The sequence below is a fragment of the Desulfosporosinus metallidurans genome (assembly GCF_001936615.1).
GTDB classification, from domain to species: Bacteria; Bacillota; Desulfitobacteriia; order Desulfitobacteriales; family Desulfitobacteriaceae; genus Desulfosporosinus; species Desulfosporosinus metallidurans.
On record NZ_MLBF01000016.1, the window covers coordinates 1 to 57,671 of the forward strand.

Sequence of the window (57,671 nt, forward strand, 5' to 3'; positions counted from 1 at the left end):
CCATAGCCTTGGTCTTGTCTATAGATATGGGACAAGATTTTCGAAAAAGGGTCCTTCCGTATAAAGCGGAAGGACAAAGAACTTGACTACATGAAAAAGACAAAAATGCCTTCGACTTATTATACTATAATCTTACATATTTTTGTTGGTTTCACCAACTGGTAATTTATGCATATATTGTCTTTATTCTACACTGAATTGTACTTTAACTTCATTCTTAGCTTCGATCTGCAAAATTACATCTTCATCACGTGGCTTATAGTTAACGTTCTCAATATCATTCAAATTAATCCAAAATACTCCTGCCTCCCCCCCCCATATTGAAACCTTATCATCGGCTACGTCAATGTTCTCTACAACTCCAAAATCCATAGCACATTCTACGACACAAACTACTTCTATGCACTTCAAGTTTTTCCCAAGGAACTTTTCCTTAAGAAATTTTACAAATTCAATTTTTGCTGATAGAGTTAACACTTAAGATTTTCCTCCTTGTAAGCCCAAAGACATATTTAGATTTAATTAAGAAAAGAAATCATAGCGGATATTCTATCTCTGTGCAGGTTTTTTACTTTTCTTATCGAATCATTGATTAGATTAGAGGTGATTTAGTTTGAAGACCCAATATCTTGTAATCCCAGTCTCAGATGAAGAACGCAAACGTCTTGATTATGTTTGTACGAAATTAGGTATTACCATTGAGAAATTTTTTGACACCGCACTGAAAGAAGGGGAAATGGAAGTACTAAGCAATGACGCCTTGAAACCAGGGGGTACGTTTTGGAATAATGAAGAAGAAACATTCAAGAAGGACGCTGAATAAGCGTTCTTCTTTTCTTAAGGATTCCGAAATGAATCTGCCCAATTTGCCAAATCTCCACGGAAATTCTTAGTCAGCGTAAGAATTTTGCAATACGGTTGACCTTTAAAATGTTCCATATACGGGACAAAACCACTTTTGGCAGCAGGAATGTCAATTTGTCCCGAGTGTCCAATGCAGATGACCTTACATGAGTCATGAACCCGAGTGAATATTTTACGCAACTCGGTTACCGTAAAATTCTGGCATTCGTCTATGATAATTGTCATGTCTTTAAGATTAGTTCCTCTTAGAAAGACTGGGCTAGTAGGGTAACACCAAATGCTGTCCATCACTCGTTTGATACTCACCTTTTTGCGAATTGCTTCGTTTGCCAAGACTTCTTCGTTATAAATACACTGTGTTGGATTCTCGTTGATTTCTAACAGAGCATCTATAAGTGGTTGATGATAAATACTTTCCTTCTCGGATTGAGTTCCAGGCCGAAATCCCATGCTTGACTCCTGTACAGGGTTAAAGATATAGGTTAGTGGCTTCTTGAAAATCTTAGCACATGCAACCGCTAGGGTGGTTTTACCCGTTCCCGCATTAGCATTGACCATAACTAATTGATAATCAAATATTGCATCAACGTATTCGTGCTGTTCTGCTGTTAATCTAGGTGCAAACCCAAATAACAGGTTATTCTCAGGTAACGGCATACTATTCACCTCACCGAATCTCAATCACTGTTTAAGCAATTTTAAACCCAAACTTATTTTTACTTTATTATTTCACGACGCTAAATTTACATTCAATAATATTTTCTTGCTCAATGGCAGGCCAATCGGACATCAACTTTGACATCATAAAGGGTGCTGCCCTCTGCCCTATCGGTTAGGCGTTGAGATGTTAGGGCATTTACGGAAAGGCCTTCATTCACATCCTTGTTCCAAAACAAACCTTCAGTAACCACGACTCCTTGAGGAACTTTTGTTGTTAACTTAAGGATGAATGGTACCTCACCTCGATCGTTGAACGCTATCACTCTTTGTCCATCCTCCAAGTTCTTCTGCTCGGCATCCTTAAAATTCATTTGAAGATACACTGATTCTTTTTTGCGCAGCAAATCGGGTCGCTCATTAAACGAAGAATTCAGCGAATATAAACTAGGGGTACTCATCAGATAGAATGGGGCATCATCCCCATGAGGCTCAAAATAACGCGGTAATGGCTCGGCCTCTTTTGGATTATATAGTTCAATTTTACCGGATGGAGTAAGAAAAGTCGTTTTGTAGTTCTCGGGCAGAGTGAGTTCGACTGGATAGCCTTCTTTTAGTTTTACTAGGTCAACCCGTTCTAGCCATGGGGTCGGTGGGTCGATTAGTTGATCAATAACTTCATCCGCATTTTGTGAAAAGAAAGGTTCTTCGAAACCCATGGCTTGGGCGAGCATCTTAAAAACGTCCCAGTTAGATTTCGCCTCGCCTACTGGAGGGATTACCGCTGCTGTTCTCTGGAGGCCATAATGACCATAGGAGCGATAGATATCTGGATGTTCTAATGAGCTCGTTGCTGGCAAGACTATATCTGCATAACGGGCAGTATCCGTCATAAATCGTTCATGAACAACCGTAAATAGATCCTCCCGCCTTAGTCCCTTGATAATCATGTTTTGGTCAGGGGCTACGACTGCTGGGTTAGAGTGATAGACATATAAGCTCATGATCGGCGGATTGGATAACTCCGTCAGGGCATGACCGAGTTGATTCATATTCACAATTCGGGTTGGCTTTTTTAGGAAATCCTCGTGTGTAACTCGACCCGTTAGAAGAGCCTTGGTAGACACACTGGCTATTAACCCACCGCCCGGCTTTCCCCAAGCTCCAACAAGAGCAGGTAGACTGGTAACAGTTCGGACAGTCATCGCCCCGTTGCCATAGCGAGAAAGCCCCGAGCCCAAAGCAATAAAGGGTGCGCGGGCGTTGCCGTAATGAAGTGCCAATTCTTCGAGCAAACTAACTTCAATCCCGGTGATTTGATGGACTTTATCTGGTGGATACTCGGGCAATACATCCTCCCTAAACTGTTCAAACCCCTGGACATGCTTATCCATGAAAGATTGATCTATCCAGCCCTCACGAACTAGGATATGCATCATACCAAGGGCTAAAGCACCATCACTTCCAGGCCGTACTAATACCACCTTATCCGCAATTTGTGCGGTGGGAGTTTCATAGGTATCCACGAGCCAAACGGTGGCTCCACGCTTTTTGGCTTCTTTTACATTATGTAACAGATGAATGTTTGTCGCCAAGACATTCGTGCTCCACAAGATAACCAAATCACTTTTCCTTACCTCATCTGGATGTGGGGCCAGAGTATCTCCCATGATGGAATTCCAGCCATATCCCTTGGCCGAAGAACAGATGGTACGGGCCAATCTAGAAGCTCCCAACCGATGGAAAAACCCCTCCCCGCAATTACGTTGGACAACACCCATTGTTCCCGCGTAGGAATAAGGCAATATAGCTTCCGGTTGATAGTTTGAAATAATTCTTTGCCACCGAGCGACAATGCGTTGGATTGCATCGTCCCAAGTAATCGGTTTAAACTGTCCCTGCCCTTTTTCTCCTACACGCACTAGAGGGTGGGTCAATCTTTGCGCAGAGTGAACCGTTCGTTCATAGTGAACCATTTTCGGGCATAAAGTCCCTCGAGTATAGGGATGCTCTCTATCACCCGTAACCTTCACTACTTGACCGCCCACAATTTCAACGAATAGGCTGCACATATCAGGACAATCATAAGGGCAAACAGTCCGCTTCAATTCCGACAAACGATCATCTCCTTCTACTTATTATACCAATATTCTTGGACTAAGGAATGATTTTCAACGTCATAATCCCTGAGATTAAAAAAATTCCTATATGTAAACCAACTATACAGGATTTTCTGTTTTCAGTGTTGAATGTTACGTATTTAAACAGATTTAGACGGAAATTGAGAAATCTAAGGGGTGGACAGATGTGAACGTTTTAAAATTGCACAATCGGAAACTAAGATTTCATGTAACGACACTAATGTTATTTCTTGCTTTGGCAGTTGGAATTGTAGGAGCCATCGGAATTTATGGGATGTATCAAATGAATGGAAACTCAATTATGATTTACCAACAAGACGTTATTCCTGTAAATAAACTATCCGAAATGCACTTAGATACCCAACTCTTTCGCTCAAATGTCATCTTAGCGGTCAGTGCACGTTCTCCTGAAGAGCGGAATAATTTCTTGAAAATTGTTGATCAGAAAAAAGATGCAATGGTAGAGCATATGGCAAAATACGAAGCTATTCCAAAATCGTCTGAAGATGAAGTTTCTTGGAAAAAGTTCAAAACTGCCTGGAATGATTATGTAGTCTCATCTCAAGTCACAATTTTTGACGCCCAAGAAGGCCGGATAGATGATGCTAAGACCAATATGTATGATGTTGCAGGCGCAAAAAACCAATTAGCTGGGGATATCTTGCAAAAGCTTATTGACACAAAAATGAACGATGTAAACCTACATAGTACTTTAACCACAAACCAAATCTTTAAGAAAGCCGCACTTATTTCAGTTATTCTTATTGTTATCGATGTCTTAGTCAGTATTCTCATAGGCTGGTTTTTGGGCCGAGCCCTCAGCAATATGATGCATCACTTAGTGCTCAATGCTAATGAAATTGCCGCTGGGGATATTGCCCGAAAGAAGAAGGCCCCTTGGAAGCCTTGGAACCGAGAAGGAAAAGAACTACAACAGGCCTTTGGCGAGATGGGTGCCTCATTAAGAGACACGATCACGAGGGTGGTTGGGATGGCGAATCAATTGGCCCAAACTGCGCAAGAAATGCGCCTTGGTGCCGAACAATCGGCACAGGTCGCAGAACAAGTGGCAACCTCCGCGACCACTATCGCCACTGACGCTGAATTACAAGCCCAGGAAATGACAGAAAATCATGAACGAATGAGTTTGGTAATCGATGTCTTGAGTCAGACAGAACATGATGCCGAAAATGTCACCCTTGCCTCTAAGCGTTCCGCCGAGCTTTCACGTCAAGGGAATCAGGGTCTTGGACAAGTGGTGACACAAATGAATGAAATCGAAAGTCAGGTCCACAATTTGAGCCAAGTAATCGGGGAAGTAGATCAGAAATCAGAAGAGATCGCTAAAACTGTACAAATCATTGACAGCATTGCCCAACAAACCAATCTCTTGGCATTAAATGCAGCGATTGAGGCCGCACGTGCCGGAGAGAACGGCCGTGGGTTTGCTGTTGTAGCAGAAGAAGTCCGCAAACTAGCCGAGCAGGTTCAAACAAGTTTAGTCGATATTTCCAAGCGAGTTCAAGAAATGCAGCAGGTTTCCCGGAGTGCCCACCAAGGAATGAAGACCAGTGTAGAGAGTGTTAATCACGGAAGTGCTTACCTAAAGGAGATTTCTGCTCAATTTTCTGTTATCCTTGATTCGGTAGAAGAAAGTGCAGGATTAGCGCAAGGCATCGAAACCACAGTCCAGAAAGCCCAACAAGATGGAGAACAAATTAAAGTTGGCATGCAAAATGTTGTAAGTCAGGCTGCAGCCACTTCAGCAAGCACACAGACCACAGCTGCAGCGGCTGAGGAACAAAACGCATCTGTCGAGGAATTATTTGCTTCGGCAGAAAGCTTGAATGACCTAGCCAAAGATTTGAAGCAGTTAATGGAATACTTTAAACTTTAAAACCACAAATAGCGACCTGAAAATTGGCTACAATACTTGAAGGGAGGTGAATACTATGGATAAGAAAACTGATTTAGATAAAGTGACTGAGGCGATTGAACAGAGCGATCGACAATTCAGCGGTATGGTAAGCTTTAACGATTTGTTTACACCGTCCTTCATGACTCTTCATACACAATTTTCAAACTTTAAAGAGTTGCTCGACGCTGGAAACTATAATGTTAATAGTCTAGCGGACTTCAATGCTATCCTTAACCCTGAATTTGATGAATTTATAAATAGAACAACAAAATTTAAAAGCTGGGAAGAAATGCAATCCACTGCCGTCGCTGAATATTTTAAGAAGAAGGCATAAATGCCTACACCACAAGAAGGCCATCTCCTAATGGAGATGGCCTTCTCAATGTTGATTTTTCGAACCATCGGACTCTCTTCGTTAGTTGGCTAATTCAAAGGCTCCTTTCATGGAGTTATAAATGAAAACCTCTCCTGTTTCGATCGTATAATACATACCAATAATATCGATCTCGTTGTTGTTATACTTTTCAACAATAAATGGGTACGTTAACAAATGTTTAATCTGTTCGACGATATTGACTTGCTCTGTTAGCCATTCCCTCATTTCTAAATCGTCTTTTGGCAGCTCTTCGAGTACTCTAGTTTTCACGTTCTCAGCTAATTCTAACCACTTTTTGGTGGCAGGTATTTCATCGAGAACCTCATCCGGCAAATAGATTGACGAGCAACCGCCACAATTCGAGTGTCCACAAATAATGATATTCTTTACTTTTAAGACCTTTACTGCATATTCGATAGCTGCAGTTGTTGCTGAAGTGGTCGCTTCATACTCATGTGCTTCTTTATATTTCGGAACGATATTGGCAATATTCCTTGTAACAAACAGTTCTCCTGGCAACGATTTCGTTATCAATTCTGGCACGACACGCGAGTCAGAACACGCGATGAACAAAGTATGGGGTTCTTGACGCCTCTTCAATCTACAAAACAAATTCTTATGTTCTTCATAGTCTTGTGTTCTAAATTTGATGAGCCCTGCCACTAAACTTTTCATAAGGCAACCTCCCATTAATCTTTTTCGGACTCTATCTTGACCTTTATTAAACTTAATTGACGTCATTGTGTCTTGAAAATAACGTTATTTTTTCATTATAGATGAAGACTACAATTTTTGATATAGCTAGGCGGTATAGGCGTAATCAATTTATCGTATGGATAATAACGGCAAAAAAGTCAGCAACCGGTCTCTTGGCCTTTTGCTGACTTTTCCATCGTTACTAACTACAGTGTTTCTACCCCTGTATACTTATTTACTCGCCCTTTCGATTCGAAACGACGACCATCTCTCTTGCAGCGTTCAAAATTGTATTGAGTTTGTACGTTCTATTTTTTTGGGTAACCCCTATCAGGTCAAATTTTTCAGCTTTGGCATGGGCTAAGAATCTCTCCATAGAGGTGAGACAAGTCGTTAGCCCGTTACCGCTCCCGCCTGCTGCTGCTACAGCTATGACAGATTTTCCCTGTAATAAGTTCTTATCTTTTTTCAAGGCCTCACATCGGCGCAAGCGATCAAAAAACGCTTTAGCGGATTCACTCATTTCTCCCCAATAGACTGGTGTTATTAAAATATAAGCATCCATCCCAGCCATAGATGCATGTAACCCTTGAAAATCATCCTGGACTTGACACTCGTGTTTGTCACGACAAGGACCCCAGCCGTTCCCACAAGCCTTGCATTGACCAATTCGTTGCTTATTTAAGTCCACCATAACCACTTGTGCACCGGCCTCTTCTGCACCTGTTCGGGCAGCTCTGCCACAGGCAGCTGTTAACCCATCAATATTCGGGCTACTTGTAAAAATCATGACATTCATCTTTTTTCAATCCTTTACCCTCTTCAATTTATATTCTCTTATTGTATCAGGAATATGATGTCCCTGGAAGGGGTTACTTGGTAAGTTAGGATCAGGATTTTTTCCATTGCTCATAATATGGTATAATTATTGAAAAAGGTGTTTATCAATGAAGATATTTGAATATCCACAGAGGGTGGTTAGACATAGTTTCCCCGCATTAATCCATGTGAATTTTCGCATTTATTGGCTCGGTCAATGTGTTTCTTTAATAGGCACTTGGATGCAAAATATAGGGCAAACATGGCTAGTGTTCTCTTTAACTGGCTCTCCACTACTCTTAGGTTTATTAGGAGCTGTTCAATTTTTACCGATCACGATCTTTTCCTTATTCGCCGGTGTGGTTATCGATAAGTATCCAAAGAAAAAAATACTAATAATCACTCAATTTCTCTCTATGATTTTAGCATTTTCCTTATCTGCTCTGGTCTTCACCCACACAGTAAAATATGGCTATGTTCTTATTCTAGCCTTGATTTTAGGCTTTACAAATACAATTGATATGCCTACAAGACAGGCCTTCACGATTGAGATGGCAGGCAAAGAGGATTTAATGAACGCGATTGCCTTAAATTCTGCCACCTTTAATTTAGCGAGAATAATTGGTCCCGCCATAGGTGCTATAGTAATGGCCTCTTTGGGCGCTGGCTGGTGTTTTTTCTTAAATGGATTAAGCTTTTTGGCTGTGCTAATGAGCTTATTTAAAATTAAAGTGAATCCGTATGTAAGAAGAAAAGTCTCCAATACGCTCTTGAAAGAGATAAAGGACGGCTTAAAATATATAGCCAGTGAACCGTCATTACTACAGACTATTTTGATGGTATTAATAATAGGGGTCTTCGTATTCAACTTTAATGTCTTAATTCCGGTTTTTAGTAAAAACGTACTTCATCAAGGCGAAAAGGTTTATGGATTGTTAATGTCTGCCTTAGGATTAGGATCATTATTAGGGGCATTAATGGTTTCCGTCAATAGCAAATCAGGTCCTAAAGTCAAAGTTTTGGTGGGCAGTGGTGTGATGGTCTCCATAATGCTAATATTAGTAAGCATCACAACGGTCTATTATTATACAGCAATTTTATTAGTTATTACGGGCATATTTAACATATGGTTCAGCACAACTGCAAATTCAACACTTCAGATTACTGCCAAAGATGAGTACAGAGGAAGGGTTATGAGCGTCTATTCCTTAGTCTTTGCAGGTGCAACTCCGATTGGAAATTTGTTTGCTGGATTAACAACTGATAAATATGGGGCAAGTACATCGTTTTTCCTGAGTGGAGTATTAACCATTGTTTTGATTGCATTTTTAAAGCTCTTATTTATGGACAAAGCAAATAGTAAAAGGCTCAAGCCTTCTTAAAGATGACCAAACCTACTGGTCGATCTAGAAATAATTACTATATATGTAATAAGCACCTGCAATTCCAGCTGGAATTGCACAAGCCATAATATATGCGTATATCGTTGGTTTGATTAGGTCCTTCCACACACTATTTCCAGGCATAACATTCTCACCTCAACGTATAGTCTACCACGCGAACCACGTACAAATACCCTTTGAATTACATATACTACATTAGCTTTTCTCTCATCTTATATTATTCTAAAAAAAGGAGAGAGAGCAATGAGGTTATTTCCAAGATTTTGCCGGTTCCCAATCTTCTTTGGTTTTCCAATTCCCTTACGCAGACGATTCCGTCCTTGGTTATATTAGCAAAAAAAGCCGGTTGCTTCGTTAGGAGGCACCGGCTTTTTTTGCGACCCATTGGTTTTTAGAGGCTACTGACACTGTATTAATTAGCCTTCTTGAGTTTCTTCTATGATTCCTTTGTTATGAAATACTTCCTCGACCTCTAAAGTAAGCATTCCACCTTTGGCATTCTTACGACCATCTTTACCGTAATTTGGTGTTTTATCATCGTTAATAACACTTACAACACCGGCTGGCTCCCAAGGCTGTCGATTCAATTGAGAAGCATGTTCCTTTATATTTTCGTTGCCCATTTTTAATATTCCTCCCCGATTTTTTGTTTTTTCTGTATTGAACCTATTTTATTTCGTTTATACACTTTTAGATTTCCCTGAAGCATTATTCCTACTCATTTTATTTGCTATAACATCGGAAGTCAGATCAAACTCCCTTAAATCCGCATATGAAACTGTAATCGATTGGAAAATATTTTATATTTAGGTATCCTATCTTTATCTTTATGACATAATATAAAAAGCATTTTTTTATTTTAGATAGAGGGCAGAGGCTGATGTTATGAGTTTACAACAACTTTATAAATCTGCGGATACATCGATTCCTATGCTTCAATTTCCAGAACTACTATTTGTTGAAGATCAATTACAGTTAGTCCTCGATAAAGCAGATGGCCTCATTAAACAAACCTGTGTTAGTTTGTTACAAGCGGGTGGAAAAAGAATTCGGCCACTTCTCACTATTTATAGTGGTATGTGTTTTGCACCCTTAAATCCCTCGATGATTAAAGCTGCAGTAGCAGCGGAACTCATTCACATGGCTTCCCTAATTCACGACGATGTTATTGATGAATCAGCCACTCGGCGTGGCAAACCGACAGTGAGCGCCTTATATGGAAATCATGCAGCAATTTTGACCGGAGATTACCTCTTTGCTGAAGCCTTTAACATTCTCTCGACACATCAATTACTATCCAGTATGAAATACCTCGTCGAAGCGATCCAAGCCATGTGTGAAGGAGAAGTAAATCAAGCGGATCAGCAATTTTCAAGTTCACTGGACATGCAACATTATTTTAGTCGGATTGCCAAGAAAACAGGAATCCTTCTTTCAGCCTGCTGCCAATCGGGTAGTATCCTCGCAGGGGCCAATCTAGACGAAACGAGCCGTATGCGGGAGTACGGGCTAAACATCGGATATGCCTATCAAATCACTGATGACATACTTGATATTAGTGGAGACGCAGGCTCGCTCGGCAAACCTGTTGGAGTTGATCTAATGAATGGAAACATCACCCTACCGATACTTTATCTTTTGGATAACCCCATTTATGGGAACTGGCTTCGTGAAATCATGAAAATGCAAAAAATAACTCGTCAGGGCAGCCAAAGTCTCAGAGAGGCTCTTATTTGTTCAGGGTGCATGGAGCAAGCTTATGCCACAGCCTCCAGATGTATCGATAAAGCTAAAGCTTGCTTAGATGAAATCCATTCTAGTCCCTATAAATCGGCTCTTTTAGGGTTGGCTGATTCGATCTTGCATCGTACAACTTAGAAGAAAATTCTACTAAGAATGGGACCAATTCCTTCTTAGAGAGACTTCCTTTTGCGCAATTGGCAACACATCCAATAGAGTAGGTTGGCTCCCAACCCACTCTCCCCCAACAATTGCTTCGTAACGGATCGAATTTGGGTGTCCATACTCTTTTCATCAGAAAGATACATGGCGAGAAGCCCTTGGACAACCGCACGATGGAACTTTGGATGACCCAATTTCTCTGCCTGCTTAAAGGAATTCTTCACGAATAAATGCAGTCGATCTCGTATTTCCGTGGATTCATAATACGCCACGAAATTCAGCTGGTTCGTCTCCCTGTCTTCGCGTAGATCGATGAAATAATCCAGCAGAATATGGAGGCCACAGATCCACGGAAAGTAGGCCTGCCTGATCTTCTGTGCTTGCTTTAAGGTCAGTTGGGGATTGAAAGCAACTGCATAAAGACAAAAAACTCCAAGGGTTGACCCAGTGGCCGCAGCAAATTCCCAGGTTGTTATTCCCGGATAGAGGGTTAAATTGGGGTTGATCCAGTTTAACATCTTCGATTCTCTTTCTTCCACAGCCAAATGTTTGTAAGTTTGTAAGGAGGAATAGAGTTTAGCAAGCTTTACGGCTTCTTCCTGAACAATATTGTACGAAGGTAATTTTCTGAGACAATCTTGACAAACTTTGACAAGCCGTTCTAAGTACCCTCCATCTTCTCGATAGGGATAATGCAAATAGTAATCCGAAGGGGTTATTTGAGGGTTCAAAGCTTCTTGCATTGCTAAATGCAACTGTGAAAAGGCCATTTCATCTTGAACTTCAAGGCTATCGACCAAATTATCGAGATAATCACTCATGGTTTGATAGGCAACGATAAATTTAATGGTTACCCCCCTATTTACACCTGGATAAAGAGCATAAATACTTCCGCCTTGACAGTGAAAGGCCTTTGAGCGAATACTTTCTGTGGCTTGCTGGCTTAAGCGGGCATCAGGTAACTGTGCGGCCAGACGTTGCCATTGGTTTAGCTCTTGTTTAACAAGAGGAAAAACCTCTGATACATATTGATATATAAGCCGTGCTGGATTCATGGGTGGGACAATTAATGAATTCATACATCAATTTCTCCTTCATTATAATAATTCTATTATACCCATTTACGAACTTACTCAACAGAATGATGTCATGTCGTCATTTTACTTCCCATAAATTCACAGACATACTTCGAATCAATCTGAGGCATTCTATGTATGCACTAAATCACGGAGAGGAGAATGATCATGACTACTTCAATGCCTGAACTAACAGCAAGAAATTTAGCCATCTTGAATGACCAACTCGGAGCGGAAGCTTTACTTGTCCATAAGTTCGCCCAAGCCGCACAATCGGTTCAAGACCAAGCTGTCAGTTCCCAACTTTCTTCCATTTCTCAGCAACATCGTAAACACTACGATACCCTACTCAATTATTTGAATTCGCATCAATAAGATCATAAATACGATTGGAAAGGACGGAATTAAGGTGAATAATATGCAAACTACATTGTCTGAACAAGAAATATTAACCGATTTGTTGACAAGTGAAAAACATTGTACTTCGACAGTAAATACGTTCATTACAGAATCAACTTGTGCAAATTTAAGGCAAAACCTTAAAGATATCCTAACTGAAGAACATAGTATCCACGAAAATATTTACAATATAATGAACCAAAAAGGCTGGTATCCTACAAGCGATGCCCAAGCTCAAGAAGTTCAAAAAGCTAAGGATAAGTTCAAACCCTTACAATAGTCAGAATGGCTATTACCACTAAATATCTCAAGTAAAAAGACGAGGCCCAAAGGCCTCGTCTTTTGGATTTTACTATTCAACTTTTTCTTTTTCTATTTTTACAGCCTTAGCTTCTTCTTTTTCTGGTTCTCCTTCACTGGCACTTTTAAATTCTCTTATCCCTTTACCTAGAGATTTTCCTAATTCCGGTAACTTTCCTGGTCCAAAGATTACCAAGGCAATAACCAGAACTATACCTGCTGTCATTGGCGTTAAAAATCCAAACGTTGTGAGCATAACTGTCCACCTCCAATATAATAACTAACCTATCCCTTATTGTACACTAAACATATCAAGAAAGAAAATCAAGCACAGACTTATCCTACAACATTGAGTGACAACACGCAATATGTTTCTTATGGAAACTCAAAAAGACTGCTATAAGCGAGTCTTTTTCGTACCACTTATTCTTCTTTTTCCTTGAAAAGTTCTTCATATCCGAGATATAATTCCCAGACTACCTCCCATAATTCGCCCTGAGCTTCAGTCACTTTAAACCCAAGTTCTCTGGCCTCATAAAGACCTATAGGGTAACCGTGTGAAAAGTATCCCTCAGTTAAAGCCTGTGTTACGGTCTGAACCCTTTCTGGGTCATCTTTGAGCATATAGCGCGATAACAACATTTCAGCATATTGCCTAGTTGCCTTTATGGTTTTTTCATAGTCCCCAATTAGCCATGGATCAAGTTTGTTGAGCAGTGGGGTTACGATTAATGATGTAATCTCTGGGTCGGAACTATTTATCATGGATCGTTGCAAATAATCCAAACAATGCCAAACCGCTTGAACGGGTACCAAAATATCTTTATAGATCGGATGCTTGGTAAGCGGATCAATGGGTCCAAGTTCGGAGAGCGGCCCCATAACAACTTCATCTGCTCCAAGTACAAGCATAGAAGCTGCAGATTTGGCAGCAAAGGGAACAATTACGGCGAACTCTTCACAAAACTCTCGGATCAACCTTACAACTTTATAAGGTGTATCCAACGCTCCTCCATAACTGTGTAGAAGAAGGTCAATTTTACGGGTGTGACCAATTTCCTTTAGTTGTTTGTAGAGGGGGACTAAAATAGAGTCATCAAGCGGTGTAAAGGAAAAATAGACTAAGACCTTAGAATCTCGCAGTTGTTCTAAACGCTCAATAAAGCAACCACGTTCCTCTGCTTTCAAACGGCTTCCCTCCCAGACCCAACTTATATTCCATATTATTCCAATATGGCGTATGTGGTGCGTTCTGGGAAAAGGTAATTCAGAAAGTAGTCATACCAAACAAATTAGGAAGGCTTCTTGGGAATGGTTACTTTCACACCCGATTGATCATGGCAACTCTGACAATATACCTCTCCGCCAAGTCCCTTTTTTTCGTGACAAGTATAGCATTGTTTCCAGGGTTGCTGATTGTTCTGAACGGCGTAACCATGTCCTTGAGGCCCATGAATCCACGTATCCTTAGAAACCGACGTATGGGGGTTTGACGGATCGCGATTTTGAGAAATAACGAGCACCGCTACCAAGGCAGCCAATAAACCGAACGAGATAAGGGCTCTTAAAACACGGTTGGGTTTCATAGGGAGAAGCACCCCTTTAAATTAAGGTTTTGATTGAGCTTTTTAGAGAGTTTTCAGAACGATTCGAGCCTGTTCCAGCGTGTAGTCAATGTCTGCTTCTGTATGTGCCGTCGATAAAAAGACAGCCTCAAATTGACTGGGAGCTAAGTAAATACCCTTTTCTAACATTGCGCGGAAGTACTTGGCAAATTGCCCCACATCCGATGTGCAAGCGCTAGTATAATCCTTGACTGGAGTATCTGTAAAAAAGGCAGAAAACATTGCCCCTACAGCATTGACCCAAATAGGAAGTCCCGCTTCTTGGGCAAGTTGTTTTAGTCCTTCAGCAAGTCGAGTCGTGTTATGTTGCAACGTTTCATAGACTCTTGGTTGCTGTAACAAGTTTAATGTTGCTAATCCGGCATTCATAGCCAAAGGATTACCGGAAAGGGTTCCTGCTTGATAAATAGGGCCACTTGGTGAAATTTGTTCCATGAAGCGTCTTTTTCCTCCGTATGCCCCAACCGGAAGTCCACCGCCGATTACTTTGCCCAAGCAGGTTAAATCCGGATCGATTCCGTAATAGCCCTGTGCCCCTCCATAACTAACTCTAAATCCAGTCATCACTTCGTCAAAGATCAGTAATGCTCCGAACTCTTCCGTCAAGCTGCGAACTCCCTGTAAGAATCCTTCTTCTGGTAAGACAACACCCATATTTCCTGCGACAGGTTCCAGAATCACACCAGCGATCTCTTCCCCTTCCCGCTGAAAAATTTCTCTTAACCCTTCAAGATCATTAAATTGGGCGGAAATTGTGGTAGCAGCGATTTGAGTTGGCACCCCTGGTGACGTTGGAACCCCAAAGGTCAGAGCTCCGCTCCCCGCCTTAATTAGAAGTTGGTCTGAGTGTCCATGGTAACACCCTTCAAACTTAACAATTTTTGTCCTACCCGTGGCGCCCCGCGCAAGACGCAAAGCACTCATCGTCGCTTCCGTTCCGGAATTGACCATGCGGATCATCTCCATAGAAGGATAGGCCTTTAGGACTTCTTCCGCTAATACCGTTTCAACCTCTGTTGGAGCGCCATAACTTGTCCCTCGCTCGGCCACCCGCTTAATCGCCGCAACCACGTCTGGATGAGCATGCCCGACAATCAGCGGGCCCCAAGATCCGACAAAGTCAAGGTAACGATTGCCGTCGATATCCCAAATATGGGCACCTTCCCCCCGGTCAATGAACACAGGGTCCCGCCCTACAGATTTAAAGGCTCTTACCGGCGAATTCACGCCACCAGGAATAACCTTTTGGGCCTTTGAAAAAGCATGACGACTTTTATCATCTACGAATGACATATGAATGCCCCCTTTCTAGTGGGTCTCTTCTTCTAGAAAATATTGCATGCTGCTCTTTTTTAATTCAGCAGTACTAAAAAGCATTGAATACGTCTTGACTCCTGTTGCACGGGAAATTCTCTTCATGACGTCCCCGCAATCCTCTTCAGTTCGTCCATGAACCATGGTAAAGAGATTGTACGGCCAATCGGGTAAGGTTGGTCTTTGATAACAGTGGCTTACTTCCTTAAAGCGTGCCATGATTTCCCCCACCTCAGCCGCCTGTTCAGGATTAACCTGCCATACACCCATTGCATTGGCCACAAAACCTGCTTTTTGATGCCGAAGAACTGCACCAAAACGACGGATGACTTTTGCTTCCAATAAACGACTTGCACAGGAGATGACACTCTCAACCCGCCACTGGAGAGTTTCAGCCAAGACTGTAAATGGAATGGGGGAATCCGGCAGGTTTCCCTGAAGCACTTGGATAAGTGAAATCTCCTCATCGCTCAATTTATATGGGGTCGCATTTTCTCCCAGTGTACTACTCAAATCAGCGTCACCAGCAATATTAAGCTCTCCATCGTTCATATCTTCTTCAATATCTTCATCGGATAAATCAAAATTAACATTAATTTTAAAAAATCGAGTGGCCGGCAAGCTAAAGATATCCGTTAACCCAGACGCTTCACGGATATTATGAAGAATACGCTCTGCCACTGCCTGCGAGCGGGCAATGAGCGTAAACCAGCTATTATACTCGTGATTACGAATATAGTTGTGAGTCACACCGGGAATCTTCTCGAGCAGTTCAGTCAAGAGGGAGATTTTTTCTGCTGGAACCTTGGCCGTACATAGAGTACTGTAGTACCCCAAACGTCGAGAATCAAAGACACCCCCTAAACGGCGAATAATTCCCTCCTGTCGCAGACGTTGAATTCGTTTAAAAGCATCTTCCTCCGTCGTTCCCACCGCTTCAGCGAGGCTTTGGTAGGGGTGAACTGCGATTGGATAGTGATCTTGGATGGCATTGAGTAGGGCCCGATCAGTTGCATCCATTCTAAACCCCCTTCCTTCCATGGTATAAGCACCACGGCTCCTCAGCCATGTAATCCCCATTATTGTAAAACGATGCACGTGCACGGCAACCGCCACAGGCATGCTTATACTCGCATGATCCGCAACCGCCTTTATACTCAAGCGTACGCAGGGTCTTTAAAACCTCATGATTCCGCCATATTTCATCAAATGGTGTCTCACGAACGTCTCCTAACGGAATATTTAAATAAGCACAGGGTTGAACTTGCCCTTTAGGTCCGATTATGCAATATGCAGTTCCGGCCAGACAACCACGACTAAAGCGCATATCGACGCCCATTTGTTTGGCAATCCGCATAAACTGAGGGGCACACGTTGGCTTCAGTTCAATATCCACGGTTTGCTGTTTTTTCATAATTCGAGTCAAAATATCCTCATAAGCCTCCGCCTTTAAGGATTCTTCCTCAATCGAAACTGCACGACCTGTCGGAACGAGGAAAAAGAAATGGTGGGCAACAGCGCCTAGCTCGACTGCAAAATCCGTAATCGCTTCCACTTCATGCGCATTCCAATCCATAATGGTCGTGTGAATTTGGAACGGGAGCCCCACTTCTCGGCAGATTTTCATCCCCCGCACAGCTCCATCCCAGGCACCTGGGAATTTACGGAAGTTATCGTGTTTTTCCTTGTCAAGAGAGTCTAAGGAAATGCCCATACCCATTGCACCAGCCTCTTTAAGTTTCCGAGCCAATTCATGGGTGAGCAAAGTTCCGTTAGTTCCAAAGACGGGACGCAATCCTAGAGACGTCGCATAAGCCACTAACTCTACAATATCCGTCCTCATCAGGGGCTCTCCCCCACTAAAGATCATAATCTTAAAACCTGCTTTGGCAATTTGCTCTAATAAGGTTCTGGCTTCAACTGTGCTGAGTTCATCTTCAGCTTTACACCCGGCCTCACGATAGCAATGATCACAGTACATATTACAGGCATTTGTTGTATTCCAGGAAACGATCATACTTGTCCTCCCTCTCTAAGCCAGCGCGCAACATCCATCGCATGGTACGTGATCAGCAAATCCGCACCTGCTCGCTTCATGCTCACTAGGGCCTCTGTGACAATACGTTTTTCATCGATCCATCCGTTCGCCGCAGCCGCCTTGACCATGGCATACTCACCGCTGACGTTATAAGCAGCAACAGGGAGTCCAAACCGTTCTTTGGTCCGATAGATAATATCTCCATAGGACAAGGCCGGCTTCACAATGATAATATCGGCACCCTCCTCAACGTCCAGAGCTGTTTCCCGCATAGCTTCATTGCCATTCGGTGGGTCCATCTGATACGTTCTGCGATCTCCAAATTGAGGGGTAGATCCCGCAGCTTCGCGAAAAGGGCCATAAAATCCCGAGGCAAACTTAGCAGAATACGCCATAATGGGGATATGAGAAAATCCTTCCTTGTCTAACACTTCCCTGATTGCACCTACTCGCCCATCCATCATATCCGATGGAGCCACCATATCTGCTCCAGCGCGTGCCTGGGAAAGAGCCGTCTGAGCAAGTAGGTCGAGTGTCGGGTCATTCAGAATTTGTCCGTTATCAATTAATCCACAGTGCCCGTGATCGGTATATTCGCATAGGCAGACATCCGTAATGACGTAGAGTTCCGGGAAGTGCTTTTTGGCTAAGCGTGTGGCCTCCTGAACTATCCCGTGCTCATGGTAAGCACCTGAACCAACACTATCTTTGTTCTCCGGAATTCCGAATAGCAGGACCGATGGAATTCCTAGTTCTACAACTTTTCTTAGTTCTATAACAAATTCATCTAGTGAAAAGTCATAAACGCCCGGCATGGAGGAAATCTCCACCTTTTTTTTCTCACCTGGCATGACAAACATAGGATATATCAAGTCCTCAACTCTAACATGGTTTTCTCGCACCATGCTTCGAATGGTTTCATTGGCCCGCAAACGGCGTGGCCGTCTTTTTAGTTCCATTGTAAGCCTCCTGAGTACTCAAATTTAATCATGCAAAAAATGCAAGAAATGGGGACGGTTCTCATCTTGCATAAATCTCACTATTTATACCAATCTCTTCATCGGTCAAATAGCAAGCTGGATCTGACTCCCAAAAATCGCCCGTCACAGCTTCAGCGCGCGTACGAAAATTGCCGTTACACATGTCTAGAAATTGGCAAGCTGCGCACCGACCTTTTAGCAAGGCCTTACGGTCTTTCAGTCCGGCCAAGATAGGATGGGACACATCTGTCCAGATATCCCCTATTTTACGTTCGCGGATATTTCCGAACGTAATGTGCTGGGTAAACTGATCAGGATGCACGTCTCCCATTGGGTCAACTTCCCCAAAGGCAATCCCTGAACGGTTTCCTCCGTTTAGACCAATCAAACCTTTGATCCTTTCGGCCTTTGCAGGATCTTCTTTTAACGCTTGGAGGTACATATAGACACCATCGCAATGGTTATCGACCGTTAGGATTTCCTTTTTCAAACCACGTTCTTCGAAATCCCGAGTCCTGCGAATAATGGTATCCATTGCTTGGCGGGATTCTTCTGGAGTCACGTCTTCTGCAATCATTTGGTTGCCACGGCCCGAATAGACCAGATGGTAAAAGCAAACGCGATCAATATTTTGCGCTTCAATAAAATCGAAGATTTTGTCTAATTCTTTAATATTGTGATGATTAATCGTAAAGCGAAGTCCCACCCTTTGGTCCACTGCTACACAATTTTGGATTCCTTGCATAGCCGCCTTAAAAGCTCCCTCTTTACCTCGGAACTTGTCATTGACATCTTCAAGTCCATCAAGAGAGATACCAACGTAGGAAATTCCAATTTCTTTGATGTGCTTGGCCACTTCAGGCGTAATCAGGGTGCCATTCGTAGAAAGCGTTACCCGCAGCCCTTTTGAAATTGCATACTCTGCCAGTTCGAAAAAGTCGGGGCGAATTAAGGGTTCTCCTCCAGAGAAAAGGAGAACGGGAGATCTGAATTCTATTAGATCATCGATAAAATGCTTTGCCTCTTCAGTGGTCATTTCACCTTGGTATTTTTGAGAATCTGACTCCATATAACAATGAGCACATTTCAAGTTACACGTCTTAGTCGAATTCCATACGACAACTGGCCCAGACCCCATGGTCGTTCCGTTTCGTGCCCCCAATGAGTGCTGATTATAGCGCAAGGAATCCCCAAAGTATTCTGTATCAAATAAGAGCTTGGTAACACTAATCATGCCTTATTTCCCTCCTTTCAGTAATATCTCAACCAATCCTCCGATTGTGTATTGTGCTGCCTCTTTGAAAACCGTAAGCCCGTGTTCGCGGGCCGTAGCACTTGTAATAGGTCCGATCGAATAGATCTTGACATTATCCAGTAAAGACACTTCTCCATCCAGCAGCTTGACGAAGTTACGGACTGTCGAAGAGCTGGTAAACGTAACCGTATGGATCTCCTTATCGCGGAGTAGACGCTGCAATTCGTCCCGGTTTGCTCCACCAAGTACCGTCTTGTAAACCGGCACATCCCAAACTTCCGCACCCATGGCCTTAAGGGATTCTGGCAAGACATCTCTTGCTTCTTCTGCCCTTGCGAGTAATACCCTTTGGCCTGGCAAAACACGGCCAGACAAACCTTCCACAATTTTCTCAGCCCGATATTCCTCCGGTACATACGCAACACGCAGTCCTTTTTTCTCCAGCGCCGCTTGAGTTGCCGGACCAATGGCGACAATTTCAAGGCCGATCAGATCGCGAATATCTCGCCCTTGAATTCTAAGCTCGGCAAAAAAAGCTTCAACTCCATTAACACTGGTAAAGATGAGCCATTGGAACGATTTAAGATCATTTAACGCTTTAATTAAATATGAATTATCGGATGGAGGAGCAATTTCAATCGTCGGAAATTCCCAAGCTTCCCCTCCCAAAGCTTCTATAGCCTGAGACAACTCGCTGGCTTGATGGCGCGCTCGTGTCACAACGATTCGTTGACCAAACAAGGGTTTCTTTTCAAACCATTGGAGTTTGTCCCGTAAAGAGACGACTTCACCCACAATAATAATCGAAGGGTTCGTAAATTCCTGTTCTTTAACTCGTTGAGCGATATTGTCCAGTTGCCCCACAAGCGTACGTTGTTCCGGTCTTGTACCCCATTGAATAATTCCCACTGGAGTGGTTGGAGTTTTACCATTTTCCATCAGTTTTTTAGCGATCAGAGGCAGGTTTTCCATGCCCATGAGGAAAATGAGCGTTCCGTGCGACTGAGCCAGATGGTCCCAATGAAGAGCGGTTTCATTTTTGGTGGGATCTTCATGTCCCGTGATGACCGCAAACGAAGAGGTTAAATCTCGATGCGTCACAGGGATACCAGCATAAGCCGGTACAGCGATAGCAGAGGTGATACCCGGTACGACTTCAAACTGAATCCCTGCATCGAGTAACGCTTCTGCTTCCTCGCCACCCCGTCCAAAAACAAAAGGATCCCCCCCCTTTAGGCGGGTCACAATTTTCCCTTCTAGACCTTTATCCACAAGTAATTGGTTAATTTCTTCTTGTTTAAGGGTGTGGCGATCCGGAGATTTCCCCACATAAATGAGTTCACAATCCGGGCGAGCTAACGTCAAAAGACGCCGCGAAGCTAAGCGGTCATAGACTAAAACATCTGCTTTGGCGATACATTCTGACCCTTTAATCGTAATTAACTTCGGGTCTCCCGGACCAGCACCCACTAAATATACATATCCCTTACTCAAACCGAACACTCCTATTCAGGAAGCACGGGGACGGTTCTCCTGCTTCCAAATAATTTCTTCTAACGAACGAACTATAGTCCACATACGCCCTCTACGCCTCTAGGTTCCCCTAGTTCCTAGTCCGGAACTTCGCGCTTACAAAAGCGAACCTCTCTGATGAAGTGGACTGCCAAACTCGGCTCAAGCGGTGCTTTCATCAGCGGGGCAGAACACAGGTCCCCTCTCGCCATCCTTGGCTTCGGTGACACTAGACCATCCATGGTCGTCGGACGTGTTCCGCCGGCAACCGGACAAGGATGTCCGATTTGCCGGGCACCCCGCCCTCTTGCATAAAAACTGCTTGAGCCCTAGTTTGGCCCACGACATCACGAGGTGAGCGTTGTAATGCTAAGTTCCCTATCGAATTTCCGCTAATATTGAAGTGGCCCCCAAGGTAATTAGACGGTTAGCAACTTCGTTACCCACTGTTTCAGGATCACGGCCTGTAGCTTCCGCTCTGATCAAGCGAACCCCATCTAAGCTCGCCACCATTCCACGAAGAATAATCTGTCCTTCGAGTACTTCTGCAAAGGCTCCAATGGGCACTTGGCATCCACCTTCAAGTTTGCGCATAAGGGCACGCTCAGCACGTACCGCTTGTTCCGTAGAACTATGATTAAGCAGAGATAACAACTCATGTATCTCCGTGCGTTTCTCAAGAATTTCTATGGCAATTGACCCCTGACCTACTGCAGAAAGCATCACATTTTCAGGCAGGATCTGAGTGATTCTATCTTCCCACCCTAGCCTCTTCACCCCGGCAGCAGCAAGAACAATACCCTCCATCTCAGATTCCTCTAATTTCTTCCATCTTGTCTGAAGATTTCCTCTCAAATCCATAAAGCCTAGGTCTGGGCGATAATGCCTAAGTTGCGATTTCCGCCGTAAACTACTAGTACCAATGATTGCGCCAGAAGGCAATTCCTCTAGAGAGACCCCGTTTTTGCTTAAATAAACGTCCCTTGGCTCCTCTCTTTCGCAAAAGGCGCTAATCATCAACCCCATTGGTAACAAGGTTGGCATGTCCTTAAGACTATGGACCGCCATATCAAGTTCACAATTAAGTAGACCATTCTCAAGTTCCTTGGTAAATAATCCTTTGTCTCCAATTTTGGAAAGGGGAACATCCAAGATCTTATCCCCTTTTGTTTTCATAGGGACAAGTTCAAACTGAAGATGAGGATAAAACTCGGTTAGTTTACGCTTTACCCATTCGGCTTGCCACATCGCTAATTGACTGTCCCGTGTCCCAATACGGATGTTCTTCATTCTGCCCTCCTATGACACACTTGCCCCGGATTCTGATTTACCATCAAGTTTGGCCGTTTGTCTTCTTCGGCAACATCCAAATCAAAAAGGTTTTGCAAAATTTCCGTGTAAAGATGACCTTGGCTTGTAGTGGCATATTCCTTTAAATTTGTAATTGGCTTATGCAAGAGGTGGTTAACGATGGAGTTAGCCATAGAACGAACAATCTTTTCTTGCTTAGGAGTTAACCCTCCTAGATGCTCAAGCGCACGCTCAACTTGAGCATCTTTAATTTTTTGTCCTTTTTGCTGTAACGCTAAAATTGTAGGAACAACAAACAGGGAATTATGCCATTTGAGGAAAAGGAGCATCTCTTCTTCAATAATTTTTTCCGCGTTTACAGCAGCTAGCTCACGCTCTTGATGATGACGGTCTATTACCCCCCGCAAATCATCAATGTCAAATAACGTAATATGTGGAATCTCCCCCACGTCAGGGTGAATATCCCGAGGTACCGCTATATCAATTAGAAGCATAGGGCGCCCCTTTCGGAGCTTCATAATCTCTTGCATGCGTTCCGGAAGTAAGACGAAATGTTTCGAAGCGGTTGCGGAAATCACAATATCCACCTCTTCAAGGTACTGATCCATATCGTCAAAACGTACCGCGCGACCAGAACATTCCTTCGCCAATAGAACGGCCTTTTCATAGGATCGATTAGAGACCAAAACAGTAGAAGCTCCCGCAGCAACTAAGTTTTTGGCGGTTAGGGTACTCATTTCCCCTGCTCCCATGATTAAAATCCCTTTACCTTCGAGTTCTCCAAAGTTTTGTTTGGCAAGTTCTACCGCAGTATAACTAATGGAAACAGGATGCTGATCAATCAGTGTCTCCGTGCGTACGCGTTTTCCCACTGCTAAGGCAGTCTGGAAAAACACATTGATCGCTTTGTTGGTGACCGCTGCCTCGTTCGCTTGTTGATATGCCTGAGCAACCTGTCCAATGATCTGTGTCTCTCCTCGAACCATCGAGTCTAAACCCGAAGTAACACGAAATAAATGGCGCACTGCATCATACAAGGTGTGCACATAAAGGTACTGATTAAGTACATTTTCCTCGATGCCATGGTGGCTGGCCAAAAACTTCTTAACGGATTGAGCCCCCACTTCCACATTCGTTGTAACAGCATAGACTTCAGTCCGGTTACAAGTACTGAGAATTACAACCCCTTCAAGTTCGGGATAATCTTTGAGCTCTTTTAATACTTCCTTCATGCGGGAGAGATGAAAGCTCATTTTTTCTCGAATTTCCACTGGCGCGCTTCGATGATTTAGTCCAATAGCGACAGGAAACACGTTTCAACCACTCCTTCCGCCTCTGTTAAGCGCTGGGCTTTGATGAGTTCCCTCACTTCGCCGTCCGTTGCCCGATTCCAAAAGATATTTCGCTTTTCGGGTGACAAGCCGGACTTAGCTTTAGTTCGCCAAGTTTTAAGCAAGTTGAGATATTCCGCCATTTCATGACCGTATAAGTTTTCCAACTCAGCTCGGACTTGCCGTGCTACAATTGGGCTGCTTCCTCCTGTGGATACGGCAATTTTCAAATCTCCTTGTTCCATAATAGACGGAACAATAAAACTACATTTTTCCGGATCATCAACAACATTCACCGGTCGGTGATGGGCTATAGCATCAGAAGACACTTGAGCATTAACATCCTCTTTTTCAGTGCATGAAAAAACAAGTATTGCCTCTTGAATATCTTCTGTGGAATATTCCTTCTCAGTCCAAAAACATGTTTTTTCGTCGATCAGCGCTCGAAGTTCCGGAATAAGTTTGGGGGAGACAATGTAGACCAAAGCTTCGTGTGCCAGTAGGGTCTGAACTTTGCGCAAAGCTACAAGTCCGCCCCCGACGACTAAAACCGGTCGTGCTTCTAAGTCCATAAATAATGGATAGTAGTGTGGCATGAAAGATAGTCACCTTCTCCAACTTTGCATTCATTCGTCCTATTTTAACATTTTCCACTTCATAATTGAATGATTCCTTAATTATAAAAACAGTGATATGCTCGCACTATTTATGATAGAATTCATCATTAAGCATAAGAATGCAGTCCCGGTAAAAAATAGTTAACGCCAAAAAACGTAAACAACACGGCTGCAAAACCAAACACGGCCAACCATGCCGCCCTTTTTCCCTTCCAGCCGTACATCAACCGTGCGTGCAAGTATCCAGCATAAATAATCCAAGTAATCAGAGACCACGTCTCTTTAGGATCCCAGGACCAGTATGTCCCCCAAGCGTAATTTGCCCATATTGCGCCGGTAATAATGCAAAGTGTCAAAAGTGGAAACGCGAATCCGACCACCTTATAGGCTAGCTCGTCCAGTTTGTCTAACTCTGGAAAACGGGAAATAATTCCCTGTGAAGATGATTTTTTCCCGTCCTCTCCTTTGCTCAACTTAAGCAAATACATAATTCCAAGTCCGAATGACACAGCAAAAGCGCCGTAAGCAAACATTGCCGTTACGACATGAAATGTAAGCCATTGGCTCTTAAGTGCCGGAGGCACCGCTTGGGCAATTCGTTCCTCAGGCCCCATACTCATAATAATAAATATCAAGAGCAAGAAGGAAATCGGCGTGACAAAGGCTCCGAGTGCTTTTAATTTATAGCGAAATTCTGCAAACAAATAAACAGCCACGATTCCCCAAACAAAGGTCAAGAGAAATTCATAACCATTGGAAAGTGGTGGATGCCCTGAAATGAACATTCTAAGGAGAACGGCTGCAGTGTTTGCGATCAAGCCGATGGCAGTAATATATGTTGCAAAGCGCCCAATAAGTTCTTTTTTAGAGCCAATCCAAATCCAGTACAACAGCATACCTAAGGTATACGCCATCACCATGACATAAAACGCTGACGTTTCGAGACTCTGTAATCCCTGGTTCACAGTGTTATCCTCCCTTTTTTGGACAATTGATGATAATCCCTAATTCATCTTGATATCATGAATCAAACGTTCAAACTCGCTTTGCACTCCGCCAGCAACTTTTCCGGCCAAAGCTCCCATAGTTAACTCACCTTGATTGCCCTGTTTAGCTATGAAAACACCTAACACGACATTCGTCCGCCAGTAGAATGATAACAGGAGTCCTCCTAATAATAAGGCACATCCAAACCAAATAACCATAACTCCTGGGTCTTCTTTAACCTGTAAGCCGGTGAACCCAGCGTTGCCATCAAGGGTCAGTTTGTATTGACCCTGTATATCGATAGTTTGTCCGACTTTAAGTTGCCCAGTTTGTATTGGCTGAGAAGCTGTCCCTTTATAAACCTGATAAACAATTGACGTAGTTTGTTGCTCGCTACTTATTGCTGCAGCGATAAGGTAAAGATTTGTTCCCTCAGCTTGGAAATAGTTTCCGCCCTGTTCTTGTAAAACCAGAGGAATCTTTTTCCCCTTCAAATCCGCAGTAAGATGGACCCCTTTAGCAAAACTAGATTGGTAGAACGTTACCCCTTCGTAGGTAAAAGGGTGATTGACCGAAATCGTTTGTGTGGCCACTTCCTGACCATTTTTCAAGATACTCATGTCGGTATACCAGTTATCTCGCTCCCCATTAGCTAAGAATCTGTCTTCAGCAGAATTGATCCGAACACTAAAATCGTGCTTTACTGTTCCCCTAGAGACATTGATAGAGTTAATGGGTATAGTTGTTCCAGCACCTGTCATAAAAAATCCCTTAAAACCCATGAAAGAGCCCAGCAGCGCTCCAATAACTAACACAACAAAGGAGACATGCGCAATAATCGATCCCCAATTCCCTAAACGCCGCTTAATCGCTATGAAGCTCCAGCCCGCGTCGTTTTCTTTTGTAACAATTTTATAGCCTCTGCGTTTTAGAACTTCTCGTACAGATAGCTTAAGAGACTCGCCGTCTCCTGCCCATTTTGCTTGAACCTTTTTAGGCACAGTCGAAGTACCCTCTGGTGGCTTAAGTTTAAAGGTACGGTTATAAACTCCCTGAAATCGTTGCACACTGCAGACAATTAAATTGATACAAAGTAAGCCCAACAATAAACGAAACCAAAACGTTCCATAGAGATTGGTGAAGCCCAGCTTCTGCCAGATTTGCCCCACAGTTTGGGCCTTTGCCGGGTCCACATTGACTTGGGGAAACAGAGTCCCCAATCCAGCAACGAGGGCTATTATTCCTAATAAAGCCAGGCCCAACTTCATTGAACTGAAAAAGCGCCATACCTTTTCAATAATACCTTCTTGTTGTTCGCTCATTTCATCCCCTCCTTAGTTGCAAAAAAACCTATGTATCTACCCATTGCAATTTGAAATTACGCAGCATTAGCTTATCATATCACATTAGTAAAAGGATATAAAATTGAGAGAAGCTACCCCGTTCGATCGCATCCACAGGGGTAGTTTCTCTCTTAAAACTTCCGAACCGCAATAAACTCAGCTAAATCTTCTAGCGCTTTACGTGTTGGAACCTTTGGAAGATCCTGAAGATGTTTTTTAGCCTTCTTTACATATAAATCGACCAAATGCATCGAATCATCAATCGCACCAGTGGCCTTGATTAGTCCAATCGTTTCCGCCACTTCATCCTCTGTTTTGTCCACTTTCCCAAGCAACGTCTTTAACTTACCTGGCTCCGGTGACGACTTTAGGGCCAAGATCATGGGTAATGTCATGATTCCTTGGCGCAAATCTCCCCCAATCGGCTTCCCAAACTCGGAGGGCTTAGCCGTGATATCCAGAACATCATCGACAATCTGAAAGGCCATTCCTAACGAATGTCCATAAGCACCCAAGGCCCATATCTGACGCCTGGGAGCTTCTGAAACCAACGCCCCTAATTTACAACAAGCGGAAATCAACATGGCAGTTTTTCGTTTAATACGGTAATAATACTGTTTTAGATTTTGTTCCACGTCAAAGGAAGATTTGATCTGTTGAATCTCCCCTTGGCACATTTCCACGCTGACTTCTGCCAAAATGCGAGAAACCTCTGGATGATCAATCTTGGCAATGAGCATCAAAGACTTCGCCAATAAATAGTCACCCGTTTCTACGGATACAATATTACCCCAGTTAGCTTTGACTGTCGGTCGCCCTCTGCGGGTCATTGAGGCATCCACGACATCATCATGGACTAGCGATGACATATGTATAAGCTCTAAGGCCATTGCCACTGGCATCAATTTTTCCGAGGAACTACCATAGAATTTCCCTGCTAAAAGCGTAAAAGCTGGACGCAACCGTTTCCCTCCGGCAGCCAATAAATGGACAGCCGAATCTTGGAGAATCGGGTAATCCGTCTCTACGAATTTTGTCAGTTCATTTTCAACCCGTTGGAGATCTGAATTTATCTGATTGAAGAGCCAGAGTTGTTTCAAAACCGGTTCACCTGCTCGCACCCTTTTCTTCATAAGATACCATATCCACCGGCAGTTCCGCCAGTGGATCATCCGGAATTTCGTCCTCGTACGTTAACAAGTCCTCGTCGATTTCATCCTTTTGCGTCTCACTCACGTCTGTGGGTGCTTCTTTCTCGGCAATACGTGGGGACGTTGTCTGTTCAAAAGCTTTATTTATAATATTTACCGGGTTATCCATCACTGAACTTTGAAATTCCTTAGTCAGATCCTGGGTCGCTTTGCGGATTTCAAAAACTACTTTACCGATCGTCCGAGCGATGTCGGGCAAATCTTCTGGACCAAACAAAATAAGTGCGATAGCCATAATTAAGAGTATCTCACTAAAACCCACGTTCTCACCCCCTTATTTCAAAGCCAGTTCTTTTTCTGTTCTACGTACAACAAGATACCCCAGCCAAATACTAATTTCATAGAGAAGGTACATTGGTCCAGCCATGAGGAGTTGGGTAAACAGGTCTGGCGTCGGTGCAACCACAGCCGCTAAAATGACAATTGCCAAGACCGCCCAACGTCTTTTTTTGGCCAACGTTTTGGGGGATAACACTCCTATACGAATTAAAATTAATAAGACAATCGGAAGTTGAAACACTAATCCAAACGTCAGGAGAAAGGTTACGAGAAAGCTAAGGTAAGACGTTTTGGTCACAAAGGGGGTAGATTGAACACCCCCGCCACCGGCCATAAGCAAAAATCTGATCCCAATAGGCAATACAACGTAGAAACATAATGCAGCCCCAGCAAGAAAGAGGAGTAATGAGCTTGGAACAATAATATATAAGTATTTTCGTTCATTTTGCTTTAACGCCGGTAACACAAAACTCCAAATCTGCCAAATGATAATTGGAAGCGCAATGACCATACCAACGAATAAGGAAACTTTCAGTTTGACTAACATGGGTTCCATGGGGGTTGTCGTAATAAACATGATATCTTTCAACTTTGTTACCGGAGTTGCTAAATAGGTGAAGGTCAGATCACTTATGAACCATCCAACGATGGCCCCGAACGCTATTGCATATGCAGAAATCACCAGTACTTTGCGTAGGGCTATAACATGTTCCATTAACGGTAAATTGCCTTCATTGAGCTGTCGCTTGCGCCTGCGCATCCGCCTACACTTCCTTCCCGTACTCCTTTAACCACTCGTAATGTGTATTGCGTTGAACAGCTCGATAACCCGCATCTTCAATACAACGAATAATCTCCTGTAACGGGACACGTGTTTGCACGCCAGCAGCTCGAACCACATTTTCCTCTAACATCGTACTCCCGAAATCATTAGCCCCAAAGCGTAAAGCTACCTGCGCCATTTTGGCCCCTTGTGTAACCCACGATGCTTGAACATTGTCCACGTTATCAAGCATTAAACGCGCTACCGCAAGTGTGCGCAGATATTCGACCCCCGTGCTGCCCTCTCCGCCAAGTTCGGTGTTTGTGGGAGCATAACTCCAAGGAATAAAAGCGGTAAAGCCACCCGTTTGGTCCTGAGCTTCTCGAACACGCACCATATGCAGAATTCGTTCCTCAAACGTTTCCACATGCCCAAACATCATGGTTGCAGTTGTTTTCATACCCTGTTTGTGCGCTGTGGTCATCACGTCCATCCATTGTTGCCAACTTACTTTGTTAGGGCTAATCAGATGACGTACGCGATCATCGAGGATTTCAGCCCCTCCCCCAGGAATCGAATCTAAACCCGCCTCTCTAAGACGACGGATGACTTCCTCTAAACTCAACTGGGATTTATTCGCCAAATCCCAGATTTCCGGAGGGCTAAACGAGTGAATGTGAATCGTATAATGGCTTTTAATATCACGCAGTAGATTTTCGAAATAGTCTAGATCCAAATCAGGATGTAATCCCCCTTGAATCAAAAGCTGAGTTCCTCCGACTGCAATCGTTTCTTCAATTTTAGCATGTAATTCGTCTCGTGACAAAATATATCCATTTGGATCTCCGGGTTTACAATAGAAGGCACAAAACTTACATTGACAGGAACAGACGTTAGTATAATTAATATTCCTGTCAATAACAAAGGTAATCACTTTTTCTGGATGCATTTGCCCTCGAACGAGATCCGCAGCTTGCCCTAAGGAAAGAAGATCGGCATCTTGTAGTAGTTTAACCCCATCTGCGACGGATAACCGTTCGCCAGCCAAACGTTTCTCAATGATTCTTAAGGTCTCGGCTTGCACATACTTCTCCCCCTTCCGTCCTAGTTGGTTTTAAGGACACGATACAAATTATCTCGTTCCACCGCATCTCGTCCAGCCTTTTGAATAAGGTGAATCAAGGCTCGTTTAGTCATAACTTGATTTGTTTCGGTCCCCGCTGAGTGAATAATTCTCTCCTCCACTACGGTACCATCTAAATCATCCACCCCAAACGCCAGAGAAACTTGGGCCAGTCTAGGCCCGAGCATGATCCAAAACCCCTTAATGTGATCGAAATTGTCCAGAAGAATCCTAGAAATAGCCAACATTTTTAGGTCTTCAAAACCCGTTGTATTTCCAATACCCATGGTTCCTTCTAATTTTATATTTTCGGGGTAAAAGGGAAGAGGAATAAACGTCAGAAACCCACCTGTCCGATCCTGTTGCTCGCGCATTTGTAGCAAATGGTCAATCCGTTCCTCTGTGGTTTCATTGTGACCGTAGCACATCGTGGCATTAGTGCAATTATCGAGATCGCTACAAACATTGGCATATTTAATAGGACGATTGACGATAAAATAGGTTTGATTACCATTTTTCCGTTCGCGTACGAGGTTGGCCATATAGCCAAGGGCCAAGATGTCTTGACTATTCATCATGCGAACACCATCATCAAACTCTAAACGTTCACCCTTTTCGACTTTTTCAATTAGGTCATAGAGTTCACTTTGTTCAAACAGTGAGGGCATTGCGTCCCCTCCTTTTAATTATCGTAAAAAGATTAAATCCAAGATCGAGAAGACAAAAAGCAAAATACTCAAGTACCCGTTAAGGTCGAAAAAAGCAACCCCAATTTTAGAGAGATCATCTGCCGTGACAATGCGATGCTGCCGGAAAAGCAAGATAATGGCAATCCCAACACCTGCATAATAAAGCCAACTCATGGACATAACCACTCCGACCGCGATAAAAAAGAGTGGCGCAAGCATGTGCAAAAATGACGAAATTTCCAAACCCCTCTGCACCCCGAAAATAGCAGGAATCGAGTGCAACCCTTCTTTACGGTCAAACTCTACATCTTGGCAGGCATAAACGACATCAAACCCTGCAACCCAAGTCACGACCCCAAGCCCCAAGAGAATAGGCGCCAAAGCCCAATGACCCGTTACCCCGATCCATGCTCCCGCCGGGGCTAAGCCTAGTGAAATTCCCAAGGCCAAATGGCAAGCCCAAGTAAACCGCTTTGTATAGGAATATAAAACAAGAAAAAAGACAGCGATTGGCATCAACATTAAGGCCAAATAATTGAGTTTGTACGCTGAATAGCCTAATAACAAGAAAGACAACACCGTGTAAAAGTAAACCTCCTTCACCCGAAGCTGACCTGCTGGCAGTGCCCTCTGAGCCGTCCGTGGGTTACGCGCATCGATATGCCTGTCAATCAGGCGATTTAAGGACATCGCTGCCGTCCTAGCCCCTATCATGGCCAGTGTAATCCAGACTAGTTTTGAAACAGACGGTACACCATCGGCAGCCAAAAAAGCGCCCAAATATGCAAAAGGAAGGGCAAAAAGTGTATGTTCAAATTTAATCATTTCGAAGAAAACTCTAAGTTTATTCATACTCCACTCCGTTCGTTACGACCCTGCCTCTAAAGGATTGTAATCTGTACTTAGCTGATGCTCCAGGTAACGATGCACTTCGCAAAGAGGCTGTAACTGAAGCTGTGATCCAGCCGAAATTTCATTCAAGATTTCCTTTGCCCGCTGAAGGATCGATTGCACCTCGGCATTTCCCAGACGTTCCTTCCAGGCTCCCCACGCTAATCCCAATTCTCGGCCAAAGGCTTCAATCTGTCGCTGTAAAGGAAGTGAAACACCCGCAAGTTCTGCACTAAGTCGAGCCGCTAATTCTGTCAATGAAGCGCTCTCCATCTCAATAATTTCAAGCAGCTCATCCCTATTGAGTTTCTTACCCCGAGAAAGCCAACGGCAAATACCCCCCTCACTCATCGTTTTCATGACTTGAGCCAGAGGGTCTAGAAATGGAAGCAGCTTCTCACGGCAGAGGTCTAAAAAAAACTTTCCATATAACAAATCCCCGACAAGCACTGGAAATTGTCGAAGTTCTTCCGCGATATCACTGTCATCCTTCATTAATCTATGAACCTGATTGGCCATAAATATAAATTGAATGATGCCAGCCAACGCTTCAGATTTTCGCCCATGATCTCCACAAGCTCGACTTACTGCTAAGACAATCGCTGGGTTAACCGTACGATCAAGCTCATCCATATCCAGCTGAACCAATTCTTCAAAACCAGCTGGCTTGAAGTTTATTTCTTGGCGCAAATGCGTCTGTACTACGTTCAGTTTCTCAAGGAAGCTGAATTCTAGCGGAACCATGTTATCGCTCCTTGTCTTCAATTCAGACATTAAACTATTATATATTCGATATTCATATTAAAAGTCCTGCCCCTTTTAAATATTGTACACTGATAATATGACATTATTATTCAAAGAGTATGTAAGCTCACCTAAAACACAATAGACCCTGCAACTATTTCAGTCACAAGGTCTATCTAGTACCAGTCAGCTTATCCGTACTTGTCTTAGTCCGGAGTAAAATAAATATCCCTCCTATATATTTACCGCTTCCTTTGAATCCTCAACGATTCCCCGTTTAATTTCTGTTGCTGTCATATGACCTGCTTTAAACTGATCCGTTAAATAGTTACAAGCATCCCAGGGATTGACACGGTCCCCGCAAGTAAAGACGTCAACAGCTGCATATCCGAGTTCTGGCCACGTGTGGATGGCTAAGTGCGATTCTGAAATTACCACTACACCGCTCACCCCTTGAGGACTAAACTTATGAAAAACTACCTCACGCACCTCGGCACCAGCCTCCAAAGCTGCATTGACCATCAGTGTTTCGACTTTTTCTCGATCGTTTAGAATGTCGAAACTACACCCATAAATTTCAGCCAACACATGACGTCCAAGAGAATTTGCCAATTGTGATCGTTGCCCCCTTTTTAGTTAAAAAACAGGAAAGAATCTGAGCCGGTCGCCACTTCGTCCGGTAACCCAAATTTCCATCAGGTTAAATTTTAGCACAAAGTTCAGTGTTGTCAACAAAAAATTATATTCTACGTTGATATCCTTGAATAGTTTCCGGTTTTTTCTAAGCCAGATAGCCTAATGTCTGTATTTCTTTAATTTACTCATGTATTCATCTCATTATAAACTATTATATGTCAAAAATTGTTCCTTTGAACATAGTCCCGATACGCCCTCTACAATCACATGATGCTTCCCTGATCCCTAATTGCCAACTCAAACTAACATAAACAAATTAATTCCTATTGTTTGCTACAACAGTATTGACTTGCTCCTCTTCTTATTTTAAGCTTAACAGGGATAAGTGAAAAGGAGGTGACTATTTGGGTTTAACTCTTACTGCTGCTGAAGCAGCTACTATCCTTAAAATTTCTAAATATACTCTTTATGAACTTGTCAAACGAGGTGAGATCCCAGCTCACCACATCGGTCGCCAACTACGGATTGATCCTTCTGTACTTGACCAGTATCTCCATGGAACCCTTAGTATGCATCGTTCGCTTCCTCAAGATACACCCTCCAGTACTTCAGAATCAGCGAAAATTCGTTTTATAGGAAGCCACGACCCTGTTGTTGAACTGCTTTTCGAATTTCTTAGACACACTCCCACGCCTTTAGAATCCTCAGTTTCCTTCCGAGGAAGTATGGATGGACTCATTGCCCTCTACCGCCGTGAAGCGGAAATATCAGGAGCACATTTATGGGATGAATCGTCAAAGGATTATAACCTTTCATTTGTCAAACACGTTATCCCCGGAGAATCTGTTTGTGTTGTAAATCTAGTTCAACGTGAACAAGGTTTCATTGTAGCCCCTGGCAACCCTCTTCATCTACATACTTGGGACGACATCACTTTAGAGGGTCTGCAATATATCAACCGCCAAAAGGGGTCTGGAACCCGTCTGCGCCTCGATGCCTACCTGCAAGCAGCCAAGATTTCTCCTGGTCAAATTTTAGGCTACGAACACGAAGAAACTACACATTCTGGAGTGGCCTGCCTCGTAGCTAACGGGCAAGCAGATGCCGGAGTGGGAGTTAAGGCTGCTGCTCAACGACTTGGCCTTGATTTTGTGCCCTTATTCCAAGAACGCTATGATCTGGTTTGTTTAGGTCAAACCGCAAAAACCCCTGTCTGGCAACAACTTTTAGATGTTTTAAGATCTCCCGGATTTATTCAAGCCATTCAACAACATAGTGGGTACGATACCTCTTTGACAGGGAAAATCCTCTTAACCACCTAGTGCAAGTTGGGGACGGTTCTTGAACTTGCATTCTTAAGTTTTCAACCAACACTAGTAAGGAGATGTTAATTAATAAATGAATAAAAAGATTAGATTTAAGCTCAGCCTTCGTTTCGCAGTCCTTGCGATCGCCCTCATGGTGATCGTCGTCGGGTGTGGAAAAGCAGCAACCCCAGCAACGACTCCTGCTCCACAAACAAGCGAAACCCCGAAACCTGCAAATCCCGACCTAATTCTAGCTACCACGACGAGTACTCAAGACAGCGGGTTGTTAGGCGTGCTTATCCCTGCCTTTGAGAAAAAAACTGGATATAAAGTCAAAACCATAGCCGTAGGTACAGGGGCTGCTCTCGCAATGGGAGAAAAAGGTGAAGCTGATGTTTTACTCGTGCATGCACCCGCCTCAGAAAAAAAGCTGGTTGATAATAAAACAGGAATAAACTATCAACTTGTGATGCATAACGACTTCATAATCGTAGGACCAGCAACGGATCCCGCCAAAGTTAAAGACACAAAAACAGCCGTAGATGCCTTAAGGGCCATTTACGCTAGCCCTTCAATCTTTGTCTCCCGTGGAGATAAATCCGGAACCGATATCATGGAGAAAGCTTTATGGACGAAAGCCAATATTAAACCTACTGGAAGTAAGTATCAGGAGATCGGCCAAGGCATGGGACAGACACTTACCATGGCTTCAGACAAAGAAGCCTATACCCTTACAGACCGTGCCACCTACCTCGCTACGAAGAAAAATTTAAAACTTGATATTCTTCTTCAAGGGGAAGCTGCGCTTCTAAATATCTATCATGTCATGCAAGTTAACCCCGAAAAGTTCCCTAAAGTCAATGCTGCAGGCGCTAAAGCCTTCGACGACTTTATGGTTGATGCGGATACTCAAAAACTCATTGGATCCTTTGGCAAAGATAAGTTTGGTCAAGCCCTCTTCTTCCCAGATGCCGGCAAAAAGATGGAAGATCTCGGTAAGTAATTCCCCTTAGCTTCTCGAAAAGGAGGGGAACTCAGCCCCATGGACATGATTTGGCAAGGTATTCTGGCCGCAATTCACCTCCTAGCTATCGGGGACCCTGAAGTCATAGATATTACGCTCCTTACCCTTAAAATATCAGCCACAGGAACGGTAATAAGCTTGATCATTGGAATTCCCTTCGGCACGCTCTTGGCTCTCAAACCCTTTCCCGGACGTCGATTCCTTTTAAGCGTTGTAAATACCGGGATGGGGTTACCCCCAGTGGTAGTCGGACTTTGGGTCTCAATTTTTCTTTGGCGTTCCGGCCCCTTTGGCTTTTTAAACATCATGTATACACCGACGGCTATTATCATTGCCCAAGCAATTATTGCCTCTCCCATTATCGCTGCCTTAACCTGTGCTGCTCTTCAACAAACCGACCCCAAACTAAGGCTTCAGATCCGGGCCTTGGGCGCGAATCGTCTTCAATATACTTGGCTGTTACTTAAAGAGGTCCGTTTCTCCCTCCTTGCGGCAATCATTGCCGGTTTCGGAGCCATTGTTTCCGAAATCGGGGCGTCTATGGCGGTCGGCGGAAACATTAAAGGACAGACGCGGGTTCTAACAACTGCAACTGTCCTCGAAGTATCCAAAGGCAACTTCGATATCGCTATTGCCTTAAGTATCATCTTATGTTTACTAGCCTATGGGGCAACATTAGGCTTAACCCTACTCCAACAGAAACAGCAAGGAGGGTCATAAGGTGCTCGAAGCCCGGGAGATAACCTGGAAAAAAGATCATAAAATCATCCTCCAAGATATTCACTTTCACTTGTTGCCCGGAGAATGTGTAGGGCTAATCGGGCCAAACGGATCCGGCAAAAGTAGTTTGTTGAAAATCCTAGCCTTCTTAGAAACTCCGACGTACGGACAGCTCTATTTTCAAGGCCAGTCCGTACCGAAGAGCGTCCCGCTTCCGATCCGCCGCAAGATTGCTATTGTTTTTCAGGAATCTCTTTTGTTAAATACACGTGTTTTTGACAATGTTGCTGCTGGATTGAAGATCCGAGGCCTCTCCAAAGGGAAAATTCGGGAACGAGTGGACTATTGGTTGGAACAATTCGGAGTTATCCATCTTACTAAACAATTAGCACGGTCGCTCTCCGGGGGAGAAGCCCAACGTGTTAGCCTGGCAAGAGCCTTTGCCATAGAACCGGACGTTCTTTTTTTGGATGAACCATTTTCAGCCTTAGATGCACCCACCAAAGAAGGTCTACGCATCGATCTGACTAAAGTTTTTAGCTCAACTCAGACAACGACCGTCATGGTAAGCCATGATTTTAAAGACATTGCCCATTTAACAAACCGCGCTTTGATTCTCCTTAATGGACAAGTGGTAGCTGAAGGATCTCCCTCCGAACTTCTAAGGAGTCCCCAAAAAGAAGAAGTCGAACGTTTTCTTGCGCACTTTGCTTCCTAACTCTACTTTCGTCCGACCTAGGCCATATTGGCTATTGGCCTAGGTTTTTCTTTTCGGGAAAATCTATGAAGAAAACTTAGCTAGCGCGCGAAGACACTGTCTTCGCGCGTATTATTCATTCTGTCAGCCTTGGCGAAGGCGGTCGCCTTAGTTACACTATGCCACCTGAAATTTATACTTTCTGATTGGTATAAAAAAAGGCCCCACCGCTTGGTGGGGCTAATAGAGATGAGAAATGATTTGAGGGAGGACATAGAAGCCTAATCTTTAATGCAATACTCATGCCGATATATTAACGATCTGAGATTACATAGCGTTCTTATAGATCTGAATCACTTGTTCAAGTGTTGCTGTGCGAGGATTAGTGAATTGACAAGCATCTAACTTGGCATTTCCAGCCATCAGAGCAAAGTCTTCTTCTTTTACATTCAGTGCACTTAGCCCGGAAGGAATTCCGACATCAGTAGACAACGTGGCGATTGCGGTTAAGCATTTTTCTGCCGCATCCCTGACAGAAAGTCCATCAACATTTTCTCCCATTGCTACAGCGATCTCTGCAAAACGATCGAGATTACCAATCATGTTAAAGCGTGAAACATGAGGAAGGAGGATTGCGTTGCATACTCCATGAGGCAAATTATAGAATCCACCTAATTGATGAGCCATTGCATGAACATAACCTAAACTGGCATTATTAAACGCCATACCAGCTAATAATTGTGCATAAGCCATTTTGTCACGAGCTTCGAAATCATCTCCATTTGCTACGGCACGACGTAGATATCTAGGGATTAATTTAAACGCCATTAATGCAGCCGAATCTGTCACTGGTGTGGCGGCTGTAGAAACATACGCTTCAACAGCATGGGTGAGTGCATCCATTCCGGTGGCAGCCGTTAAGCTAGGAGGTTGTTTCATCATCAACAAGGGATCATTAATCGAGACATTTGGGGTTACATGCCAGTCAACGATGGCCATTTTAATATGCCGTGCAGCATCTGTAATAATACAGAATCTGGTCATTTCAGCAGCCGTACCGGCTGTGGTGTTAATAGCAATCATCGGAGCCATCGGTAGTGGAGATTTATCCACACCTTCATAGTCGTTAATTCTTCCACCATTACCTGCAACAAGTCCGATTCCTTTAGCACAGTCATGGGAAGATCCTCCGCCTACGGATACAATCAGGTCGCAGCCTTCTTTAGTATAGATGTCAAACCCATCATGCACATTTTTATCCGTTGGATTCGGTTCAGCGCCGCCATAAATAACAACTTTGACGCCTTCTTTTTCTATAATGTCAGCAATTTCCTGAGCCATTCCAACTTTTTCGAGATAGGCATCAGTCACCAATAGTACCTTTTTTCCACCCAGTAATTTGGCTTGTTTTCCTGTCTCTTGAGCTGCTCCGGCTCCCATGAGGTTCACTGTTGGCATGTAATACCCATACACTTGATGAATAACTGACATTTTTGTTTCCTCCCATTTCTTTTTGGCGTTAACCATTAATTTGTTTTTCAACAGTGACACAATGTTTGTCCTAATCAGCATTGTCACTTTTGGTTATCTTTTATACATTGCAAGAGTCATGCCAACAGTCTGAATATTTAGTTATCAAATTCACAAAGCTGATTCTTCCGACGAATGACTGTTCTTTTTATTAAACTCTGATTTTATGTATAATTTCTAATCTTTTTACTGACCTAATTTGACGCACATTGCTCGGAACAGCATTCTATTTTGGAACACTTTCTTCCTCACTAAACATCTGAAATCTTTTGCAAACAGTACATTAATTGTAATAGAGTTAAACTGCTGTTATAATTAATGTTGTTAAATTAATATTTCTAAATCTCCAAGCCTATTAACCTAAAGAGCTTCCATGGTTATTGGGCCAGGGTTTTAAACCCTCAGGGTATGTTGGGAAACGGACATGCCTTCACATTTGAAAAGGAGGAGTTGCGTGTTATACATTTTATTTTTTTTGACGCCTCACCTTGTTTTGGTGTAGGCGTTTTTAATTTACGTGTTACCTGGACTGGCATGATGTAGAGAGTCATTCCCCATTTATTAAGCCCGTCATCTTTTTCGGGAATACGATTGCAGGAGTAACAACATTTATTCCTTCGTTCTAAGTACACGATGTATTGGAGGCTATCCCTATGGAAAAAATTAAAGTGCAAGATGCTGTTGGCGCCATTCTGATTCAGGACATGACACAAATTATCCCTGGTATCTACAAAGGTCCCCGGTTTCGCAAGGGGCATATCGTTCAGGAAGAGGATATACCTGTTCTTCTCAGCATGGGGAAAGAACATATTTACGTCTGGGATCAAACACCAGGCCTTATTCATGAAAATGAAGCGGCGGAGCGTCTCGCCCGAGCCGTATCCGGTTCCGGTCTAGTCCTTGACGAGCCCAAAGAAGGAAAAATCACCCTAACCGCTGCTCACGACGGCCTTCTTTACTCCTCAGAAGACGGCATCTTAGCGTTGAATACTTTAGAAGGGGTCATCCTCGCTACGCTTCACAATCATTACCCCGTCAAAAAAGGGGATAAAGTCGCAGGAACCCGTGTCGTTCCTCTGATGATTGATGAGAAAGTAATCCTCGAAGCGGAAAATAATGTCCAAACGTTTTCAAATCCTATACTGGATGTTCGGCCTTTAAAACACTTAAAGGTTGGCATCGTCATAACGGGAAGTGAAGTTTATAAGGGACGTATTCAAGATAAATTCGGTCCCGTGCTGCGCGCTAAAGTTGAAAGTTGGGGATCTGTTGTCCTAGAGCAAACGTTAGCCAGCGATGATGTGTCCCTGATTCAAAGCAGTATTCGAGATCAACTAAGTAAGGGAGCAGAAATGATCTTAGTCAGTGGTGGCATGTCCGTCGATCCCGATGACGTCACCCCCGCAGCAATTAAAGGACTGGGTGCAGAACTCATCACTTACGGTGCACCAGTTCTACCAGGAGCCATGTTTTTGCTAGCCTACCTCGGAGATGTTCCCATCATGGGATTACCCGGGTGCGTTATGTATTCTAAAAAAACCGTCTTTGATTTAGTCGCTCCTCGACTTCTTACGGGAGAACGACTATCGCGTCTTGATATTGTCAAACTTGGGCATGGAGGTCTTTGTCTTGAATGCCCAGTCTGCACTTACCCCCGTTGTTCTTTCGGCAAGTAAATACATTGCCTCAAACTAATTCTCAAAAAGCACCTGCCCGCAATTGGGTAGGTGCTTTTTACATTAAGCTTAGATTGCTGATTTCCTTGAAATTAATAAAAGTGCAAGTCGGGGACGGTTCTTTGACTTGCATACTCCCGTGTTAACCGTAAAATACCCCCGTCTCTCTGACATCATACCCGCCAAGCGCCAGAACATCCTCCTGAAATTCTTTACTTTGAATGACGGCAATCATGGTTTTAATGCGGGGTTCCTCTAGATATTCCCGTGGAATCGCCAAATCATATCGTTCTTCTCCGACCAGTACGTAATCCAGTCCAAGTGCTTCCGCGGCACTTTGAATGCCCAACCCAACATCAGCTGATCCAGAGGCCACCGCCACCGCCACCGCTAAGTGCGTAAATTCTTCCCGCTCATACCCCAGAATTTGTTCTTTGCTTAGGCCTTGCTTCTGGAGCAAATAATCGAAAAGCACCCGAGTCCCGGATCCACCCTGACGATTTACGAATCGAATACCCGGTTGAGCTAAATCCTCGAGGGTCTTTAGGTCGAGTGGGTTTCCTTTCGGCACAATTAGAACTTGCGTCCGATAAACTAAATTCATTAAAGCGATCTCTCTTCCCGGCAGGAAACGTTGCAAATAGGAGAGATTGTACTCCCCTGTATCGGGATCGAGTAAGTGAATTCCGGCAAAATGTGCTTCCCTCTTGCGCAAAGACAGAATCCCAGCGAGACTCCCTACATGGGCTGAGGCAATCCCCCCCTGCCCACCCCTGGCTTTCATATGGCTACTTAAAACATCCAACGTCAGATCATGGGATCCTATGCACACGAGAGTTTCTTCTAACTCAGAAACAGGCCGCAGAAGCTCAACAGGTACGGTTTCTCCCTCATGAAACCCTTCCTGCAGGCGAGGGACCCTCAACATCCCATCCGCTCTCACCAGACTCATCGTCACCCCTGCACCACGATTTAAAGGGGCCGCAACCCAACGGTCTCCAACTTTCCCCACTTTAACCCGCACAAACTCTTCACTGCCTAACGAGGAAAAGACTTTCTTGCTGACCACGGCATCCAGTGTAGTCTGTACGCCTTTACTTAAACCCTGCAATTGATAGACCCAAGGTTCCAAGAACAAATGCGCTGTCAGATAAGTTGATACCGGATAACCTGGAATGCCAAACGTCGGCTTTCCATGAATTTCTCCTAAGGCCACAGGTTTGCCCGGTTTAATGGCTACTCCATGCAGATAAAGTGTCCCATGCTTCTCAATCATATGGGACGTATAGTCATCCCGCCCTTGGGATGACCCTGCGATAATGACCAAAATATCCTGAGACTCTGCCATCTTCAGAATAGCGTCTTCTAATCTCTCTGGTTGATCTGGGGTTATCGGCCATATTGTGGCGTATCCACCCCATTCCTCAACTAAGGAAGCAAGGACTGTGGAGTTACTATCCACAATATCCCCCACTTGAAGGGACGCCTCAGGTGGACGGATTTCATCTCCGGTCGGCAAAATCCCCACACGCGGCTTACGTCGAACCTCAACCTCCAAAACCCCTGCGGCTAATAGTGCTCCCTGGTCTTGAGGGCGAATGCGGTGATGAATCGGCAGAAGCACTTCCCCTTCTACAATGTCCTCTCCTACCGGACGAACATGATTCCATGGTACAACAGGAGCTTGCAGCAAGATTCCCCGCTCTCCAAGTTCCAGGACTTCTTCCAACATGACGACGGCATCCATTCCCTCAGGGACTGGATCCCCAGTATCCACCTGAATGGCTTGCACTCCCAGTTCTAACCAACGAGGTTCGCGCTCCGAAATCCCAAAAGTATCCTTAGCCCGAATAGCATATCCGTCCATCGCTGAAGCTGCAAAATGGGGTGAACTTCGATGGGCACGAATAATTGTACCCGTGATTCTATGGAGCGATGAACGCACATCCACGACCTCATTTTTCGGAACACAGCGTTCAGCAAGCTTTTCCATCATTAAGGCCAGTCCCTCTTGCCAAGCCTTGTTTTCAAGATATATTTGGCGTTCCACGTTTCTTGCCTCCCATTCTAACAATAATCTATCTTAACGCAAAAGGCGAAAACAGACCTCTTTTCCCGCTTCTAAGCCCTCAATATCCAAATCAATGTGTACTAAAGCATCCGCCAACACCATTGTCCGAATTAAGCCCGATTTTCCTCGTATCGGCTCAACTTGCCAATCTTCACCATCAGGAACCACTCGCACGCGCACAAATTCCTCCCGACCACTACCCGAATATAAATTCTGGGTTAACGTCCCCTTCGGCAGAGGATTGGCCTGCGAATGTAATACCGAAGCATCTAACCAAGGACGTACTATTGTGTCAAAAACGACCATCGCCGAGGCAGGATGTCCAGGAAGTCCAAAAATCAATTTCCCATTCACGACTCCACCAATCGTAGGCTTGCCCGGTCGAAGTGCTAAACCATGAAACAGCAGTCCAGGATCTCCTAGTTCATCGATAAGCTGAGCAGACAGATCGCGCGACCCCACGGAACTCCCGCCGGAAAGTAAAACCATATCATTTTCCTCGAGCATGGTTGTAAGTACTGAACGGAGTTCTTCCAGATTATCTTTCACAATACCATAATGACGAGCATTGGCACCACACGCCAGTGCCTGCCCAAGCAAGGTATAGCCGTTAATATCCCTTGATTGGCCGGGTAACGGTTCTTGTTCTGGAGAAATAATTTCATCCCCTGTGGAAAGAATTCCGACTCGGAAACGGGGCAATACCGGGACGTGGATTAGCCCTTGGGAAGCTAAGAGTCCCATTTCTTGGGCCCGAATTCGTGTGTATTTCGAAAGAATAACTTCTCCTTCGATTAAGTCTTCCCCGATGTCTATGAGATTCTCGCCTGGTGCTACAGCCTTCGTTACACCATAGAGTTCCTCGCCAAAGTGTTCGAGATGTTCGACCATCACGACAGCATCCGCACCCTCGGGAAGCATTCCACCCGTGGGCATCAGGACTCCGACGCCCTGCCCCAACAGTTCCGTCGGAGCCTCACCCATCCGTACTTCCCCATGACACTGAACCAACGCTGGCATACTTTCACTGGCCCCAAACGTGTCAGAAGCCCGAACAGCCATTCCATCCATTGTGGATTTACGAAAATGAGGTAAAGCACAGGTGGCCGGAATATCCTGGGTAACAATACGTCCCAGTGAATCAGCCAAAGGGATCTTCTCGACGCACTGATAAAATGAGAGCACATAGGGTTTTAAGGAATCGATCGCCTCAGCCAATGTTTTGACCTTGAATAATTCGCTACTACTTCCCATGTTCCATGACACCTTTCGTGATCATTTATATATTACTGGATCTCAAACCGTTCAAATTCCATGGTTAACAGATCCACCTGTAACCAAGCATGTCGCAAGGAAGGCTGGCGTCCAACCAGTAATTTTACAGTTTCCACCACACTTAAACTTGCCAAGACAGCAGGAGTAAACGCAGGATTTCCCCACGTGCTCTCAACCCCCTGTTCCCCGCGCCCAAATAAGCGGAAAACGCTAAAATCACCTGGCAAACTTACGCCTATTTGTCCAAACCAGCCTGCGATGCTAGCAAAAATTAGCGGTAACTCCTTTTGGTGACAGACCCGTTCCAGAACGACACGTGTGGGCAACGAGTCAAGGGCGTCACACACTAAGTCCACTTCCCGAAACAATTCAGGACCCTTTTCCTCTTCAAACCAGCCTCTAATCACCTCGACTTGTACCTCAGAATTGACAATTTGCAGTCTATCACGGGCGGCTTCCACTTTCCATTGCCCCATATTGAGCTCTGTCGCCATAATCTGACGGTTAAGATTGCTTACTTCCAGACGGTCGCCGTCAATAAGCACTAGCCGACCAACCCCAATCCGGGCGAGTTCTTCAGCTATATACCCCCCAAGTCCTCCACACCCCACGATTGCTACGCATGATGTGGAAAGCTTGAGCTGATCCTCATCAGACAAGGTTTTCCTATTCCGAGCGTAACGACTTTCTAATTTCATTTAACCGCCTCCCACAGGTGGAAAGAGTGCTATGGTATCTCCGTCTTTCAAGACATGCTGTTCATTAACATTTCGCCCATTAACAAGGCAAATGGCAACTTCCTTAGGTTTAATGTTCAGCGGTTGGAGGACATCCATAAGACGACTTTCTTCTGGAAGATCCCACTCTTCAACCTTAAAGCGGCCATCCCGAAACGTCGCGAATAATTTTACAGTCACACGCACACAGGTTCCTCCTCTCAACATGGGACTTTGAAGGTTGACTGATTGCTCTTGCTGGTTCACTCGTGTTTTGTTCTCTATTATACCATGATAATTCAAGGGGGGGACCCCCTAAAAGGTCCCCCTCAAAACTTGGTTCATTGACTAACATCGTGCCTCGCATGCGTCCTAGATTCCTAGGTTTTTAAGACATTCAGGCGTTGGTACGCCAGCTGCATCCCATCCGCGTTCAGTATAGTACTGAGGTAGAAGTTCTGGTAATCTGTGTACACTTCCTTTTGAAGGTCCTGTTGGAATCGCTACTTTTAATAAACGCTCAGGAAGTGTGTCATCCGCTGTGGTCATACCAGTCCGAAGATTTTGTAAACGTTCAATGTTCCAAGTCCGGTCTCCACAAGCCAAAAGTTCGGCATCTGTGTAATTGAAACCGGTCACAGCGTTGACAATCGCCGTATAATCAGAAAGACCCAGCGCGAATGAAGTGAACAAGCACAATCCAACGGAGTCGATAACAGCTGTGAGATCTTGGAAGATCTTGACCCACGTTGCTTTTCCCTCAAGGGAGTCCTTATCTAGTTTTTCAGGAAGGCCCAAGATTTCTGGAGAAACCATGTACCCACGAACGTGACAACCACCCCGGTTACTTGTTGCATATTGAAGGCCGTGACCTTGTATGCCCCGAGGATCATAGGCTGGGATCTCAAGTTTTTTCACTGTCATGGATAGCTCTGGGTGACCATAACCTTCAGCGAAGTTATAAGAACCCTGAGCCATTTTGGCTCCAAGTCCTTCAGCGTAAGCTATTTTCCGGACCCATTCTACCATTCCTTTGGCATTTCCGAATTCAAGCGGCGTGCCATCAAGTTCTTCTGGCTTAACATATCCGCGCTGAACCAGTTCCATACCCGCTGCAATGGTACAACCGACCGAAATCGAGTCCATTCCTAATTTGTTGCATAAATCATTGGCTACATGAATCGCGTCATAATCATGAATGCCACAGTCGGAACCAAAGCACCATACTGCCTCATACTCAGGACCAGCGCCTTCGCCGCCTTCCCATTTATTATGGCGACCACAAGCGATTGGACAACGATAGCAAGGATCTTTTTTGATCAAGTGGTTTGCGGTCATGGTTTCTCCGCTGATGAGATCCGCATCAGGATCATAGGATTCTTGGAAGTTATTGACCGGATATATTCCGCTTTCATTAATAATGTTAACAAGCACTGCAGTACCGTATGCTCCGAGTCCTTGACCTGTTACGCCATTTTCCCTGATTTTTCCCAAAGCCTCGCTTAAGACTTTTTTCATTTCATCCGGATTTGCGTTTTCGACCTTTCCAGTTCCACGAACCACAATCGCTTTAACGTTCTTTGATCCCATTACGGCACCTACTCCACTGCGCCCAGCTGCGCGGAAGAGGTCGTTCATGATCGATGCCATTAGAGAAAGGTTTTCACCGGCAGGCCCAATAGTTAGTACTTTCGCTTTGTCGTCCCCGAATTCCAGCTTTAAAGCCTCTGTTGTAGCATAAACATCCTTACCCCAAACATTGGCAGCATCTTTAATTTCCACCTTGTCGTCGTTAATGGCAATATACACAGGATGGTCTGCCTTGCCTTCCAAAATAACCATATCATAACCGGCAAACTTTAGCTGTGCTCCCCAATATCCCCCTGAGTTCGAAGAAGCGATACACCCATTTAACGGAGATTTCGTAACAACCATGAACCGGCCGGACGTTGGAGCGTTCGTGCCTGTGAGTAATCCTGTAGCAATATACATTGTGTTTTCGGGAGATAGTGCATCAACGTCTGCGGCTACCTCATCAAAAAACATCTTTCCCGCAAGCCCACGCCCGCTCAAATATTTCTTCGCAAGTTCCAAGTTTAAAGGCTCGGTACTGATTTTTCCTTCTGTGAGATTGATGCGCAAAATTTTTCCGGTATACCCACCCATGAAAATCTCCTCCTTGTTTCTATATTATTTACTCGACTCTTTTCTCCCTCAGAGACTTCACTAACACTTTCCCTAAAGCATTTACATAAATTTATAGCAATTACCATGCCAATTATCTAAAAATGAAAATTAAATAAAATTTTCATATAGAACTGAAAATATCTAATTAAAACAAATAAGATCAAATTAAAACGAACTTAAACAGTCATCTGATGGAAGTCTAACTAACTCAATATAGGACTAAAAGCCTATCTCCAAGCAGTTATGTGTATCATGTTTGAACTTTCTGCCTTTTTATGTGTTCCACAATGGAGCACTTTCTGTCAGGAAAATCCTTTTGGCCTGTTGTTTGATTGAAATAGATATGATATTCTTCAATTGTTAGGACAATTCATAATCTGTACATAGAGAGGAAAGGGATGTATGGATAACCATTGGATACGTTTTATCAATGGGGAGAGCGTTGAATCGGAAGTATCTCCTTCCATCTATCGCTCCTGGCAAAGAAGTTTAGAATACCAAGTTGACCATAAGCTTTCTAACCAGGACATTCTGTCGACGCCGCGTCTTAGTGAACGCCGCGAGGCTCAAGATTCCCTAATCCGAGCGGGCGAAACTGTTTTACCTTACATTTTCAGTTTGCTTGGAAGTAGCAATTACACCGTTTTGTTGGGTGACAACGATGGCTACATCATCGAGGCCATAGGTGACGCACCCTTTATGAGTAGAGTCCAAAAGGTGAATTTAAGTCCGGGCGCCAGTTGGCGTGAAGAAATTCGAGGAACCAATGCCATCGGAACTGCTCTCCGCGACAATGCCCCCATCTCCGTTTTCGGTTGGGAGCACTTTGTGCACGATAATCACTTTTTGGCATGCTGGGCTGCCCCGATTCAAAACAGCCTGGGTGCCCCGATTGGTGTTATAGATATCAGCGGGGAAGCTAGTCGAGACCGTGAAAAGATCTTAACCATTGCAATGATGGGCGCAAGTATGATCGAAAAAAACTTGAGACTTTTTGAGTTGGAGAATCAACTAAAATTTTACCAAGAAGGATCCAAGTTAGCTTCCTCACTTTTACACCAAGGATTTCTTGCCATTGATCATAACGGTATCATTACTAACATCAACACTCTCGGTGCTGCACTACTTGGGCGCAAACAAGAAGACATCATCGGGCAACTCGCCGGGGACATCTTCAGTTCACCGAAAGGGTGGATGTTAAGCGGACATTCTCAGGATCTCCAGATTAAAGAACGCTCCGGGAAAGGGATTTCCTCCCACTTGAAGCGCGTAGTCAATGACGCTGGCCAATCTTTGGGTGCCGTGGGAACTCTTCAAATCACAGAGGATCCATTGCCCATGTCCAATACATTATGGATCGGACATGGGCAGCCTACGCTGCGAACTCTGGCACGTGCTTCGAAAGTTGCCTCGACCCACTCTTCCGTACTCATTCACGGTGAAAGCGGGACAGGAAAGGAAATAATTGCCCGAACAATCCATCAACTTAGTTCACGCCGCGAAGGCCCTTTTGTCGCTTTAAACTGTGCCTCACTATCTTCTTCACTGGTTGAAAGTGAGCTATTCGGCTATGTTGAGGGTGCCTTCACCGGAGCACGCCGTGGTGGGAAACCCGGAAAATTCGAGTTAGCAGACAAAGGGACTATTTTCCTTGATGAAATTGGAGATATGCCCTTAAATGTTCAAGTCGCACTTCTTCGAGCACTTCAAGAAAAGGAAGTCACCCGAATCGGCGATACAAAAACTCTAAAAATTGACGTTCGGGTTATTGCTGCCTCGCACAAAGACCTCTCCGCACTTGTTTCAACGGAACGATTCCGCTTAGATTTATACTATCGACTGAAAGTCGTCACCTTGGAATTACCTCCACTGCGCGAACGTCCCGAAGATATTCGAGACTTGGTTCCGCATTTCATCCGCAAAACATGTGAATCTTTTGGCAGTCCAATATTCGGAATTCAAGAAGAAGTATATGCTTATTTATTAGCTCACACCTGGCCTGGCAATGTCCGGGAACTGGAGAACTGTATTGAGAGCATGGTGGCTTTAGCCGAAGGGCCTATTCTGACCGTAGCAGACTTACCGGATGAATTCCAAAAGTCCGTCTTGAAAACCGAACCCGTACCCTTACTGGACCAACAAACTAAACACGCCATCCTCTATGCCCTCACTCAAACCAAAGGAAAAATTGCTCCAGCTGCCAAACTTCTGGGTATTGGGCGAAATACACTCTACAGAAAGATTAAAGATTTGGATATCGGATATTAGATTTTAGCTTGTATCTTCGAAATAGGTGGTTCTACCCTAAAAGAGCCTTAGGCTCTTTTTTATAACAGATACCCTACTGATTTCCCGATAATAAATGATACATGTTCGTTACCGCGATACTGACCTCTCGCTTTTTCTGTTCTTTAAATATGAACTTAATCCTATTTATACTAACGAAAAATCCCTAGATGCCTTAATTATAAGCATCTAGGGATTACTATTATCTATAATATTACTCAATCTTCGTCCACCCCCAGTCGACCCGAGCCAGAGGAAGTTTCTTAACTTCCTCTCACCTTTTACCCATAAACTCCAGCAAAGCCTTAATCAAATCATCCGGCGTAGGCGGGCACCCCGGAACTTTAAGATCCACAGGTAATACTCCACCTATTCCTCCTTCACTGGCATACGCTCCCTTAAACACCCCTCCATCAATAGCGCAATCACCAACTGCTACGACCCATTTCGGCTTGGCCATCGCTTCATAGGTTTCTCGGGCAGCATTTAATAACTGCGTAGAACCCGGCCCCGTACACATTAGTAGATCCGCATGACGGGGTGAGGCTACAAAATCAATTCCGTAATGCTGAAGATCATAAATGGAATTAATTAAAGCGGTAAGCTCCCAATCGCACCCATTACAGGACCCACAATCGAGATGCCGAATCTGAAGGGATTGTTTAAAGCTCATGGGCAAATCAGATGGGTTTTTAGGTGCCAGCAAATTTCCGTCCTTCTGCGTTAAACGTCCCATTTTTAATCTTCGGAGCAGCAAACTCCACATGTTATCTCCCCTTTTCGGCTAGCGATCACAACAACTATAGCATAATTCGAAACTCTTATTGATTAATGGAAAATCCGGTACAATATTGCCCGGTACCGTCAGAGGTACGGCCGGCCAATTGGCATAGCTTGCAGTTCGAATCCGGCAGCGGTAAATTTTGGCTTCTTCATCCAGCATAAGCCAAACAACATCCGTTCCCCGAGGGGACTCCACACAGCCCCAAGCTGGCTGCCAAGAACGAAGCTTAGTATTGGTAAAGGGTATTGAATTCTCATTATCATGCCATGAGAACTTCATCCCTTCTTGCAGTAAAATCTCAAGAAATCGAAAACTTTCTCTCGCTTCCTTGACCCGCACCACTAACCTAGACCAACAATCTCCATCCTCTTCAACCATTGATTTTACGTTCAATTCGGGATAAAGAAGATGTGCATGAAGTTCTCGCCAGTCATTCGGTATCCCTGAAGCCCTAGCAGCTGGTCCAGTAACTCCCAAATCGATAGCGTTCTCAGTCTTTAATACTCCAGTCGTAACAGCTCTCTGTCTAAAACCGTCATGTGTTAGTAACAAGGGTATCCATGCTTCAAAATCGCTGGACAGTTCAAGAAGCCGGTCCAAAATAGCCTGACTATCTTTCGGCTCAGGGATAAATTTAATTCCTCCTGGAATAACGTTTCCCCGTAAAAACCGATGACCAAAGAATTGTAAATTTAAGCGTTGAAGTTTTTCCTTGCATTGTAATCCATTGGCATTACCTAATGCAAAGCCAACTCCAGCACATAAATTCCCAATATCCCCCACATGATTATAAACTCGTTCCAATTCAGCGAGGATCGTTCTCCATAATAAGGTCTGCCTCGAAACCTTGAAAGTAGTAAGTTTTTCGACTGCCTCTGAATAAGCTAGAGCATGGCTCACAGTACAGACTCCACAGACCCGTTCTATGATACGCAAGCCTTCTTCAATACTTTTACCTTCGAGAAGCTTCTCAACTCCTTTGTGGGTATAGAAGAGTTGAGCCTCTAGATGCAGAACAGCCTCTCCGATCGTATAAAATCGAAAATGCCCGGGCTCGATGATTCCGGCATGAATCGGGCCCACTGGAACCTCGAATAAGCCTTCTCCCTGCGCTTCAGGGAACACAAGCGGTGCCCGTTTAAACTCTTTGCGTTCTTCCCCCGCTTTACAATCCTTACGCATGGGATAAAATTCTTTGGGCCAACCCGGATGTAAGACCAAAGGACGTGGATCTGGGTGACCCACGGCTATCAATCCGAAGAGATCTTGCGCTTCTCTTTCTGACCAATTCAGTGCCGGGAAGATTAAGGCGAGTGAAGGGAATTCATCGTTGATTCCTTTGGCAACCAGAGTAAGTGAAAAATCCCTTCCCGGAAAATGCAGCACTAAGTAGAGGCAAAATCCATTCCCCAACTGACGCTCATCATTGACCACATGAGTCAACCAAGTTGGTCGGGGGTTCATGTCTAAACAATATGTCAACACATCAGCAAGACCACTTGGGGGCACCTCAACGAGGCCCTCTTGTCTCTCCCACTCTACAATCTTAATACCCGGAAAACTATTGTAACTTTGTAAAAAATCCCGTAAGCCTTGCATTCCTATACCCCTCCCAATATCACTTTAACAACCTGATTTAGTGCTTGATTAAGGCTTTGGGGAATGAACAATCCTAAGAAAAGAACGACCAAAAGAGGTACTGCAAGGGCCAAAGTGCTTATACTCTCTCCACCTTGGTAACGCCCCCTTGCCTTACCAAAGAGCATCTGTAGGAAATGATAGAGAAACCCGGCAAAGATTACGGTTAGAAAGAGAATGGTCGAAAAGCCCAGTAAGGGATGTCCTGTTTTGTACAGGCCCGATAAGATGTTTAACTCTGAGCGGAATGTTCCAAATGGGGGAGTTCCAGTAATCCCTAATAATCCCAAGATCATGATCATTCCAGTGAAAGGCCAAACATTAAAGATTCCTCGCATCCTGGGAATTTGTCTGGTTCCTGTTTTTTGAACTAAGTTCCCAATAATGACAAAAAGATTAGCCTTAGTAAGGGCATGAAGCAAGAGATGCAAAGAGGCTCCCCAAACAGCTTCCTGAGTACCCAATCCGAATCCTAATGCTAATATCCCCATATGTTCAACACTGGAATAGGCCAGTAATCGCTTTATATCTTTCTGCAATAGAATAAATCCTACCATAAGTGCCAACGATAAAAATCCAAAACCCATAAGTATGTTCCCAACAAAATCCGGACCCAGAGTGGTTAGACGACCTAAAGTGTACCAACGTAAAATTGCATAGAGAGCACAATTTAGCAATACAGCAGACAACAGCGCACTGACCGGTGAAGGGGCCTGACTATGCGCATCAGGTAGCCATGCATGCATGGGTACAAAGCCCACCTTTGCCCCATAGCCAACCATCGTAAACAATACCCCGAGGCGGACTAAACTCGAATCCAATTGATGGGCTACTTGTGGAAGCATACGCCAATCTAAAGCCGTCAGGCTTTGACCCAAGTGTGGTGCCGCTGCTGCAAAAAGCAACATGGTTCCCAGTAAGGCAAAGCTAATCCCCACTGTACAGAGAATAACATATTTCCATGCAGCTTCAATCGCTTTTTTGTTTCGATAGAAACCAACTAAGAGGGTCGTTGCTAAGGTCGTCCCTTCAATACCGACCCAAATAATACCTAGATTGGGTGTACTTACTACAAGCAGCATGGTTGCTATGAAAACCCAAATCCAAAAATAATACCATTTCAAACTTGTTCTAGGAAGTTTCTTCTCCCCGACTTCCCTTTCCATATAACCTAGTGAAAACAGAATCACATAAACCGCGATCATAATAATGACGCTCAGAAGCAAGGCGCTCAGCGCATCCCAATATAACATGCCTGATTCGTAGGACCCATGGATCAAAGTTTGCCTAATGGTCCATCCTCCACTCAAGGTTATGAAGACAAGGGCAACGGTGTTCAATAGTTTTAAGTAGGTGTCCTTTGCCGAGATCAGCATTCCCACCGCCGCGATTACAGCTACTCCAATAAACATCGCATACTATCCTTTCAATGACCTCATGTGATTAACATTCAGCGAATCATAATTCTCTAGCATTTGTTTAGATAGAATCACAATGATGACAATCCCAACTAGGATATCGAACATACTGCCCATTTCGACGAGCAAAGGCATCCCTTGGGTTAGGAAAAATCCTGCAAGAAATATTCCATTGTCGATAAGCAAAATTCCCAGAACTTGCACTATAGCAACCTTACGGATCATCATAAGTAGAAGGCCAAAGAAAATTAGTGCTATGGCAACGGCTAAACCGTTACGAAAGCCTGGCTGAGGAAGGGCCATAAAAGGTTTTGTCACCTCATAAGCCATCATTGTTAAGGCCCCTGCAACAACTAACGAGAAGGCACGCTTTAAGTAGATTTCACCTACCCATTCTGTCTTTGATTCCTTCAATACTCGTCGCAAGAGTATGGGGATGATCCCTGCCTTGCCGATCAATAACAACACTCCGACAATTATGACCTCTAACTCATGGTTATAAACCCCTTGAGCTAAAATAAGAATCGAGACGGCAACTGTTTGTAAAGTCCACCAATTCAAGGCATTTTGTACCCGAGTACTGTATACAATGCTCAGACCGCTGGTCAAGAGTACAAATAGGATCAAATTAAGTCCATTCTCAGAAATGCCTGACACTTAAATCTGCCCCCTTATAATCCAGAGTGAAACTAAGGCCAAAATGGCAGAGGCAGTGCTGGTTGCTAAATAATTAGGAACTAGGAATAATCGTCTCTTAACAAAGAGACTCTCCACAGTGGCAAAAAAGAATCCAAGCACTGCTACTTTAACTCCAGCGAAACCCAAAGCCCAAAATAATCCCACCAAACCGTTACTCCATGAAAGCAACCCACTAGGCCATACGATTTGGGCCAATAAAATAAGCAATAAGAGCTGTTTAACTTGTTCGGCAAAACTCAGTAGAGCAAGTGAAGACCCCGAATACTCCAGTAACATTCCTTCATGAATCATCGTTAATTCCAAATGCGTATCTGGATTATCAATTGGAATGCGCCCCATCTCAGCAATACTGACCAGCCCTAAAGTTAATAAGGCTAATAAGCGAGGGATAAAAATTGGGGAGATACTAGCTAAGCTGGACGCAATTCCTTGTAAGGAGGATGTCTCAGTTATTAACGCTAAAACTATGAGTCCCAAAAGCAAAGCCGGTTCTGTTAATAATCCCAAAAAGAGTTCTCTGCTCGAGCCCATCCCCCCGAACGTCCCTGCCCCTTCTAAACCTGAAAGTGTCAAAAATAAACGCACTAACCCAAGGCTCGCCCCGAATATAAAGAGGTCCCCCCATCCGCTCAGAGGTGCCCAACCCCAAGCATTCGGGATAACGAGTCCGGCCATTAGTGTGCTCGCCAAAGCGACCCGCGGTGTCAACAGAAAGATCCAAGAGGCATGTTCCGAGATCAGTTCCTCCTTCTTCATCAATTTGCTTAAGTCTCGGTAGGGTTGAAGAATCGAGGGTCCCTGACGCATCTGCCAGAACGCTTTACTCTTTTTTATGAATCCTTGAAGAAGTGGAGCGGCAACAATAATTATGGCCAAATGCCCGAGTCCCATCAGCAGACTAGTTAAAATCTTTAATAATTCGTCCATCCCTTCTCCTCCTAACGTCCTAAAAACAAAACGACGATGACCGTAATTAATAGATAGCCCAAATAAAGGTGAATACTCCCCTCTTGCAGTTTTCGGATTTGAAATGCTAACCAGAGCAACAATCGGATTATAGGACGATAGAGAAGATCCTCAAAGAATTCTTTTATTCTTCCTTGATAACTTAAAGAACGCAGACTATAACCCGTTCCCGCAAAATCCCGTTCCACTTGCCGGTGCGAACCCAATACTTTAGAGAAAAGGATTCGAACGGGTTTTGTTAAGCCGGTGGCAGTATATTGCATACTTGGAGTCAGGGGTGCACCACAATTCCAAGTCGCCGTAACCCTACGCGCCCCTCGTTTACTTAGAATCACAATGATAAACGTAAGTAGGCTAACTATAATAAGGTAAACAGATGCCGTGAAAAGGGGTTTCCCTATGGCTGATCCTGCCCCTACGGTTTCGCCAGTTCTCATAACCGAAAGTGGCACATTGATCAAGGCTAACGTAGCTGATGGCCATAGTACACTCAGAACTGCCAACCCGGCAACTAGGAATGGCGCAATATATTGAACAGTGTGTGCTTCCTTGGCCCTTTCCGCCATTGGGGAACGTGCTTGTCCAAGAAAGGCGATTCCAAACCACTTGACAAAGGTGGCTATTGATAACCCTCCGACCAGTGCTAATACCCCAATAAACAAGGGTAAGATCACCTTGCTCCAACCACTTGCTAAATTCAAGGTGTTAATCCAAAGGGATTGAAAAAGCACTAATTCTCCCCAGAATCCACCCAACGGAGGTAAGGCGGTAATCCCTATTATTCCGATCAAAGCTACAAAACCCGTCTTTGGCATTCGTTTGAGCAATCCACCTAAACGCTCAAGGTTTCGCGTATGTGTAGCCTGGATGATATTCCCTGCTCCCATAAAGAGCAGGGATTTAAAAAGCATATGTTGCAAGGTATGCCAAAAGAAAGCAACGAGCGCTAAATCCATTGCTAGCGTATTTTGCCAAGATCTTGCGAGGAAGGCGCTGCCTAAAGCCAAACCAAGGATGCCGACATTTTCTATTGTGGAGAAGGCAAGCAATTTCTTGAGATCCGACTGAACTGAAGCAGAGAGTATCCCAACGAGGGCAGAAATGGCTCCGATCAGCAAAAATAACCATCCCCACCAAACTGGGCCAGGTCCCAACGTCAACCAGACTAATCTTATAAAGAGATAAAGTGCAACTTTCACCATGACGCCAGACATGAGGGAGGATACTGGGCTTGGAGCTGCCGAGTGAGCATAGGGGAGCCAAATATGAAACGGAACGAAACCCGCTTTAGTCCCTAAGCCAATAAAGAAAGCTAGGAAAAGCAAATTATGTTGGAAGGTCGTCAGCGTCGGAGCTGCGTCGGCCCATACTTCAAAAGCAAAACTTCCTGTCTTTACATATAAAAACAAAGTTGCAGCGGTTAAAAAGACTGTTGCGACATGAGTCATTACCAGGTATATGTAAGCAGACCTGCGATTTTGCGGGTCTTCATGCTCATATAATACTAAGAAAAATGAGAACACGGACATCATTTCCCAGGTCAATAAAAAGGAAAACCCATCGTCCGCAAGCAATACGCCGAACATGCTAGCCAGAAACAAAAACCAAGCGACAAAGAAGAACCAAAGCGACTTTTTCTTTTCTTCATATTCCTTGAGGTACCCCATGCCATAGAGAGAGGAAAAGAACTGACCTAAGAGTAAAACAAAAAGGAAGAATACGGTCAGTCCATCCACCTTCCATGAGAGTGTAAGTCCTGCTCCTTCCCCTGCAAAGAATCTTAACCCTGTTTTAAACCAGTCTCCCCCTTGAGTCATTACAATTCCCCAGATAAGTCCCGTTCCAGCCAATACCACACTTAAGCTCATTAATAATTGACGAACGGATTGGCTCCCCTTATTCTGCATTGATGATTACCCCCAGATCAATTATTACATGTCTTGTTAATAAATTCACTTTTATCTAAGCGATTGATCAGATAATGACCATTTAATCATAAGCAATCCCATCCTAAATATCAAACTCCCGAGGAGCTGTCTATTGCGCTATAAAATGTAAAAATCGCCATATTTCCGGATATCTCGTCCCCTTTTCTACGCATTCGAGATTTCATATATTAATTGTCATCATATTCTAATAAAATCTGGTAAATAAAAGAAGCGTTTCCATCATAGAAACGCTACATCAAAAGACGATTTGTAATTTATTGTTAACCTACTTGTAACCCAAAGTTTGAACAAAGGGCGGCTAAACCACCTGAGAAACCATTCCCCACAGCATTGAACTTCCATTCCCCTTGATAGCGGTATAGTTCGCAAACCACAAGCGCGGTTTCAACCGAGAAATCTTCACCTAGATCATATCTCATAACTTCTTGTTCGTTGGCTTCATTGACGACTCGAACAAAAGCATTGGATACTTGACCAAAGTTCTGTCCTCTGGCAATCGCTTCATGAATTGTAACGGTAATGGCAACTTTATCAACATGTGCCGGTACAAGGCCTAAATCAACCTTAATTTGTTCATCATCCCCCTCACCAGCTCCAGTGAGGTTGTCACCCGTATGTTTTACGGAACCATTGCCACCGACAAGATTATTGTAGTAGATAAAATCTTCAATTCCACCAGCTCTACCATTTTTATCAAGTAAGAAAGCCGAGGCATCTAAGTCAAAATCCGAACCACCGGAATACTTATTCGTGTCCCATCCTAATCCGACAATGATCTTTGTTAGTCCGGGATTACCCTTGGTTAGGTCAATCTTTTGTCCTTTTTGCAGGCTGATTACCACTTAAAACACCTCATTTTCGAATAAATGTTGATTTATCTCACCCTTGCCCGAGCGGAATCAGCTTTAAACATCCAACCCAAAATCCTTGCACAATCCAGCTAGACCGTTTTGATAACCGCTTCCAATCGCGTTAAATTTCCATTCTGCATTGTTACGATAAAGTTCACCAACGACCACCGCAGTCTCAACAGAGAAGTCTTCGCCAAGGTCGTAACGAATCAGCTCCTCACCCGATGCTTCATTAAGAACACGCACGTAAGCATTGGAAACTTGTCCAAAATTTTGATTGCGCTCTTTAGCCTCATGAATTGTGATCCCAAAGGAGATCTTGGAAATGCCAGTGGGAACAATCCCCAAGTCTACTTTGATTTGCTCATCATCCCCATCTCCAATACCAGAACGGTTATCGCCCGTATGCATAACTGAACCATCGGGACTCTTGGGGTTATTGTAAAAAACAAAATTCTTATCTTCCATAACTTTTCCATCAGCATTTAACATAAAGGCGGCGGCATCTAAATCAAAGTCTTTTCCACCATCATACTTGTTAACATCCCACCCCAGACCAATAACGATTTTTGTAAGGCCCGGATTAGATTTGGTTAAATCTACTTTTTGACCTTTTTGTAAACTAATTGCCATTGGATTGACCCCCTTATAATAAATTATTTATAGCGACGGATGAG

General features: G+C 44.0%; 58 protein-coding genes and 1 riboswitch (1 of these 59 running past the window's edge). Of the genes, 14 read left to right on the forward strand and 44 right to left on the reverse strand.

The features are described 5' to 3' along the window. Window positions 1-183: 183 nt before the first annotated feature. Window positions 184-477, reverse strand: coding sequence for a hypothetical protein (locus DSOL_RS11755; protein ID WP_075365052.1), 294 nt, complete (start codon window positions 475-477; stop codon window positions 184-186). Window positions 478-613: 136 nt separating this feature from the next. Here DSOL_RS11755 and DSOL_RS11760 point away from each other — a divergent pair, with 136 nt between their 5' ends. Further along, window positions 614-823, forward strand: coding sequence for a hypothetical protein (locus DSOL_RS11760; protein ID WP_075365053.1), 210 nt, complete (start codon window positions 614-616; stop codon window positions 821-823). 14 nt (window positions 824-837) lie between these two features. Here DSOL_RS11760 and DSOL_RS11765 read toward each other — a convergent pair whose 3' ends face one another. Together DSOL_RS11765 and DSOL_RS11770 are read right to left on the reverse strand one after the other, a co-directional pair. Further along, window positions 838-1,521, reverse strand: a complete 684-nt coding sequence (locus tag DSOL_RS11765; protein ID WP_075365054.1) for a PhoH family protein — start codon at window positions 1,519-1,521, stop codon at window positions 838-840. Window positions 1,522-1,631: 110 nt separating this feature from the next. Beyond that, the gene (locus tag DSOL_RS11770; protein WP_075365055.1) at window positions 1,632-3,638 is read right to left on the reverse strand and encodes a molybdopterin-dependent oxidoreductase; all 2,007 of its coding nucleotides are present in this window, start codon (window positions 3,636-3,638) and stop codon (window positions 1,632-1,634) included. Between the two features lie 190 nt (window positions 3,639-3,828). On the opposite strand from DSOL_RS11770, the gene DSOL_RS11775 reads away from it, so the two are divergent. After that, on the forward strand, window positions 3,829-5,559 hold the full coding sequence (locus tag DSOL_RS11775; protein WP_235838788.1) for a methyl-accepting chemotaxis protein: 1,731 nt from the start codon (window positions 3,829-3,831) through the stop codon (window positions 5,557-5,559). A gap of 55 nt (window positions 5,560-5,614) precedes the next feature. Next, complete coding sequence (locus DSOL_RS11780; RefSeq protein ID WP_075365056.1) at window positions 5,615-5,914, forward strand: hypothetical protein; 300 nt, start codon at window positions 5,615-5,617, stop codon at window positions 5,912-5,914. 81 nt (window positions 5,915-5,995) lie between these two features. Here DSOL_RS11780 and DSOL_RS11785 read toward each other — a convergent pair whose 3' ends face one another. Next, entirely contained in the window at window positions 5,996-6,631 is a 636-nt protein-coding gene (locus DSOL_RS11785) for a carbonic anhydrase (RefSeq protein ID WP_075365057.1), read from the reverse strand. A 256-nt stretch (window positions 6,632-6,887) separates the two neighbouring features. Further along, complete coding sequence (locus DSOL_RS11790) at window positions 6,888-7,451, reverse strand: flavodoxin family protein (protein WP_075365058.1); 564 nt, start codon at window positions 7,449-7,451, stop codon at window positions 6,888-6,890. A 148-nt stretch (window positions 7,452-7,599) separates the two neighbouring features. Between DSOL_RS11790 and DSOL_RS11795 the strand changes: the two genes are divergently transcribed. Beyond that, window positions 7,600-8,853, forward strand: coding sequence for an MFS transporter (locus DSOL_RS11795; protein ID WP_075365059.1), 1,254 nt, complete (start codon window positions 7,600-7,602; stop codon window positions 8,851-8,853). A 437-nt stretch (window positions 8,854-9,290) separates the two neighbouring features. Here DSOL_RS11795 and DSOL_RS11800 read toward each other — a convergent pair whose 3' ends face one another. Then, window positions 9,291-9,497, reverse strand: coding sequence for a hypothetical protein (locus tag DSOL_RS11800; protein ID WP_075365060.1), 207 nt, complete (start codon window positions 9,495-9,497; stop codon window positions 9,291-9,293). 262 nt (window positions 9,498-9,759) lie between these two features. Between DSOL_RS11800 and DSOL_RS11805 the strand changes: the two genes are divergently transcribed. Then, window positions 9,760-10,752: a polyprenyl synthetase family protein gene (locus DSOL_RS11805; RefSeq protein WP_075365061.1), complete on the forward strand. Its 993-nt coding sequence runs from the start codon at window positions 9,760-9,762 to the stop codon at window positions 10,750-10,752. A 35-nt stretch (window positions 10,753-10,787) separates the two neighbouring features. Here the strand turns inward: DSOL_RS11805 and DSOL_RS11810 are convergent, their stop codons facing one another. Further along, on the reverse strand, window positions 10,788-11,855 hold the full coding sequence (locus DSOL_RS11810) for a tetraprenyl-beta-curcumene synthase family protein (protein ID WP_075365062.1): 1,068 nt from the start codon (window positions 11,853-11,855) through the stop codon (window positions 10,788-10,790). A 165-nt stretch (window positions 11,856-12,020) separates the two neighbouring features. On the opposite strand from DSOL_RS11810, the gene DSOL_RS11815 reads away from it, so the two are divergent. Then, complete coding sequence (locus tag DSOL_RS11815; protein ID WP_075365063.1) at window positions 12,021-12,227, forward strand: hypothetical protein; 207 nt, start codon at window positions 12,021-12,023, stop codon at window positions 12,225-12,227. 43 nt (window positions 12,228-12,270) lie between these two features. Continuing rightward, entirely contained in the window at window positions 12,271-12,531 is a 261-nt protein-coding gene (locus DSOL_RS11820; protein WP_083642509.1) for a spore coat protein, read from the forward strand. Window positions 12,532-12,603: 72 nt separating this feature from the next. Here DSOL_RS11820 and tatA read toward each other — a convergent pair whose 3' ends face one another. The 9 genes from tatA to cobA all read right to left on the reverse strand — a co-directional run bounded on the left by tatA (window position 12,604) and on the right by cobA (window position 21,257). Further along, window positions 12,604-12,807, reverse strand: a complete 204-nt coding sequence (gene tatA, locus DSOL_RS11825) for a twin-arginine translocase TatA/TatE family subunit (protein WP_075365064.1) — start codon at window positions 12,805-12,807, stop codon at window positions 12,604-12,606. A gap of 167 nt (window positions 12,808-12,974) precedes the next feature. Then, window positions 12,975-13,739 carry an SDH family Clp fold serine proteinase gene (locus DSOL_RS11830; protein WP_075365065.1) on the reverse strand — a complete coding sequence of 255 codons (765 nt, stop codon included), beginning with the start codon at window positions 13,737-13,739 and terminating at the stop codon, window positions 12,975-12,977. Window positions 13,740-13,843: 104 nt separating this feature from the next. After that, window positions 13,844-14,137 (reverse strand): hypothetical protein, encoded by a 294-nt coding sequence (locus DSOL_RS11835; RefSeq protein ID WP_075365066.1) that lies wholly within the window; start codon window positions 14,135-14,137, stop codon window positions 13,844-13,846. Window positions 14,138-14,179: 42 nt separating this feature from the next. Beyond that, window positions 14,180-15,469, reverse strand: a complete 1,290-nt coding sequence (hemL, locus tag DSOL_RS11840; RefSeq protein WP_075365067.1) for a glutamate-1-semialdehyde 2,1-aminomutase — start codon at window positions 15,467-15,469, stop codon at window positions 14,180-14,182. Between the two features lie 15 nt (window positions 15,470-15,484). Next, window positions 15,485-16,510, reverse strand: a complete 1,026-nt coding sequence (gene ahbB, locus DSOL_RS11845; RefSeq protein ID WP_075365068.1) for a siroheme decarboxylase subunit beta — start codon at window positions 16,508-16,510, stop codon at window positions 15,485-15,487. A 1-nt stretch (window position 16,511) separates the two neighbouring features. Further along, complete coding sequence (gene nirJ2 / locus DSOL_RS11850; protein WP_075365069.1) at window positions 16,512-17,507, reverse strand: putative heme d1 biosynthesis radical SAM protein NirJ2; 996 nt, start codon at window positions 17,505-17,507, stop codon at window positions 16,512-16,514. Then, a complete protein-coding gene (hemB, locus tag DSOL_RS11855) occupies window positions 17,504-18,487 on the reverse strand; it encodes a porphobilinogen synthase (protein WP_075365070.1) in 984 nt (327 codons plus the stop codon). Before hemB ends, nirJ2 begins: the two co-directional genes overlap by 4 nt. Window positions 18,488-18,548: 61 nt before the next feature. Continuing rightward, a complete protein-coding gene (gene nirJ1 / locus DSOL_RS11860) occupies window positions 18,549-19,742 on the reverse strand; it encodes a putative heme d1 biosynthesis radical SAM protein NirJ1 (protein ID WP_075365071.1) in 1,194 nt (397 codons plus the stop codon). Window positions 19,743-19,745: 3 nt separating this feature from the next. Continuing rightward, the gene (gene cobA, locus DSOL_RS11865) at window positions 19,746-21,257 is read right to left on the reverse strand and encodes a uroporphyrinogen-III C-methyltransferase (protein ID WP_075365072.1); all 1,512 of its coding nucleotides are present in this window, start codon (window positions 21,255-21,257) and stop codon (window positions 19,746-19,748) included. A gap of 156 nt (window positions 21,258-21,413) precedes the next feature. Between cobA and DSOL_RS27955 the strand changes: the two genes are divergently transcribed. Next, window positions 21,414-21,590, forward strand: coding sequence for a hypothetical protein (locus tag DSOL_RS27955; protein WP_170871500.1), 177 nt, complete (start codon window positions 21,414-21,416; stop codon window positions 21,588-21,590). Window positions 21,591-21,653: 63 nt separating this feature from the next. On the opposite strand, the gene hemC is transcribed toward DSOL_RS27955, so the two are convergent. From hemC to speD, 13 genes are all read right to left on the reverse strand, one after another. Next, window positions 21,654-22,565, reverse strand: coding sequence for a hydroxymethylbilane synthase (gene hemC / locus DSOL_RS11870; protein ID WP_075365073.1), 912 nt, complete (start codon window positions 22,563-22,565; stop codon window positions 21,654-21,656). Continuing rightward, window positions 22,562-23,899 (reverse strand): glutamyl-tRNA reductase, encoded by a 1,338-nt coding sequence (hemA, locus tag DSOL_RS11875; protein ID WP_075365074.1) that lies wholly within the window; start codon window positions 23,897-23,899, stop codon window positions 22,562-22,564. The genes hemC and hemA overlap by 4 nt, the downstream gene beginning before the upstream one ends. Further along, a complete protein-coding gene (locus tag DSOL_RS11880; RefSeq protein ID WP_075365075.1) occupies window positions 23,875-24,513 on the reverse strand; it encodes a precorrin-2 dehydrogenase/sirohydrochlorin ferrochelatase family protein in 639 nt (212 codons plus the stop codon). Before DSOL_RS11880 ends, hemA begins: the two co-directional genes overlap by 25 nt. Before the next feature lie 128 nt (window positions 24,514-24,641). Beyond that, a complete protein-coding gene (gene ccsB, locus DSOL_RS11885; protein ID WP_139314461.1) occupies window positions 24,642-25,499 on the reverse strand; it encodes a c-type cytochrome biogenesis protein CcsB in 858 nt (285 codons plus the stop codon). A 39-nt stretch (window positions 25,500-25,538) separates the two neighbouring features. After that, window positions 25,539-26,843 carry a cytochrome c biogenesis ResB family protein gene (locus DSOL_RS11890; RefSeq protein WP_075365076.1) on the reverse strand — a complete coding sequence of 435 codons (1,305 nt, stop codon included), beginning with the start codon at window positions 26,841-26,843 and terminating at the stop codon, window positions 25,539-25,541. Window positions 26,844-26,995: 152 nt separating this feature from the next. Further along, window positions 26,996-27,964 (reverse strand): polyprenyl synthetase family protein, encoded by a 969-nt coding sequence (locus DSOL_RS11895; RefSeq protein WP_075365129.1) that lies wholly within the window; start codon window positions 27,962-27,964, stop codon window positions 26,996-26,998. A gap of 7 nt (window positions 27,965-27,971) precedes the next feature. After that, a complete protein-coding gene (locus tag DSOL_RS11900) occupies window positions 27,972-28,337 on the reverse strand; it encodes a Sec-independent protein translocase subunit TatA/TatB (RefSeq protein ID WP_075365077.1) in 366 nt (121 codons plus the stop codon). 12 nt (window positions 28,338-28,349) lie between these two features. Then, window positions 28,350-29,114, reverse strand: coding sequence for a twin-arginine translocase subunit TatC (gene tatC / locus DSOL_RS11905; protein ID WP_075365078.1), 765 nt, complete (start codon window positions 29,112-29,114; stop codon window positions 28,350-28,352). Between the two features lie 4 nt (window positions 29,115-29,118). Further along, a complete protein-coding gene (gene mqnC, locus DSOL_RS11910; protein WP_075365079.1) occupies window positions 29,119-30,201 on the reverse strand; it encodes a cyclic dehypoxanthinyl futalosine synthase in 1,083 nt (360 codons plus the stop codon). 20 nt (window positions 30,202-30,221) lie between these two features. Further along, window positions 30,222-30,908 (reverse strand): FO synthase, encoded by a 687-nt coding sequence (locus DSOL_RS11915; RefSeq protein ID WP_075365080.1) that lies wholly within the window; start codon window positions 30,906-30,908, stop codon window positions 30,222-30,224. 18 nt (window positions 30,909-30,926) lie between these two features. Then, on the reverse strand, window positions 30,927-31,781 hold the full coding sequence (locus DSOL_RS11920) for a UbiA-like polyprenyltransferase (RefSeq protein WP_075365081.1): 855 nt from the start codon (window positions 31,779-31,781) through the stop codon (window positions 30,927-30,929). Window positions 31,782-31,796: 15 nt separating this feature from the next. Then, window positions 31,797-32,564: a polyprenyl synthetase family protein gene (locus DSOL_RS11925; protein ID WP_075365082.1), complete on the reverse strand. Its 768-nt coding sequence runs from the start codon at window positions 32,562-32,564 to the stop codon at window positions 31,797-31,799. 234 nt (window positions 32,565-32,798) lie between these two features. Further along, a complete protein-coding gene (gene speD, locus DSOL_RS11930) occupies window positions 32,799-33,176 on the reverse strand; it encodes an adenosylmethionine decarboxylase (protein ID WP_075365083.1) in 378 nt (125 codons plus the stop codon). 428 nt (window positions 33,177-33,604) lie between these two features. Between speD and DSOL_RS11935 the strand changes: the two genes are divergently transcribed. The 4 genes from DSOL_RS11935 (at window position 33,605) to DSOL_RS11950 (ending at window position 36,969) form a co-directional block, all read left to right on the forward strand. Continuing rightward, window positions 33,605-34,522 (forward strand): substrate-binding domain-containing protein, encoded by a 918-nt coding sequence (locus DSOL_RS11935; RefSeq protein ID WP_075365084.1) that lies wholly within the window; start codon window positions 33,605-33,607, stop codon window positions 34,520-34,522. 76 nt (window positions 34,523-34,598) lie between these two features. Further along, window positions 34,599-35,510, forward strand: coding sequence for an ABC transporter substrate-binding protein (locus DSOL_RS11940; RefSeq protein ID WP_075365085.1), 912 nt, complete (start codon window positions 34,599-34,601; stop codon window positions 35,508-35,510). Window positions 35,511-35,549: 39 nt separating this feature from the next. Then, entirely contained in the window at window positions 35,550-36,251 is a 702-nt protein-coding gene (locus DSOL_RS11945) for an ABC transporter permease (RefSeq protein ID WP_075365086.1), read from the forward strand. A gap of 1 nt (window position 36,252) precedes the next feature. After that, window positions 36,253-36,969 carry a sulfate/molybdate ABC transporter ATP-binding protein gene (locus DSOL_RS11950; RefSeq protein ID WP_075365087.1) on the forward strand — a complete coding sequence of 239 codons (717 nt, stop codon included), beginning with the start codon at window positions 36,253-36,255 and terminating at the stop codon, window positions 36,967-36,969. A 306-nt stretch (window positions 36,970-37,275) separates the two neighbouring features. Here DSOL_RS11950 and DSOL_RS11955 read toward each other — a convergent pair whose 3' ends face one another. Continuing rightward, entirely contained in the window at window positions 37,276-38,439 is a 1,164-nt protein-coding gene (locus DSOL_RS11955; RefSeq protein WP_075365088.1) for an iron-containing alcohol dehydrogenase, read from the reverse strand. Between the two features lie 371 nt (window positions 38,440-38,810). Next, a riboswitch (molybdenum cofactor riboswitch) is annotated at window positions 38,811-38,941 on the forward strand. A gap of 190 nt (window positions 38,942-39,131) precedes the next feature. Between DSOL_RS11955 and DSOL_RS11960 the strand changes: the two genes are divergently transcribed. After that, window positions 39,132-40,154 (forward strand): molybdopterin-binding protein, encoded by a 1,023-nt coding sequence (locus DSOL_RS11960; protein WP_075365089.1) that lies wholly within the window; start codon window positions 39,132-39,134, stop codon window positions 40,152-40,154. 142 nt (window positions 40,155-40,296) lie between these two features. Here the strand turns inward: DSOL_RS11960 and DSOL_RS11965 are convergent, their stop codons facing one another. The 5 genes from DSOL_RS11965 to DSOL_RS11985 all read right to left on the reverse strand — a co-directional run bounded on the left by DSOL_RS11965 (window position 40,297) and on the right by DSOL_RS11985 (window position 46,382). After that, window positions 40,297-42,204, reverse strand: coding sequence for a molybdopterin biosynthesis protein (locus tag DSOL_RS11965; protein WP_075365090.1), 1,908 nt, complete (start codon window positions 42,202-42,204; stop codon window positions 40,297-40,299). A 33-nt stretch (window positions 42,205-42,237) separates the two neighbouring features. After that, the gene (locus DSOL_RS11970) at window positions 42,238-43,479 is read right to left on the reverse strand and encodes a molybdopterin molybdotransferase MoeA (protein ID WP_075365091.1); all 1,242 of its coding nucleotides are present in this window, start codon (window positions 43,477-43,479) and stop codon (window positions 42,238-42,240) included. A 32-nt stretch (window positions 43,480-43,511) separates the two neighbouring features. After that, complete coding sequence (locus DSOL_RS11975) at window positions 43,512-44,198, reverse strand: HesA/MoeB/ThiF family protein (protein WP_075365092.1); 687 nt, start codon at window positions 44,196-44,198, stop codon at window positions 43,512-43,514. Further along, a complete protein-coding gene (locus DSOL_RS11980) occupies window positions 44,199-44,519 on the reverse strand; it encodes a MoaD/ThiS family protein (RefSeq protein ID WP_345788381.1) in 321 nt (106 codons plus the stop codon). It abuts the gene before it with no gap. 69 nt (window positions 44,520-44,588) lie between these two features. Next, complete coding sequence (locus DSOL_RS11985; protein ID WP_075365093.1) at window positions 44,589-46,382, reverse strand: aldehyde ferredoxin oxidoreductase family protein; 1,794 nt, start codon at window positions 46,380-46,382, stop codon at window positions 44,589-44,591. Window positions 46,383-46,805: 423 nt separating this feature from the next. On the opposite strand from DSOL_RS11985, the gene DSOL_RS11990 reads away from it, so the two are divergent. Further along, window positions 46,806-48,671 (forward strand): sigma-54-dependent Fis family transcriptional regulator, encoded by a 1,866-nt coding sequence (locus tag DSOL_RS11990; RefSeq protein WP_075365094.1) that lies wholly within the window; start codon window positions 46,806-46,808, stop codon window positions 48,669-48,671. A gap of 292 nt (window positions 48,672-48,963) precedes the next feature. On the opposite strand, the gene DSOL_RS11995 is transcribed toward DSOL_RS11990, so the two are convergent. The 9 genes from DSOL_RS11995 to DSOL_RS12035 all read right to left on the reverse strand — a co-directional run. After that, complete coding sequence (locus DSOL_RS11995) at window positions 48,964-49,455, reverse strand: NADH-quinone oxidoreductase subunit B family protein (protein WP_075365095.1); 492 nt, start codon at window positions 49,453-49,455, stop codon at window positions 48,964-48,966. An 18-nt stretch (window positions 49,456-49,473) separates the two neighbouring features. Further along, window positions 49,474-51,072 carry a hydrogenase large subunit gene (locus tag DSOL_RS12000; protein ID WP_075365096.1) on the reverse strand — a complete coding sequence of 533 codons (1,599 nt, stop codon included), beginning with the start codon at window positions 51,070-51,072 and terminating at the stop codon, window positions 49,474-49,476. A gap of 2 nt (window positions 51,073-51,074) precedes the next feature. Further along, window positions 51,075-52,523 carry a proton-conducting transporter transmembrane domain-containing protein gene (locus DSOL_RS12005; protein WP_075365097.1) on the reverse strand — a complete coding sequence of 483 codons (1,449 nt, stop codon included), beginning with the start codon at window positions 52,521-52,523 and terminating at the stop codon, window positions 51,075-51,077. A 6-nt stretch (window positions 52,524-52,529) separates the two neighbouring features. Beyond that, window positions 52,530-53,186, reverse strand: a complete 657-nt coding sequence (locus DSOL_RS12010; protein WP_075365098.1) for a hydrogenase — start codon at window positions 53,184-53,186, stop codon at window positions 52,530-52,532. Beyond that, complete coding sequence (locus tag DSOL_RS12015) at window positions 53,187-54,155, reverse strand: respiratory chain complex I subunit 1 family protein (protein WP_075365099.1); 969 nt, start codon at window positions 54,153-54,155, stop codon at window positions 53,187-53,189. A gap of 11 nt (window positions 54,156-54,166) precedes the next feature. Continuing rightward, the gene (locus DSOL_RS12020) at window positions 54,167-56,101 is read right to left on the reverse strand and encodes a proton-conducting transporter transmembrane domain-containing protein (protein WP_075365100.1); all 1,935 of its coding nucleotides are present in this window, start codon (window positions 56,099-56,101) and stop codon (window positions 54,167-54,169) included. 302 nt (window positions 56,102-56,403) lie between these two features. Next, window positions 56,404-56,985, reverse strand: coding sequence for a TerD family protein (locus DSOL_RS12025; protein WP_075365101.1), 582 nt, complete (start codon window positions 56,983-56,985; stop codon window positions 56,404-56,406). Between the two features lie 63 nt (window positions 56,986-57,048). After that, window positions 57,049-57,627, reverse strand: coding sequence for a TerD family protein (locus DSOL_RS12030; RefSeq protein ID WP_075365102.1), 579 nt, complete (start codon window positions 57,625-57,627; stop codon window positions 57,049-57,051). A 23-nt stretch (window positions 57,628-57,650) separates the two neighbouring features. Then, window positions 57,651-57,671: the end of a TerD family protein gene (locus tag DSOL_RS12035; RefSeq protein ID WP_075365103.1), read on the reverse strand. Its footprint extends 591 nt past the window's final position; the window shows 21 of its 612 coding nt (coding positions 592-612); the start codon falls outside the window, past its right edge — the gene reads right to left on this strand; it ends in the stop codon at window positions 57,651-57,653.

Excerpts from the sequence above, each read along its gene's own strand:
- DSOL_RS11765 (WP_075365054.1), bottom strand. The coding sequence starts at position 1,521 with ATGCCGTTACCTGAGAATAACCTGTTATTTGGGTTTGCACCTAGATTA.
- DSOL_RS11780 (WP_075365056.1), top strand. The coding sequence starts at position 5,615 with ATGGATAAGAAAACTGATTTAGATAAAGTGACTGAGGCGATTGAACAG.
- DSOL_RS11785 (WP_075365057.1), bottom strand. The coding sequence starts at position 6,631 with ATGAAAAGTTTAGTGGCAGGGCTCATCAAATTTAGAACACAAGACTAT.
- DSOL_RS11790 (WP_075365058.1), bottom strand. The coding sequence starts at position 7,451 with ATGAATGTCATGATTTTTACAAGTAGCCCGAATATTGATGGGTTAACA.
- DSOL_RS11795 (WP_075365059.1), top strand. The coding sequence starts at position 7,600 with ATGAAGATATTTGAATATCCACAGAGGGTGGTTAGACATAGTTTCCCC.
- DSOL_RS11800 (WP_075365060.1), bottom strand. The coding sequence starts at position 9,497 with ATGGGCAACGAAAATATAAAGGAACATGCTTCTCAATTGAATCGACAG.
- DSOL_RS11805 (WP_075365061.1), top strand. The coding sequence starts at position 9,760 with ATGAGTTTACAACAACTTTATAAATCTGCGGATACATCGATTCCTATG.
- DSOL_RS11810 (WP_075365062.1), bottom strand. The coding sequence starts at position 11,855 with ATGAATTCATTAATTGTCCCACCCATGAATCCAGCACGGCTTATATAT.
- DSOL_RS11815 (WP_075365063.1), top strand. The coding sequence starts at position 12,021 with ATGACTACTTCAATGCCTGAACTAACAGCAAGAAATTTAGCCATCTTG.
- DSOL_RS11820 (WP_083642509.1), top strand. The coding sequence starts at position 12,271 with ATGCAAACTACATTGTCTGAACAAGAAATATTAACCGATTTGTTGACA.
- tatA (WP_075365064.1), bottom strand. The coding sequence starts at position 12,807 with ATGCTCACAACGTTTGGATTTTTAACGCCAATGACAGCAGGTATAGTT.
- DSOL_RS11835 (WP_075365066.1), bottom strand. The coding sequence starts at position 14,137 with ATGAAACCCAACCGTGTTTTAAGAGCCCTTATCTCGTTCGGTTTATTG.
- hemL (WP_075365067.1), bottom strand. The coding sequence starts at position 15,469 with ATGTCATTCGTAGATGATAAAAGTCGTCATGCTTTTTCAAAGGCCCAA.
- ahbB (WP_075365068.1), bottom strand. The coding sequence starts at position 16,510 with ATGGATGCAACTGATCGGGCCCTACTCAATGCCATCCAAGATCACTAT.
- nirJ2 (WP_075365069.1), bottom strand. The coding sequence starts at position 17,507 with ATGATCGTTTCCTGGAATACAACAAATGCCTGTAATATGTACTGTGAT.
- hemB (WP_075365070.1), bottom strand. The coding sequence starts at position 18,487 with ATGGAACTAAAAAGACGGCCACGCCGTTTGCGGGCCAATGAAACCATT.
- nirJ1 (WP_075365071.1), bottom strand. The coding sequence starts at position 19,742 with ATGATTAGTGTTACCAAGCTCTTATTTGATACAGAATACTTTGGGGAT.
- DSOL_RS27955 (WP_170871500.1), top strand. The coding sequence starts at position 21,414 with ATGAAGTGGACTGCCAAACTCGGCTCAAGCGGTGCTTTCATCAGCGGG.
- hemC (WP_075365073.1), bottom strand. The coding sequence starts at position 22,565 with ATGAAGAACATCCGTATTGGGACACGGGACAGTCAATTAGCGATGTGG.
- DSOL_RS11880 (WP_075365075.1), bottom strand. The coding sequence starts at position 24,513 with ATGCCACACTACTATCCATTATTTATGGACTTAGAAGCACGACCGGTT.
- DSOL_RS11890 (WP_075365076.1), bottom strand. The coding sequence starts at position 26,843 with ATGAGCGAACAACAAGAAGGTATTATTGAAAAGGTATGGCGCTTTTTC.
- tatC (WP_075365078.1), bottom strand. The coding sequence starts at position 29,114 with ATGCGCAGGCGCAAGCGACAGCTCAATGAAGGCAATTTACCGTTAATG.
- DSOL_RS11915 (WP_075365080.1), bottom strand. The coding sequence starts at position 30,908 with ATGCCCTCACTGTTTGAACAAAGTGAACTCTATGACCTAATTGAAAAA.
- DSOL_RS11920 (WP_075365081.1), bottom strand. The coding sequence starts at position 31,781 with ATGAATAAACTTAGAGTTTTCTTCGAAATGATTAAATTTGAACATACA.
- DSOL_RS11925 (WP_075365082.1), bottom strand. The coding sequence starts at position 32,564 with ATGGTTCCGCTAGAATTCAGCTTCCTTGAGAAACTGAACGTAGTACAG.
- DSOL_RS11940 (WP_075365085.1), top strand. The coding sequence starts at position 34,599 with ATGAATAAAAAGATTAGATTTAAGCTCAGCCTTCGTTTCGCAGTCCTT.
- DSOL_RS11945 (WP_075365086.1), top strand. The coding sequence starts at position 35,550 with ATGGACATGATTTGGCAAGGTATTCTGGCCGCAATTCACCTCCTAGCT.
- DSOL_RS11955 (WP_075365088.1), bottom strand. The coding sequence starts at position 38,439 with ATGTCAGTTATTCATCAAGTGTATGGGTATTACATGCCAACAGTGAAC.
- DSOL_RS11960 (WP_075365089.1), top strand. The coding sequence starts at position 39,132 with ATGGAAAAAATTAAAGTGCAAGATGCTGTTGGCGCCATTCTGATTCAG.
- DSOL_RS11970 (WP_075365091.1), bottom strand. The coding sequence starts at position 43,479 with ATGGGAAGTAGTAGCGAATTATTCAAGGTCAAAACATTGGCTGAGGCG.
- DSOL_RS11975 (WP_075365092.1), bottom strand. The coding sequence starts at position 44,198 with ATGAAATTAGAAAGTCGTTACGCTCGGAATAGGAAAACCTTGTCTGAT.
- DSOL_RS11985 (WP_075365093.1), bottom strand. The coding sequence starts at position 46,382 with ATGGGTGGGTATACCGGAAAAATTTTGCGCATCAATCTCACAGAAGGA.
- DSOL_RS11990 (WP_075365094.1), top strand. The coding sequence starts at position 46,806 with ATGGATAACCATTGGATACGTTTTATCAATGGGGAGAGCGTTGAATCG.
- DSOL_RS11995 (WP_075365095.1), bottom strand. The coding sequence starts at position 49,455 with ATGTGGAGTTTGCTGCTCCGAAGATTAAAAATGGGACGTTTAACGCAG.
- DSOL_RS12000 (WP_075365096.1), bottom strand. The coding sequence starts at position 51,072 with ATGCAAGGCTTACGGGATTTTTTACAAAGTTACAATAGTTTTCCGGGT.
- DSOL_RS12005 (WP_075365097.1), bottom strand. The coding sequence starts at position 52,523 with ATGTTTATTGGAGTAGCTGTAATCGCGGCGGTGGGAATGCTGATCTCG.
- DSOL_RS12015 (WP_075365099.1), bottom strand. The coding sequence starts at position 54,155 with ATGGACGAATTATTAAAGATTTTAACTAGTCTGCTGATGGGACTCGGG.
- DSOL_RS12020 (WP_075365100.1), bottom strand. The coding sequence starts at position 56,101 with ATGCAGAATAAGGGGAGCCAATCCGTTCGTCAATTATTAATGAGCTTA.
- DSOL_RS12030 (WP_075365102.1), bottom strand. The coding sequence starts at position 57,627 with ATGGCAATTAGTTTACAAAAAGGTCAAAAAGTAGATTTAACCAAATCT.